The organism is Pseudomonas sp. Irchel s3f19 (assembly GCF_900187555.1).
In the GTDB taxonomy this organism is placed as follows: domain Bacteria; phylum Pseudomonadota; class Gammaproteobacteria; order Pseudomonadales; family Pseudomonadaceae; genus Aquipseudomonas; species Aquipseudomonas capeferrum.
This window is the reverse complement of sequence record NZ_FYDW01000009.1, coordinates 1-57,384: the sequence shown is the minus strand read 5'-3', so window position 1 is coordinate 57,384 and position 57,384 is coordinate 1. Positions and strand designations below refer to the sequence as shown.

Below are 57,384 nucleotides of genomic sequence, written 5' to 3'. Positions count from 1 at the left end.
GGCCGCGCTGAAATTGCCGTCATCACCCTGGCACCCGAGCCCCACCACCTGATCAAGGCGATCCCGGTCTGGAACGACGCCCTGGACTTCGTGGCGGCACCGGAGCACCCACTGGCCAGCAACCACGCGGTCAGCCTGGCCGATGTCGCCCGCCACCCGGCGGTGTTCCCGGGCGGCAACACCTTTACCCACCACATCGTCCAGCGCCTGTTCGAAAGCCAGGGGCTGACGCCGAACATCGCCATGAGCACCAACTACCTGGAAACCATCAAGATGATGGTTTCCATTGGCCTGGCCTGGAGCGTGCTGCCCCGCACCATGCTCGACGATCAGGTTGCACCCATCGCTTTACCCGGCATACAGCTGTCGCGCCAGCTAGGCTACATACTGCACACGGAGCGAACGCTATCTAATGCGGCGAGGGCCTTCATGGCCCTGCTCGACAGTCACGCAGGGTCCGCCTGACCGGTCGTCAGTTCGGCATTTCCAACTCAAGGACGCCTCAAACGCCAAAGGTCTGGTACCAATGCCCAAATCAGCAAACCGCTTTCCGCGCCTGCCGCGTATCTCTGCGGCTGACCCTCAGGAATCCGAGCAGGCCTGGCAAAACGCCCCACAGCTGCTGGCCGCGCTTAACGGTGCCCACCTGGGAGCCTGGCTGTGGGACATCGAAACCGGTCGGGTCAGTTGGTCACGCGGCACCCAGGCGTTGTTCGGCTTCGACCCGCAACGCCCGCTGCCCAACGACATCGATTACCTCGACCTGCTGCCCGAGGAAGACCGCGCGCGCACCCGCCAGTTGTTCCAGGCAGTGGTCAACGGCGAGCCCGTGGAGCAGGCCATGCGCCACCGCATCCGCTGGCCGGATGGCAGCCTGCACTGGCTGGAGATAAACGGCAGCCTGACCCACGACCGCCATGGCCGGCCGCAGATGATCGGGGTGATCCGCGAGATCACTCGCCAGCGCGAGCGGGAAACGGCGCTGATCAACTCGGAAAAGCGCTTCGCCACGCTGTTTCACCTGAGCCCCAATGCCATCCTGCTGACCCGTCGCCACGACGGCATGATCTTCGAGGTCAACCAGCATTTCGAGGACATGTTCGGCTGGCCGGGCAGCCAGGTAATCGGCAAGACCAGCCTGGAGCTGGGCCTGTGGGTGCACCCCGAGCAACGCCAGCAGATGCTCGACGCCACCCGCGCCAGCAGCGGCCCGCTGATCCTCGAGGTGCAGTTCCGGGCCAGCAACGACAAGGTGCATGACGGCATCCTCTGCACCCAGGGCATCGAACTGGAGGGCGTGACCTTTCTGCTCAGCACCTTCGTCGACACCACCGAGCGCAAGCGCGCCGAGCAGGCCCTCAAGGACAGCCAGGAGCGACTCGATCTGGCCCTGGATTCGGCGCAGTTGGGCACCTGGGACTGGCACATCCCCAGCGGCATGCTGTATGGCTCGGCCCGCGCGGCGCAACTGCACGGCCTTGACCCCATCCCCTTCCATGAGTCCTTCGATGCCTTTTTCGAAGGTGTGCCGGAGCAAGAGCGCAACGTCATGCGCCAGGCCTACCGCAGCCTGCGCGAAGGGCCTGCGGGCAATTACCAGATCACCTACCGGGTACAGTTGGACAACGGCACTTCGCGTTATATCGAAAGCCGTGCGCGGCTGTACCGGGACGACCAGGGCAACCCCCTGCGCATGGCTGGTACGCTGCTGGACATCACCGACCAGGTAGAGCGCGAACAGCGCCTGAGCGCCTCGGAAGAAAAGTTCGCCAGTCTGTTCCAGGTCAGCCCAGACCCGATCTGCGTGACCCGCCAGGACACCGGCCAGTTCATCGAGATCAACCCGGCCTTCACCCAGACCTTCGGCTGGAACGCCGACCAGGTGATCGGCCACACCGCCGAGCAAATCGGCCTGTGGGCAGAGTCCATCGAACGCGCGCAACGTATCGAGCGAGTGATCCGCGAACAGGCCCTGAGCAACGTGGCCGTGGTGGTCAACCACCGCAACGGCTCACCCTTGACCTGCGTGATATCCAGCTGCCTGATCAGTGTCGATGACCAGCCCTGCAGCGTCACCACCCTGCGCGACATCACCCAGCAGCAACGCGCCGAAGCGGCGCTCAAGTCCAGTGAAGAGAAGTTCGCCAAGGCCTTCCACTCCAGCCCCGACGCCATCACCATCACCGAGCGCTACAGCGGCCGCTACCTGGAAATCAACGACGGGTTCTGCCGGCTGACCGGCTACAGCGCGGCGGAAGTGGTCGGGCGCAGCGTTTACGAGCTGGGCATCTGGGCCGACGACAAGCAGCGCAGCGCCCTGCTCGCCGAGCTCAAGGAGCGGGGCCGGGTGCACCATCGGGAGATGCTCGGGCGCAACAAGCGCGGCGATATCCTCACCGTCGAAGTGTCGGTGGAACCGATCACCCTGAACGAGACCGACTGCCTGCTGCTGACCGCCCGCGACGTCAGCCAGCTGAAGAATGCCCAAGCGCAGATCCGCCACCTGGCGTACCACGACCCGCTGACCAACCTGCCCAACCGCGCCCTGCTGATGGACCGCCTGAGCCAGCAGATCGCCCTGCTCAAACGCCACAACCTGCGGGGTGCGCTGCTGTTTCTCGACCTCGATCACTTCAAGCACATCAACGATTCGCTCGGCCACCCGGTGGGCGACGCCGTGTTGAAGATCATCACCGCGCGCCTGGAGGCCAGCGTGCGTCTGGAAGACACCGTGGCGCGGCTGGGCGGCGACGAGTTCGTGGTGCTGCTCAGCGGCCTGGAGGGCAGCCGCGAACAGGTCGAAAGCAAGGTGCGCGATCTGGCCGATACCCTGCGTGAACTGCTGGCCGAACCGATGTCGCTGGATGGCCAACGCCTGCAGGTGACCCCCAGCATCGGCGTGGCGCTGATACCCGATCACGGCACCACCCCGGCAGACCTGCTCAAACGCGCCGATATTGCGCTGTATCGGGCCAAGGACTCCGGGCGCAACACCACCCAGCTGTTCCACACCACCATGCAAAAGGCCGCCAGCGAGCGCTTGCGCATGGAAAACGACCTTCGCCTGGCGCTGGCCCGGGGTGAGCTGGCCCTGCACTTCCAGCCCCAGGTGGATGCCCGCGACAACCGTATCGTTGGTGCCGAGGTGTTGCTGCGCTGGCACCACCCGCAACTCGGCCAGCAGCCGCCGGCGCAGTTCATCCAGGTGCTGGAAGAAAGCGGGCTGATTCTGGAAGTGGGCAGTTGGATCCTCGACGAAGCCTGCCACGCGTGCGCGCACATGCTCATGGATGGGTTGATCGACGCCAATGACTTCAGCCTGTGCGTGAACATCAGCCCGCGGCAGTTCCGCCAGAACGATTTCGTCGGGCGGGTCCTGCGCAGCCTGGACGACTACCGCCTGCCACGGCAGATGCTCAAGCTCGAGATCACCGAAGGCATCGTCATCCAGAACCTCGAAGACACCATCAGCAAGATGCGCGAACTGAAGCGCCACGGGGTGAGCTTTGCCATGGACGACTTCGGCACGGGCTATTCGTCACTGACTTACCTCAAGCGTTTGCCGGTGGATGCCCTGAAGATCGACCAGACCTTCGTGCGCGATGCGCCGATCGACCCCAATGACGCCGAAATCGTCCGCGCCATCGTCGCCATGGCCCACAGCCTGGACCTGGCGGTGATCGCCGAAGGCGTGGAGTTGACCGAGCAACTGGCGTTTCTCGAGCAGTTGGGCTGCCACTTGTACCAAGGGTATCTGCACAGCCGGCCACTGCCATTGTCGGAGTTCCGCCAGATGTTGCTGGAGGCACCGGCAGATTTCTGATGCCGGAATGCGAAAAGGGCACCCTGAGGTGCCCTTCTCGTTACCGACCGGCTGACTGTTAGTTCAGCGCTGGCTTATCGCCATTGATCGGGATGCGCTTGGCTTTGGCTTCTTCAGGCACGATGCGCAGCAGGTCGATGCTGAGCAAGCCATTGGCCAGGCCAGCGGCCTTGACCTCGATGTGGTCGGCCAGGCGGAACGACAGCTTGAAGGCGCGCTGGGCGATGCCCTGGTGCAGGTAGGTCACTTCAGCGGCGCTGCTGTCGCGCTTGCCACCGGAGACTGTCAGGACACCTTTTTCGACCTGCAGGTCGAGGTCCTGCTCCTGGAAACCGGCAGCGGCAACCACGATGCGGTAGTGGTCTTCGCCATGTTTTTCCACGTTGTAGGGCGGGTAGCTGCTACCGGCCTCGTTACGTGCCGCGGATTCGAACAGGTCGTTGAAACGGTCGAAACCAACGGAATGACGGAACAGTGGAGCGAGAGAGAAAGCGGTAGTCATGGTCATAAACTCCTGAGATTCAGCAAGTAAGTCACTACGCGACCCGACTTCGGCATCGCGTACTCAAAAGATATGGCCGGTGAAACGGCTTTCAAGAGGGGCTACAAAAAAATTTTCTGTTTTCCCGCTTTTACTGCACAGCGGCAGATCAGGCCACACATGCCTCGAAGGCCTGCGCCTCAACCCCCAGCAAGCGGCTGATGCGCGCGCAATCATCTTCCCGACGCAGCTCGGCAAACAGCACCACCGCTTCCGGGTAGCTGCGGGTCAGCATCGCCAGCCACTGCTTCATCCGCCCCGGCGCATAGCGCGGGGACAGCTTGGCCTGGGCCTGGCGCCAGAATTCGCGCAGCAGCGGCAGCAGGTCATCCCAGCTCATGGGCTGGTACGCTCGGCCGTCGCGGGCAGCGGCGATCTGCAGGCCCAGGTCGGGCCGCGACACCAGCCCGCGCCCCAACATGATGTGCTCGGCACCACTGACCTCGCGGCAGCGCCGCCAGTCGTCCACGGTCCAGATCTCGCCGTTGGCGAACACCGGCACTTTGACCACATCCTGCACCCGCGCCACCCATTCCCAATGAGCGGGCGGCTTGTAGCCCTCGACCTTGGTCCGCGCATGCACCACCAGGTGCGCCGAACCGCCCTCGGCCAGGGCCGTGGCGCACTCCAGTGCACCGTCGGGGCTGTCGAAGCCCAGGCGCATCTTTGCAGTGACCGGGATGTCCGCCGGTACCGCTCGGCGCACCTCGCGGACGATGGCATGCAGCAACTCAGGCTCCTTGAGCAGCACCGCGCCGCCACGCGACTTGTTCACGGTCTTGGCCGGGCAGCCGAAATTCAGGTCGATTACCGGCGCCCCCAGCTCACAGGCCAGCGCAGCGTTCTCGGCCAGGCACACCGGGTCAGAGCCCAGCAGTTGCACACGCATCGGTACGCCGGCCGCAGTCCTTGCGCCCTGGCGCAACTCAGGCGCCAGCTTGTCGAACGAGGAAGGCGGCAACAGGCGGTCGCACACGCGGATGAACTCGGTGACGCACCAATCGATGCCACCCACTCGGGTCAGGACGTCGCGCAGGATGTTGTCGACCAGCCCCTCCATGGGGGCCAGGGCAATTTGCATGTGTGGGTCTCGGCGGGAAAAGGCGGCAGTTTAGCAAAAAACCGTACGCCTTCAGGCACCGATCAGCGCTTGGCCGTAACCCTCGATAAATTCGACCGGCATGCGTTTGGGCTTGCCGCTGGACAACTCGATACAGGCGAAGGTGGTCTGCGCACGCAGCAGGGTCACACCATCGCGTGGGCGCTTGAGCTGGAAGCGGCGGGTCATGCGCAAGCGCTGATCCCATTCGATGATCCAGGTTGCCAGTTGCAGCTCGTCGTCTTCGTAGCCGGCGGCCAGGTAGTCAATTTCGTGGCGTACCACGGCCATGGCGCGGTCCAGGCGCCGGTACTCGGCCAGGTCCAGACCCAGGCGCTGGGAATGGCGCCAGGCACAGCGCTCGAGCCAAGTGACGTAGGCGGCGTTGTTGGCGTGGCCGAGGCCGTCGATGTCTTCGCTGCCGACGCGCAGGTCGATGATGAAGGGTGTTGCCAGGTCCCAGCTCATGCGCGCTCCTGAGAGGTTTCTTTGGGGGAGATTGCGGCGCTTTGCGCTCCACAGTCCTGGCGAGTGTAACGGATGCTCAGGCGCTTTGCCGCGCCGGCGCACTGGCACGGCTCAACAGCTCGAGCACTGCCTCGCCCAAACGCGGGTCGGCCAGCACCCGTTGGTGCCCGCCCTCCTCCAACAGCATCAGGCGGCTGTCGAACCAGGCCTTGTGGATGATCTGGGCCTCTTCGGCGGCCACCAGGCCATCGTCAGCGGCATGCACCACCAAGCCTGGCAGCTCCAGTTGATAACCACTGACATCCAGGCGTGCGATCTGCATCCCGACATCCCGCTCGACCTGGCGAATGAACGCTGCCCGCGCCCGCGCCGGCAGCCCCAGGTGATGGGCGAAGCCGCGCAACACGCCGAGCAATCGCGCCGGTGCCGCGATGCTCACCGCCGCCTCGGCGCGCAAGCCCATCTGCAGCGCCAGCAGCACACTGGCACCGCCCATGGAATGCCCGATCACTGCACGCAGCGGCGGCAGCTCGGCCGCCGCTTCCAGCAGCGCGCGGGCAAACAACACCACGTGAGCCTGATGGCCAGGCGAACGCCCATGCGCCGGCCCCTCCAACGAAACTACCGTGTGCCCAGCCTGGACCAGGGTTTCGATCAACGCGGCAAACTGCGTGGGGCGCCCTTCCCAGCCGTGCATCAGCAATACCGTCGGGCCCTTGCCCCAGCGCAACGCCGAAAGCCCGAAGCGCAGGGTGATGCGCTCGGCCTTGGCCAGCAGTGGCAGTTCCCACGCTCTTGGCGGCAGCGTGCGCGGGGTCATGAAGGCGCGGCGCATCTTGCCGGCCACATGCTCCGGCGCCAGGTGGCCCAGGGTGCCATTGATGCCACGAATCCAGCTCAGGGTAGTCATCGCCTTGCTCCCGCCTTGTGGTTATTCAGATCACCGCCGACTTGGCGGCACGCAATACACGGTCGGACAGCTCGCCAGTACCCAGGGCACGCGCCAGGGCCAGGCCACCGACCATCAGTGCAAGGTCGGCCAGGGCTTTGTCGCTGTCTTCGGGGCGATCGACCATTTTCGCGGTCATCAGCTCGATGTGCTCGGCCAGCACCTCGCGGAACACCTCTGGCAACCGCTGCATCTCGCCCAGGGCGTTGGGCAGCGGGCAGGCATGAACTTCAGCGTCGCGGTGCTTGCGCGAGAGGTAGAAGGCCGACACCAAGGCGCGGCGTGCTTCGCCATCCAGGCTAGGGTCGACCTGGGCCAGCAAGGCCCGCCGCTCGCCCAGCAACTGGCGGAACGCTTCGAGCATCAGCTCGTCCTTGCTGTCGAAATGGGCATAGAACCCCCCGACAGTAAGCCCGGCGGCGCCCATGACTTGGCTGACGCTCGGCTCTGCCGGGCCATGTTGAATCAAGGCACTGCGCGCTGCCTCGAGAATCCGTTCGCGGGTCTTGCTCTTTTTGTCGTTCATGGCCACCTCAAATATTATGCTCGTAATATGATAGGCATAATATTTTTTGGCAAGCGAAATTCTCAGCCACCTGTCGGTACCGGGAATATTTGGAGGGGAAAAAACAAAAGGCCCATTCAATAAGCGAATGAGCCTTTAAAGTCCCGCAAAACGCGGGTAAACATGGCGTCCCCTAGGGGACTCGAACCCCTGTTACCGCCGTGAAAGGGCGGTGTCCTAGGCCACTAGACGAAGGGGACGTAACCTTCGTGCCGGTTCATTTTCACAAACCGCGGCAAAATTGGTGGAGCTAAGCGGGATCGAACCGCTGACCTCCTGCATGCCATGCAGGCGCTCTCCCAGCTGAGCTATAGCCCCGAAAACAAAAGGCTCATCCAATATACGAATGAGCCTCTTTAAGCCCCGCAAAACGCGGGTAAAAGTGGCGTCCCCTAGGGGACTCGAACCCCTGTTACCGCCGTGAAAGGGCGGTGTCCTAGGCCACTAGACGAAGGGGACGTAACCTTCGTGCCGGTCCGTTTTCACGTACCGCGGCAAAATTGGTGGAGCTAAGCGGGATCGAACCGCTGACCTCCTGCATGCCATGCAGGCGCTCTCCCAGCTGAGCTATAGCCCCGGATTTCTAGCCTCTCGGCCCAGCGACACAATGAAACATCGCTTGTGCAAAACTGGCGTCCCCTAGGGGACTCGAACCCCTGTTACCGCCGTGAAAGGGCGGTGTCCTAGGCCACTAGACGAAGGGGACGAACCTTCTTACCTTCAAGACCCGGTTGCTGGACCCGGTCTTGCTTATCAGCCTTGGCTGCTAAGCGGAATTTGGTGGAGCTAAGCGGGATCGAACCGCTGACCTCCTGCATGCCATGCAGGCGCTCTCCCAGCTGAGCTATAGCCCCACAATGTCGCTCTGAGCAGAATCGCTGGCTGGGTGGCTGGCGTTTCGTTTCGCTCATCGCTGTGGACGGGGCGCATATTAAGATCGGATTGCACGGCTGTCAAACGAATTTTTGAAATTATCCAAAAGTTTTTTCACAGATAACAATCACTTACCGCCCTGCCCTTTGTTCTCCCATGGTTTTCTAAGCATTTGAACCTGTGGTAACGGGCAAGCCTGCGCCCACAGGTTCGCGCTAACGCCACGTCAGGCGATAGTCGCCAGCAGCTTTTCCCACTCTTTGTTTTCTTTCTTCGACACGCCACCGAGCAGGTCCAGGGCCTGACGCAAGCGGTAGCGCGTCAGGTCCGGGCCGAGAATTTCCATGGCATCGAGCACCGACACCGAGCTGGCCTGGCCAGTAATGGCGGCAAACATCAGCGGCATGGCGTCCCGCAGCTTCAGCTCCAACGCCTCGACCACCGCCTGGATGCAGCCGGTAATGCGGTCCTTCTCCCACTGGCGCAGGCTTTCCAGCTTCCACAGGATCAACTGGATGACCTGACGCACCTGGTCGCCCGACAGCTTTTTGCTCTCGAACAGCTTGGCATCAAGCTTCAGCGCGCCTTCGAAGAAGAAACCACCCAGCGGTGCAACCTGGCTGAAGGTTTCGACCCGGCCCTGCACGTGCGGGGCGATCTTCATCATGTAGTCGCTGTTGAACGCCCATTTCTGCAGGCGTGTGGCGAATTCTTCGACCGGCAGCTCACGCAGCCACTGGCCATTGAGCCAGGACAGTTTCTCGATGTCGAAGATCGGCCCACCGAGCGAGATTCGCGACAGGTCGAAGTGCTCGACCATCTCGTCCAGGGAGAACTTCTCGCGCTCATCCGGCATCGACCAGCCCATGCGACCGAGGTAGTTGAGCATCGCCTCGGGCATGAAGCCCATGCGCTCGTAGAAGGTCACCGAGGTCGGGTTCTTGCGCTTGGACAGCTTGGACTTGTCCGGGTTACGCAGCAGCGGCATGTAGCACAGCTTCGGCTGCTCCCAGCCAAAGTACTCGTACAGCTTGATCAGCTTCGGAGCCGACGGCAGCCACTCTTCGCCACGCAGAACGTGGGTGATGCCCATCAGGTGGTCGTCGACCACGTTGGCCAGGAAGTAGGTCGGCAGGCCGTCGTTCTTCATGAGCACCTGCATGTCCATGCGGTCCCACGGGATTTCGACGTCACCGCGCAGCATGTCCGGCACCACGCAGATGCCTTCGCTCGGCACTTTCATGCGGATCACGTGGGGCTCGCCGGCGTCCAGGCGGCGCTGTACTTCCTCGGCGCTCAGCAACAGGGCACGGCCGTCGTAGCGCGGGGTCTCGCCACGGGCCATCTGCTCGGCGCGCATCTGCTCCAGCTCTTCGGCGGTGCAGAAGCAGTAGAACGCGTGGCCGGCATCGACCAGTTGCTTGGCGTACTGGGCGTAGATCTCGCCACGTTCGCTCTGCCGGTAAGGGCCGTGCGGGCCACCAACATCCGGGCCTTCGTTCCATTCGATGCCGAGCCAGCGCAGGGCGTCGAAGATCTGCTGTTCCGACTCGCGGGTGGAGCGCAGTTGGTCGGTATCTTCGATGCGCAGGATGAACTCACCGCCGTGCTGCTTGGCAAAGCAGTAGTTGAACAAGGCGATGTAGGCGGTGCCAACATGGGGGTCGCCCGTGGGCGATGGCGCGATGCGCGTGCGTACGGTGGTCATGGAAGGTCTCGAACGAAAGATGAAACAAAGGCGGGATGTTAGCAGGGAGCAGGCACCGGGCTCCAGCAATGGCGCGAACGACACTTGTCGAAGGGCCGTCGCTCACTGTTAAATTTGCTTACATTTCTGGAACCATCGTCTCATGCCTGCACAACTCAAACGCCGCCTGCTGATCTTCTTCGTCGTGGTGGCGGCCATCGCCCTCGCCTTCCTGGCGCACTGGTATTTCAAGGGGCGCTTTTATGAAAGTACCGACAACGCTTACGTTCAAGGCGAGATCACCCGTATTTCCAGCCAACTTGGCGCACGCATCGATGACGTGCGCGTGCAGGACAACCAGCACGTCGTCCAAGGCGAACTGCTGGTACGCCTGGAAGCCGCTGACTTCCAGCTCGCCGTCGAGCGCGCCCGTGCGGCCTTGGCCACCCGTGAAGCGGAACACGTACAGGCCGAAAGCCGCCTGACGCAACAGGGCAGCCTGATCGCCGCTGGCCAGGCCCAGGTCGCCGCCAACCAGGCCACGCTCGACCGCTCACGGCTGGACCTCAACCGCGCAGAGGCCCTGCGCAAGCCGGGTTTCGTGTCCGAAGAGCGGGTTACCACACTCTCGGCAGAACGCCACGTGGCCAGCTCCCAGGTCGACAAGGCACGCGCCGATTTGCAAGGCCAGCGCCAGCAGGTCAATGCCCTGGCTGCCGAGCTCAAACGCCTCGACGCGCAGATCGCCAATGCACGCGCCGACCTTGCCCAGGCCGAACTGAACCTGACCCGCTGCGAGATCCGCGCCCCGATCAGCGGCACCATCGGCCAGCGCAGCGCGCGCAACGGCCAGGTGGTGCAGGCCGGCGCCTACCTGCTGTCTATCGTGCCCGACGAAGACATCTGGGTGCAGGCCAACTTCAAGGAAACCCAGATTGGCCACATGCAACCTGGCCAGCGTGCCGAGTTGCTGTTCGACAGCTACCCGGACACGCCTGTCGAGGGTCGGGTCAACAGCCTGTTCGCAGCCTCCGGCGCCCAGTTCAGCCTGCTACCACCCGACAACGCCACCGGTAACTTCACCAAGGTGGTGCAGCGCATTCCGGTGAAGCTGACCTTCAGTGCCGACAACCCGCTACGCGGCCGCATCCGCCCCGGCATGTCGGTTACCGCCACCGTCGATATCCGCGCCGAGGACGATGGCCGCAATGGCCGGTGATCAACTGCTCAGGCCCACTGCCGAGCCGAGCCGGCGCGACTGGATTGCGGTGATGAGCGTGATGCTCGGCGCCTTCATGGCCGTGCTCGACATCCAGATCACCAACGCTTCGCTCAAGGACATCCAGGGCGCGCTTTCCGCGACCCTGGAAGAAGGCTCGTGGATCTCCACCTCCTACCTGGTTGCGGAGATCATCATGATCCCGCTGACCGCCTGGCTGGTGCAGCTGCTATCCGCCCGGCGCCTGGCGGTGTGGGTTTCGGCCGGTTTTCTGCTGTCGTCGCTGCTCTGCTCCATGGCCTGGAACCTGGAGAGCATGATCATGTTCCGTGCCTTGCAGGGCTTTACCGGCGGCGCCTTGATCCCGCTCGCGTTCACCCTGACCCTGATCAAACTGCCCGAACACCACCGTGCCAAGGGCATGGCCATGTTCGCCATGACCGCCACCTTCGCGCCTTCGATCGGCCCGACCTTGGGGGGCTGGCTGACCGAGAACTGGGGCTGGGAGTACATCTTCTACATCAACATCCCGCCAGGCCTGGTGATGATCGCGGGCCTGCTGTATGGGCTGGAAAAGAAAGAAGCACACTGGGAACTGCTGAAAAGCACTGACTATGCCGGCATCGTCACGCTCGGCGTGGGCCTGGGCTGCCTGCAGGTTTTCCTCGAGGAGGGCCATCGCAAGGATTGGCTGGAATCGAACCTGATCGTCAGCCTGGGCACGGTCGCGCTGATCAGCCTGATTACCTTTGTGATCCTGCAGTTTTCCAAGCCGCACCCTTTGATCAACCTGCGCATCCTGGGCAATCGCAATTTCGGCCTGTCGAGCATCGCCAGCTTGGGCATGGGCGTCGGGCTGTACGGTTCGATCTACTTGTTGCCGCTGTACCTGGCGCAGATCCAGGGCTACAACGCCTTGCAGATCGGCGAAGTGATCATGTGGATGGGCGTGCCGCAGCTATTTCTGATTCCGCTGGTGCCCCTGCTGATGAAGGTGATTTCGCCGAAGATACTTTGCGCGATTGGCTTCTGCCTGTTCGGCGCCGCCAGCTTTGGCTCGGGGGTGCTCAACCCGGACTTTGCAGGGCCGCAGTTCAATCAAGTCCAGATCATTCGGGCGCTGGGGCAACCGATGATCATGGTGACCATTTCGCTGATCGCCACCGCTTACATTCAGCAGCAGGATGCCGGGTCGGCGTCGAGCCTGTTCAACATCCTGCGCAACCTGGGGGGCGCCATCGGCATCGCGCTACTTGCCACCTTGCTGGATGCGCGGACCAAGGTGTACTTCGACTACCTGCGCGAGTCACTGGTGCCGAGCAATCCGCAGGTGGCAGAGCGCCTGGCACAACTGGCGGAGCGCTTGGGCAGCGATACGGCGGCGCTTGGCAAACTCAGTGAAATCACCCATCAGCAGGCGCAGATCATGGCGTACAACGACGCCTTCCATTTTGTCGGGATCGGCTTGGCGGTGAGCATGGTGGCAGTGCTGCTGACGCGCAAGCTGCCGGAGGGGTTGAAGGCTGGCGAAGCGCATTGAATGGGCGTTGGCTGCACTGGCCTCTTCGCGGGTAATGCCGCGAAAAAGCCAGTGCAGGTGGCGAAGCATCAGCTGGTAATCAGCCGCTCGCGCAACTGGGTAATCTCGTCGCGCAACTGCGCCGCAGCCTCGAACTCCAGGTCGCGGGCGAACTGCATCATCTTCTCTTCCAGCTGCTTGATACGCTTGGTGATTTCGCCCGGCGTGCGCAGCTCTGCCTCGTAGCGGGCGCTCTCCTCCGCGGCCTTGGCCATGCCTTTGCGCTTTTTGCTGCGCGAGCCAGGCACCGTGGCACCTTCCATGATATCGGTGATGTCCTTCACCACCCCCTTGGGCACGATACCGTTGGCCAGGTTGAAGGCAATCTGTTTCTCCCGACGCCGCTCGGTCTCGTCGATGGCCCGCTGCATCGAGCCAGTCATCTGGTCGGCGTAGAGGATGGCCCGGCCATTGAGGTTACGCGCAGCCCGGCCGATGGTCTGGATCAGTGACCGCTCGGAACGCAGGAAGCCTTCCTTGTCGGCATCGAGGATCGCCACCAGCGACACTTCCGGCATGTCCAACCCCTCACGTAGCAGGTTGATGCCCACCAGCACATCGAAGGTACCCAGGCGCAGGTCGCGGATGATTTCTACCCGTTCGACAGTGTCGATGTCCGAGTGCAGGTAGCGCACCCGCACGTCGTGATCGGCCAGGTAATCGGCGAGGTCTTCGGCCATGCGTTTGGTCAGCGTGGTCGCCAGCACCCGTTCGCCGGCATCGACACGCTTGCGGATCTCCGACAACAGGTCATCGACCTGGGTCAGCGCCGGGCGGATTTCTACCTGAGGGTCGACCAGACCGGTCGGTCGCACCACCTGCTCGACCACCCGCCCGGCATGTTCCGCTTCATAAGGGCCGGGGGTTGCCGAAACGAAAATGGTCTGCGGGCTGACCACCTCCCATTCATCGAAACGCATGGGCCGGTTGTCCAGCGCCGAGGGCAGGCGAAAACCGTACTCAACCAGGGTTTCCTTGCGCGAGCGGTCACCCTTGTACATGGCGCCGACCTGGGGAACGCTGACGTGCGATTCGTCGATCACCAGCAGCGCATCCGCTGGCAGGTAATCGTAGAGGGTGGGTGGCGGTGCGCCCGAGGGGCGGCCGGACAGATAGCGGGAGTAGTTTTCGATGCCGTTGCAGTAGCCCAGCTCGAGGATCATCTCCAGGTCGAAACGAGTGCGCTGCTCCAGCCGCTGCGCTTCGACCAATTTATTGCCCTTGTGCAGGTATTCGAGGCGGTCCTTGAGCTCCTCCTTGATGCCCTCGACTGCACCCAGCAGCGTTTCGCGCGGGGTGACGTAATGGCTCTTGGGGTAGAAGGTGAAACGCGGCAGCTTGCGAAAGACCTCACCGGTGAGCGGGTCGAAAGCGGCGATGTTCTCCACCTCGTCATCGAACAACTCGATACGGATGGCTTCAAGGTCGGACTCGGCCGGGAACACGTCGATCACATCGCCCCGCACGCGGAAGGTGGCACGGGCGAAATCCATCTCGTTGCGGGTGTACTGCAGGTCGGCCAGGCGGCGCAGCAAGGCGCGCTGGTCGAGCTTGTCGCCGCGGTCCACGTGCAGGACCATTTTCAGGTAGGTTTCGGGGCTGCCCAGGCCATAGATGCACGACACAGTGGTGACGATGATCGCGTCACGCCGCTCGAGCAATGCCTTGGTCGCCGACAGGCGCATCTGCTCGATGTGGTCGTTGATCGACGCGTCCTTCTCGATGAAGGTGTCGGACGACGGCACATAGGCTTCGGGCTGGTAGTAGTCGTAGTAGGAAACGAAGTACTCGACCGCGTTGTTCGGGAAAAACGCCTTGAACTCGCCATACAACTGCGCGGCCAGGGTCTTGTTAGGCGCCAGCACCAGGGTCGGGCGCTGCACCTGCTGGATGACGTTGGCGATGCTGAAGGTCTTGCCCGAGCCGGTCACCCCGAGCAGCGTCTGGTGCGACAGCCCGGCCTCGATGCCTTCGACCATCTGGCGAACGGCTTCGGGCTGATCGCCGGCCGGCTGGAAACGGGTGACGAGCTGGAACTCGGACATGAGGGACCTCGCGGTGCTGCAGCAACTGTAAATTTAGCCAGTAGTCTATACCCAAATGCGCCCATTCGGGGCCGGTTTCAAGCCCCGGGTGTGAACGCTTATTGCTGTGGACACGGCAAATAGACCAATGGTCAAAAAATATTTGCGCAAATGCCTGGAAAAGCTGTGCCAGAGTGTCGCAGTGACCGGTCGGTATCACTATACTGACTCCCCGTTTGTGCACCGCTTCAGTGCATTCGGGCTGGAGCGTGTACGTCCTATCACTCTCCATTCAGAGCCAAGGTAACAATGAGCCTGTTTTCCGCTGTCGAGCTGGCACCCCGCGACCCTATTCTGGGCCTCAACGAAGCATTCAACGCCGATCCACGTACCGACAAGGTCAACCTTGGCGTGGGCGTCTACTGCAATGAGGAAGGCCGCATTCCGCTGCTGCGCGCCGTGATCGAAGCCGAGACCCAGCGTGCTGCCCAGCATGCCTCGCGCGGCTACTTGCCGATCGACGGCATCGCCACCTATGACCAGGCCGTGCAAAAGCTGCTGTTCGGCGCCGAGTCGCCGCTGCTGGCCGCCGGCCGTGTCGTCACTGTGCAAGCCGTTGGCGGCACCGGTGCTCTGAAGATTGGCGCCGATTTCCTCAAGCGCCTGTCGCCCAACGCCGTGGTGGCCATCAGCGACCCAAGCTGGGAAAACCACCGCGCGCTGTTCGAGACCGCAGGTTTCCCGGTACAGAACTACCGCTACTACGACGCCCCGAGCCACGACGTCAACCGCGCCGGCATGCTCGAAGACCTGAACAGCCTGCCGTCCGGCTCGATCATCGTCCTGCACGCCTGCTGCCATAACCCGACCGGCGTCGACCTGACCCTGGACGACTGGAAAAACGTCCTTGAAGTGGTCAAGGCCAAAGGCCACGTGCCATTCCTCGACATGGCCTACCAGGGCTTCGGTGACGGCATCGCCGAAGACGCCTTCGCCGTACGCCTGTTCGCCGAGTCGGGCCTGGACTTCTTCGTCTCCAGCTCGTTCTCCAAATCGTTCTCGCTGTATGGCGAGCGCGTGGGCGCACTGTCGATCGTGACCGGCTCCAAGGACGAAAGCACCCGCGTGCTGTCGCAGGTCAAGCGCGTGATCCGCACCACCTACTCCAACCCGCCGACCCATGGCGCGACCATCGTCGCCACCGTGCTCAACAACGATGAGCTGCGTCAGATGTGGGAAGACGAGCTGGGTGAAATGCGCCAGCGCATCCACGGCATGCGCAAGCAGATGGTCGAGCTGTTGGCGACTTACGGTGCCAAGCGCGACTTCAGCTTCGTCGGCCGCCAGGTTGGCATGTTCTCGTACTCGGGCCTGACCGTTGAGCAGGTCGCGCGCCTGAAGAACGAGTTCGGCATCTACGCGCTGGACACTGGCCGTATCGCGGTAGCGGCACTGAACCAGAGCAACATCCACGTGGTCACCAAGGCCATCGTCGAAGTACTGTAACTGTTTGATTCTGCTCTAGTTTACCGAGGGAAAGCTTGACTTCCCCTTGGTGATCAGTAAGATGGACGCAGATTCCGCGATAGCTCAGTCGGTAGAGCAAATGACTGTTAATCATTGGGTCCCTGGTTCGAGTCCAGGTCGCGGAGCCAAACACTGAAAACCTCCAGTTGCGCAAGCACTGGAGGTTTTTTCATTTCCGGGCCTGCTACTGCTGCAGCGGCTCGGTCACAGGCTTGCCTTCATCCACCAGGCTCCACACCAACAGCTTGGCAGGCCGGCTTTTACTGGCATTGCGCGACACGCTGTGCACGGTCCCAGGCGCCTCGTACCAGTACTCGCCGGCCTTGTAGGTCTTTTCTTGTTCATCATTGAGCTTTGATACCACCGCACCTTCCACTACGTAGGCCATGACTGCCCCTGGGTGCTGGTGGGCGGGCGACGCCTGGCCGGGGGCATAGCTGACGGTGAGCATCACCGCCTTTTTACCGGGGGCGTTGCTGGGCAGTTTTTCTTGCAGGACCTGAACCTGATCGGGGGCATCGCCATGTGCCCAGGCGGGGGCATGGCCAGCGAGCAGGCCAATGCTGATGAGCGAGGCAATGGCAAAAGATGAGGGTTTCATGGGTTACTCCTGATGGGCGACTGCCAGCAGGTTAGGCCCGGTGGTGCCTGGGGAAAATGGCCAATGCAGCGAAAAACAAGGAGGCCTATTACGGCCCATGATCTCAGGTACGCCCGATCAGATAGAACTCACCCTGGCTCCAGACCCCTAACCACTCCTCGTCGTCTATGATGCGCGGCATCGCCAGCTCGACCAGCTGATAGAACACATTGCGATGAATCAGCGCCTCGAGGTTGCTGCGCATCAGCACATAGGGTGAAGGCTCCTGGGTAACAGGATCGATCTCGACCCGCAACGGATTAGCCGGGCCCGCCTCGACCTGGTCATCGACATTGCTGGTAAAGCGCAGCACCTGTTGCTCACCACTGCCCAGCACCTCCAGGGCAATCGCGACAAAGGGCGCATCATCGACACGGATACCGACCTTCTCCACCGGTGTGATCAGGAAGTAGTCATCACCATCGCGGCGGATGATCGTGGAAAACAGCCGCACCATCGGCTTGCGACCGATTGGCGTACCCAGGTAATACCAGGTGCCATCGCGGGCGATGCGCATGTCGATGTCGCCGCAAAAGTCCGGGTTCCACAGATGCACCGGCGGCAGCCCCTTTGCTTTGGGGATTTGTGCCAGAAGATCATTGGCCTTGCCGGAATCGCTCATCACACTTGCCTCATTCGCTCATGCCCAGAAGGCTACGAGCGTACTCGCGCATCGGCGCGGCAAGCAAATCTTCCGGCGTGTTGTCGTGGAACGTCAACAAACCGCCACGGCTCTTGATGCGGGCCGTGTCGATCAGGTAGCGGGTATTGGTTTCGATGAGCATCATCTGCACCACTCCGGTATCCCAACCCAGCCGGTCGACCGCCTGCTCGTCATACCACTCGTCACCGTTGCCGATACGGTCGTCGGTGCGCGCGAAACGGGTGTACAGCACATAGTCCGCGCCCACCGAGCGCGCCTCGGCCATCGCTTCCTCCAGGCCAAGCGGGCCTTGGGCGCGGCGCACCAGCGGGAAATACTCGACGAAACTCTTGAACGCCTCGTCGGCCACCACATTTTGCCGCGGCAACGGGCCTTTACCGGGGGGCATGAACGCGCCCTGGCCAATGAAGATGAACGAGTCGGGCTGCAGACGGATCGACAGGGTCCGGCGGGTATCGCTGTGGTCGAGCAGACCGGCATCGCTCATGTGGTAACGGACGCCCTCGCCCATATCGCTGACATTCATGCAGCCGCCCAACGCCATCAGCGCCAGCAGCAAGACCAGGCTACGCATCTTTCCTCCAGTGGCCGGCGACGAAAAACCGGCGAATAGCCGGCGGATGCAGCTTTTGCGCCAGACTCAGCCGCCGATCACCTTCATCACTGTCACCCCCCCGGAAAACGCCACATCCTGCTTGTCTGCCAAGGCCTTGACCAGCAGCCGCTGCAAGGCGGGAAGCGCTTGATGACGCGGCTTTTCCAACAGGTCGCCGACAAAGTGGCGATTGCTCGACGACAAGCAGCCATGCAGCCAACCGGTGGATGACAAACGCAGCCGCGAACAACTCCGGCAGAACGGCACGCTCTCGTTGGCGATCACACCGAAATGGCCTTTACCGGGGACCTGGTAGCGCAGGGCAGTGGCATCCACCGCCGCGTCCACCTGCTCGTAGGCATGCTCGGCGCCGATCAGCCCGAGCAAGTGGTCAAGGCCAACGAACTGCTGCAGGAAAGCATTGCGGTCATTGGCCAGATGGCCCATGCGCATGAGCTCGATGAAGCGCAGCTCAAAACCCCGCGCCAGGCAGTAATCGAGCATCGGCAGAACCTGGTCGAGGTTCTGGCCGCGCATCGGCACCATGTTCACCTTGATCTGCATACCCTGCGCGCTGGCTTGCTGCATGCCCGCCAGCACGCTGGCAAGGTCGCCACCGCGGGCGATGCGGCGAAAGGCCAGTGGGTCCAGGGTATCGAGGGAAACATTCAGACGGCGGATGCCTGCTGCGCGTAGCTGTGGCAACTTGCGCGCAAGCAACTGGCCGTTGGTGGTCAGCGAGATATCGTCGAGGGGGAGCTTGGCCACGGCAGCCAGAAAATCGTCCAGCCTAGGGCTGACCAACGGCTCACCGCCGGTAATGCGCAAACGCTCGATGCCAGCGGTTTCAATCAGGTAGGCAACGCCCCGCGCCAACGCCTCGGCAGGCAACTCGTGCTGCGCCGCCACCAGGCGCTTGCCATCGGGCACGCAGTAGGTACAGGCATAATTACAGGCAGCCGTCAGGCTGACACGCAGGTTACGAAAGCGCCTGCCTTGACGATCGACAATCATGGATGACTCCGGCATGGATGAAGCGGGGCTGGCAAAACCTGACTCATAAATCAGGTTTTTGCAAGCCCCTTGTTCATGCCGGGTCAACTGCAAGGGCCCCGCAGCGGCCCTGCTCTGTCAGTTGGCGGGTTCTGGGTCGCGTTTGCGCTTGTTGCCCATGCGCACGCCGATGTCCATGAGGAACTGGAAGAAACCTTCCTGATCTTCGAGCACGTTGCTCCAGAACGGCGAGTGGTACAGCGCCACGGCGCCATGCACCAAGGCCCAGGCCGCGCAGTAGTGGAAGTACGGCGGTACGTCTTCGAGCTTGCCTTCGCTGATACGGCCCTTGATCAGCTGGGTCAGGCGATCGAAGTTGGAGGCGCGGATGCTGTGCAGCTGCTCGACCATCTCTGGCACTTGATTGCCCTTGACCACCTTTTCTTCCAGGCGGTCGAACAGCCGGTAGCGCTGCGGATCGCGCATGCGGAACTCAAAGTAGGCGCGCGACAGGGCTTCCTTGTCACGGTCGACGTCGGCCGAATGCAACAGCTCGTTCAAATCGCGCTCGTAGTCGAGCATCAGGCGCAGGTAGATCTCCGCCTTGGACTTGAAGTGCTTGTAGATCGTGCCTTTGCCGATACCCACGGCGTCGGCGATCATCTCGACGGTGACGCTGTCTTCACCCTGTTCGAGAAACAGCTTGAGCGCCGTATCGAGGATTTCCTGTTCGCGACGGCGAAACTCACGGACCTTACGAGGTTCTTTCTGCATAGGAAGGACTGGTTGACGATCGAAGCGGTTTATTATGCCTAACTTGCGGGAAATTGCACGGATCATCCAACCATGTCTATGTTTCATGATGAGTTCGATCAAACCCCGGGGCTGCGCTACCTGAACCACGCGGCCATCGCCCCCTGGCCACGCCGGGCTGCCGAGGCGGTGGCACGCTTTGCCCGCGACAACGTTTGCCTGGGTGCCAGCGAGTACCCGACCTGGCTGGCGACCGAGCGGCGCCTGCGCGAGCGGCCGGCGCGGCTGATCCACGCCCCCTCGCCCGGCGACATCGCCCTGGTGAAGAACACTTCCGAAGGGCTGTCGCTGGTCGCTTTTGGCCTGGACTGGGCGCACGGCGACCAAGTGGTGATCAGCGACGAGGAATTCCCCTCCAACCGCGTCGTATGGGAAGCCCTGGCCGACCGTGGCGTGCAGGTGATCCAGGCCAGCCTGGCGGGGCCCGACCCCGAGGCCACGTTGCTGGCGGCCTGCGGGCCACGCACCCGCTTGCTGGCGATCAGCGCCGTGCAATTCGGCAGCGGCCTGCGCCTTGACCTGGCCCGCCTTGGTGAAGGTTGCCGGGTACGCAATGTGCTGTTTTGCGTCGACGCCATCCAGCAGGTCGGCGCCCTGCCCTTCGACGTGCAGCGCTTTCAATGCGATTTCGCCATGGCCGATGGCCACAAGTGGATGCTCGGCCCCGAGGGGTTGGGGCTGTTCTATTGCCGCGCCGAAATACGCCCGCAGCTTGAGCTCAATGCGTATGGCTGGCACATGCTGGAGCACCTGGGCGATTTCGAGCGGCGCCAATGGCAGCCGGCGCGTAGCGCGCGGCGTTTTGAATGTGGTAGCCCGAACATGCTCGGTGCCTGCGCCCTGGAGGCGAGCCTTTCGCTGCTGGAGGAGGTCGGGATCAGCACGGTAGCGCAACGCTTGCAGCAGCGCGTGGCGCAGCTCTATCAAGGCTTGGCTGCGGTGCCTGGCGTTTTGCTGCAGACACCCGCTGATCCCGACAGGCGGGCGGGCATCGTCACATTCAGTATAAAAGGGCAGGATAGCGTGCAGATTCAAAAGGCATTGATGGCTGAGCGCACAATTTGTGCTCTACGGGGCGCTGGCGTGCGATTTTCACCGCATTTCTATACCAGCGAGCAGCTAATTGACGAAGCTGTGCAGCAGGTTCGCCGGCTGGCCATGCATTGAGAGCGGGGATGGATACCGGGCGTATTCCAAATCTGTTTAAAAAACGACCAATAGGGACTGGCACTGCGCCAAACCTGACCAATACTTGAACTGTTGGCGCGGCGCATCCCCCCCAAGTGGCGCGCCGATAAAGGTGCTCAGGGACCGCGTACCTTTGTTTTACTCCTAATGGTCTTAACCCGGATTCCCTCCCCCAGAACCCGGGTTTTTTTTGCCTGTTTGAAGGGGTGCCTCAGACCACACGTGCCAAGGGGAACAAGCGCTTGAAGTTCGCCGTGGTCTGCTCCGCCAACTGCTCATAACTGGCCCCACGCAACGAGGCGACATACTCGGCCACTTCGCGCACGTACTGCGGCAGGTTCGGCTTGCCCCGATACGGAATCGGCGCCAGGTAAGGCGAATCCGTTTCCACCAGCAGGCGGTCGACCGGCACTTGGCGTGCCACCTCACGCAAGGCGTCAGCATTGCGGAAGGTGACGATGCCCGACAACGAAATGTAATAGCCCAGGTCCAGCGCCGCCTTGGCCATGTCCCAGTCTTCGGTGAAGCAGTGCAGCACACCGGCCTGAGGCAGGTTCGCCTCGCGCAGCAGCGCGAGGGTATCGGCCCGCGCTGCACGGGTATGCACGATCACCGGTTTGCCGGTCTGGCGCGATGCCTCCAGGTGCAGGCGAAACGATGCCTGCTGCAACTCGGCCGCTTCCGGCTCGTAGTGGTAGTCCAGGCCGGTTTCGCCGATCGCCACAACATGCGGGTGCGCCAACTCACGCAACAGCCACTCCAGCGCTGGGGTCTCGCCCGGCGCCAGGTCCAGTGGGTGCACCCCCACCGAGCAGTCGACATCGGCGTACTGCTCACTCAGGGCCTTGACCGCCCCGGCGTTGTCGGCACTGACGCCAATGCACAGAAAATGCCCGACCCCGCGCTCACGCGCAGCCTGCAGGGCAGCATCGAGCGAGCCCTGGTGGGCACTCAGGTCAAGACGGTCAAGGTGGCAATGGGAATCTACGAGCATGGGATAACGGCACACATGAATAAAAGGGAAAGTCAGCGGGCGCCCGGCAACTGCTGCCAGTGAGCCAGCAGCGCTTCGAGCAGCAGGGCGCGATTGAGGTTGGCTTTGCCCAGCACCTTCTGGCGCTGCTCCAGGACCCACGCCTGAACCTGCAGCACCTTCGCCTGGCGGCTCTTTTGCGCCAGGTACTGCACGACCTTGCGCATATCGGCCAAGCCTAACCCTTCTTCGTCCTGGGTCAACTGATAGCGCAGGATCAGGTGCGACCAGTCGCAGAACCAGTCGAACAGCAGCAACAGCGGCACACCACTCCAGGCATCGGCCAGTTGGCTGGGGGACTGTTGCTGCTTGAGCAGTTTCTTCACTCCATCGGTGACCAGCGCGCGCTGTTCACGTATGCCCTGTGCCTGCAGGCTGACCGCCCTCAACGGCGAACCTGCGGCCAGGGTCAGCAGCTCTTCGCGCTCGGCTTCATCGCTGTCGGCCAGCGCATTGGCAAGCCAGGCTTGGCTCTGGGCCAGGCCGGGCTGCGGGCAGACGACCTGCTGGCAGCGGCTCTTGATGGTCGGCAGCAGGCGGCTGGGCTGATGGGTAACCAACAGCAGCACGGTATCGCCCGAAGGTTCTTCAAGGCTTTTGAGCAACGCATTGGACGCATTGACGTTCATCGCCTCGACCGGCTCGATCAACACGACCTTGCGCCCGCCCAACTGCGCAGTCTGCACCACGAAGGCCACCAACTCGCGCACCTGATCGACCTTGATCGGCTTGTCAGCCTCCTCCGGCTCCAGTACGTAGTTGTCCGGGTGGCTACCGGCCTTGAGCAACAGGCAGGACTTGCAGGTGCCGCAGGCATCCAGCCCCTGAGGGTGCTGACACAACAAACGCGCCATCAGGCGCTCGGCCAGGGCTCGCTTGCCGATACCCTGCGGCCCATGCAGCAAGTAGGCGTGTGCGTGCTGGCTGCGACCGGCCAACTGCTGCCAGATGGCTTGCTGCCAGGGGTAGGCCTCAGCCACGGCAACGCTCCAGGATACCCGGCAGCAGTGCGTCGATGGCACGCTGCACGGCCTCCAGGGGCTGCGCGGCATCCAGCAGGCTGTAGCGCTGCGGCGCGCGATGGGCACGCTGCAGGTAGGCTTGGCGCACCGCCTCGAAGAATGCCTGGCCTTCCTGCTCGAAACGGTCCAGGCGGCCACGTGCGGCAGCACGGGCAAGGCCGACTTCGACCGGCAGGTCGAAGACCAGGGTCAGGTCTGGGCGCAGGTCGCCTTGGACGAACTGCTCCAGTGTGGCGATGCGCTCGACGGACAATCCCCGCCCCCCGCCCTGATAAGCGTAGGTAGCATCGGTAAACCGGTCACACAGCACCACCGCCCCCCGGGCCAGGGCAGGCCGGATCACCTGCGCCAGGTGCTGGGCGCGCGCAGCGAATACCAGCAGCAGCTCGGTATCCGCCGCCATGCTTTCATCGCTTGGTGCCAGCAGCAACTCGCGCACCTTTTCGGCCAGCGGTGTACCGCCCGGCTCGCGGGTCAGCAGCACATCCAGGCCATGTTCGCGCAGGCGCGCCGCCAGGTATTCGCGGTTGGTGCTCTTGCCCGCGCCTTCGGGGCCTTCCAGGGTAATAAACAAGCCGCTCACAGGCAGTCCTTAAGGTTGTTCTTCGGGCGTCGGTGCATCGGCCGCTGCGGGGTCGCCGGCCGGGGCCGATTGCTGCGCGGGGGCCGCGTCGGGCTCAGGCTGCGCAGACGGCTGGTCCGCTGCGGGCGCATCGGGCTCGGTGGCCTCGCTGGCACCCGGCTGGGCCTGCGGCGCCGGGCTCGAGCGGTAATCCGCACGCCGCTTGAGCTGGAACTCGCGCACCGCCGAATTGTGGTCGTCCAGGTCGTCGGAGAACACATGGCTGCCATCGCCGCGGGCAACGAAGTACAGGCTGGTGCCAGTGGCCGGATTGAGCGCAGCGTGAATAGCCTCGCGCCCGACCATCGCGATCGGCGTCGGCGGCAAGCCAGTCATGGTGTAGGTGTTGTAGGGCGTCGGTTCGCGCAGGTCGGCACGGGTAATTCTGCCGTTGTAGCGCTCGCCCATGCCATAGATCACGGTCGGGTCGGTCTGCAGCATCATGCCCAGACGCAGGCGCCGCACGAACACGCCAGCAATCTGCCCACGCTCTTGTGGGATGCCGGTTTCCTTCTCCACCAGCGAGGCCATGATCAGCGCTTGGTAAGGGTCGCGATACGGCAGGTCGGTGGTGCGCTCCGACCACTCTTTGGCCAGCACTTCGTCCAGGCGCATGTAGGCCTGTTGCAACAACTCGATGTCGCTCATGCCGCGCACGAAGCGATAGGTATCCGGGAAGAAGCGGCCCTCGGGGAACACGCCGGTGTGGCCAAGCTTGTCCATCACCTCGGCGTCCGTCAGGCCGTCCAGCGTGTGCTTGATCTTTTCGTGCTTGGCAACGGCCGAGCGCACTTGGCGGAAGGTCCAGCCTTCGACCAGGGTGAGGTTGTACTGCACCACATCGGCACGGCGCCACGCGTCGAACAACTGCTCGACCGTCATCCCCGGGGTCAGGCGGTACTCCCCAGTGTGCAAGGGCGTGCCAGCCATATTGAAGCGCCAATAAAGCCGCAACCAGAAGGCGTCATCGAGCAGCCCATCGTTCTGCATGCGGTAAAACATGCGGTTGGGGTTGGTGCCATTGGGCACGTCGAGCAGGCGCTCCTGCGTCACGTGCAAGGGCTGCTCCAGGACCGAGTTGACCTTCCAGGCCGACCAGCCCAAAGCCAGGCCGGCCAGGATCAACCCCATTTCCAGCAGCAGCAGGAATTTGCGTCTCACGAATTCAGGTATCCAGTAACGTACGGGCAACGGCCTGCAGTTTACGGGTGAGTGGGCCCGGCGACCAGTTCAGCGCGGCAAAACCCCGCACAGGCCAGACACCATAGACACTGTTGCACACGAATACCTCATCCGCCTGCTCCAGTTCATCGAATGCCAGGTCGCGGACCTGTACGGGGATGGCCATTGCCTGGGCCTGCTGCAGCAACGCGGCACGCATCACGCCGGCGACGCCGCAGCGGCTGAGGTCTGCGGTCAGCAGCACACCGTCACGCACCAGAAACAAATTGCTATACACCCCTTCGACTACCCTGCCCTGCCCATCACGCATCAGGCCTTCGGCATGCTCGCCGCCCTGCCATTCGGCACGCGCCAGCACCTGCTCCAGGCGATTGAGGTGTTTGAGGCCGGCCAGCAGCGGTTGTTCCCCAAGCCGGGTCTGGCAAGGGAACAATTGCACACCGAGTTCGGCATGTTCGACAGGATAGCTGGGCAGCGGGCCGCCCTGAAGGATGCGCCGTGGCGCCGCACCGGCAACCGGGGCATAGCCTCGCTGGCTGTCGCCACGGGTGAGGATGAGCTTGGCAACGCCATCACCTAGCTGGCTGGCGTAACGCCGGATCTCGTCTTCGACCAACGCCAGGTCGACGTCGATGGCCAGGCGCCCGCAACCCAGCGCCAGGCGTGCAAGGTGGCCGGCCATCAAGCTCGGCCGGCCGCCTCGCACGGCGATGGTCTCGAACAGTCCATCGCCGTAGGCCAGGCCGCGGTTCTGCAGATTGACTGCATCCGCCGGCTGGCCGTCGAGCCAGCTGTGCATCAACCAGCGAACCGGCGGAACACCAGCGAGCCGTTGGTGCCACCAAAGCCAAACGAATTGGACAGCACCACGTCGATCGGCATGCTGCGCGCCTGGTGCGGCACGAAGTCGAGGTCACAGCCCTCGTCCGGCTCATCCAGGTTGATGGTCGGCGGCGCCATCTGGCTGTTGATTGCCAGTACGCTGAAGATCGCTTCCACCGCGCCCGCAGCCCCCAGCAAGTGGCCAGTCATCGACTTGGTCGAGCTGACCGCGAGCTTGTAGGCATGCTCGCCGAACACACGCTTGATCGCAGCCACTTCGGCCACATCGCCCGCCGGGGTCGAGGTGCCATGGGCGTTGATGTAGCTGACCTCTTCAGGCTGGATGCCGGCGTCGCGCAGGGCATTGGCCATGCAACGGGCAGCACCTTCACCGGAATCGGGTGGCGAGGTCATGTGGTAGGCGTCGCCGCTCATGCCGAAACCAACCAGCTCGGCATAGATGGTCGCGCCACGGGCCTTGGCGTGCTCAAGCTCTTCGAGAACCAGCGCACCAGCACCGTCGGACAGCACAAAGCCGTCACGGCCTTTGTCCCAAGGACGGCTGGCACGGCTTGGCTCATCGTTACGGGTCGACAGCGCGCGCGAGGCACCGAAGCCGCCCATGCCCAGGCCGCAAGCGGCCATCTCGGCGCCACCGGCGATCATCACGTCGGCTTCACCGTAGGCGATGTTGCGCGCGGCCATGCCGATGCAGTGGGTGCCCGTGGTGCAGGCGGTGGCAATGGCGTAGTTCGGCCCCTGCAGCCCCAGGTGGATCGACAGGAAGCCGGAGATCATGTTGATGATCGAACCCGGCACGAAGAACGGCGAAATGCGCCGCGGGCCTTGCTCATGCAAGGTCCGGCTGGTTTCTTCGATGTTGGTCAAGCCGCCGATGCCTGAGCCCATGGCCACGCCAATACGCTCGCGGTTGGCGTCGGTCACTTCCAGGCCGGCATTACGCACCGCCTGGAAACCGGCCGCCAGGCCGTACTGGATGAACAGGTCAAGCTTGCGGGCCTCTTTGGCCGACAGGTACTGCTCGACCTCGAAGCCTTTCACCGAGCCGCCGAAACGGGTGGAGTAGGCAGCCAGATCCGTATGTTCGATCGGACCGATGCCACTGCGGCCAGCCAGAATGCCCTGCCAGGTACTCGGTACATCGGTACCCAGTGGTGACAGCATACCCATACCGGTGACCACGACGCGTCTACGCGACACAGTACTCTCCTTTTCTAATAACAGAGTCTCTTGGCATTGCATTCATGCGATGGAATGAAATGACAACAGGCTCTCGGTGCGCGGTGAACGATACCCTTGAGCCAAGGGGGGCTCGCAAAGAAAAAACCGCACGCCAGCAAAGGCAGTGCGGTTTTTCCCGACAAGTAGCGTCGACTAAAACGTCTTAGGCCTTGTGGCTGTTGACGTAGTCGATAGCGGCTTGAACGGTAGTGATCTTCTCGGCTTCTTCGTCTGGGATTTCGGTCTCGAATTCCTCTTCCAGAGCCATCACCAGCTCAACGGTGTCAAGCGAATCGGCACCCAGGTCATCGACGAAGGACTTCTCGTTGGTCACTTCCTCTTCCTTGACGCCCAGTTGCTCGGCGACGATTTTCTTGACGCGTTCTTCGATGGTGCTCATACCTAGTTTTCACTCCTAATGGACATATGTCAGGCAGCTGGCCGGTGACCAATTTTATAGAAAGACGTTCGCTTTTCAAGCTAAACGCACCTTCGAATTAGTCACCCGACCCTCTGCCTGGAATCTGGTTGCAGCTTTATAACGGATTTTAGGCTCGCAGTATGACTCTTTTTTTACGAAATCCGTCACATTGAGTTGCAGTTTTACATGTACATCCCGCCGTTGACCGGCACGGTAGCACCGGTCACATAGGCTGCGCCGTCGGACGCCAGGAAGGAAACCACCTTGGCGATTTCCTCGGCCTGGCCCAGGCGGCCCAGCGGAATCTGGGTCTGCAGGGCTTCACGCTGCGCTTCTGGCAGCTCACGGGTCATGTCGGTGTCGATGAAGCCTGGGGTCACCGAGTTGACGGTGATGCCTCGCGAGCCCACTTCACGCGCCAGGGCGCGGCTGAAGCCTTCCAGGCCAGCCTTGGCGGCGGCATAGTTGGCCTGACCAGCGTTACCCATGGCACCGACGACCGAGCCGATGCTGATGATACGACCCCAACGCGCCTTGGTCATGCCGCGCAGCACGCCCTTGGACAGACGGTAGAGGCTGTTCAGGTTGGTGTCGATCACGTCGAACCACTCGTCGTCCTTCATGCGCAGCATGAGGTTGTCGCGCGTGATACCTGCGTTGTTGACCAGGATGGCCGGTGCACCGAACTGCGCGGTGATGGCGCCCAGCACCGCTTCGACGGACTCGGCGCTGGTCACGTTCAGCTCCATGCCGGTACCGGTGATGCCGTGCTCTTTCAGGGTAGCGCCGATGCGCTCGGCACCGGAGGCGGACGTGGCGGTGCCGATCACGGTCGCGCCCTGGCGGCCCAGTTCGAGGGCGATGGCCTGGCCAATGCCACGGCTGGCGCCGGTGACCAGTGCAACTTTACCTTGCAGGCTCATGCAAGCTTCTCCAATTCAGGCCAGCGCCGCGCGGGTGGCGGCGACGGCATCAGGGGTATTGAGGTTGTAGGTGGTCACGCCGTCGGCGCAACGCTTGTTGAGGCCGGCAAGGACTTTGCCTGGGCCGCATTCAACAAGATTGACGGCGCCATTGGCGGCCAGGGTCTGTACGCATTCGACCCAGCGCACGGGCTGGTACAGCTGCGCCAGCAGGTCGTGCTTGAGCGCATCGAGGTCGGCGGCGATGGCGGCGGTGACGTTCTGCACCACCGGGATCTGCGGGGCCTTCCACTCGATGGCGTTGACCGACTCGGCAAAACGCTCGGCGGCAGGCTTCATCAAGGCGCAGTGCGATGGCACGCTGACCGGCAGCGGCAAGGCACGCTTGGCGCCTTTGGCCTTGCACAACTCGATGGCACGGTTCACCGCCGCAACGTTACCGGCAATGACTACCTGGCCCGGAGAGTTGAAGTTCACTGCACTGACCACTTCATCTTCGGCCGCTTCGACGCAAATGGCCTTCACTTCATCGTCGCCCAGGCCAAGAATTGCGGCCATGGCGCCGTGACCGGCCGGCACAGCCTCCTGCATCAGTTCACCACGGCGCTTGACCAGCTTGACTGCGTCTTTCAGCGACAGGCTGCCAGCGGCGACCAGCGCGCTGTATTCACCCAAGCTATGGCCCGCAACGAACGCAGGCTTTGCGCCGCCCTCTTCCAGCCACAGGCGCCACAAGGCGATAGAGGCGGTAAGGATGGCCGGCTGGGTCTTGTCGGTTTGGTTGAGTTGCTCTTCCGGACCTTCCTGGACCAGCTTCCACAGGTCGTAGCCCAAAGCTTCGGAAGCTTCCTTGAAGGTTTCGACGATCACCGGCTTCTGGGCGCCGAGTTCGGCGAGCATGCCCAGCGACTGGGAACCTTGACCAGGAAAGACGAATGCGAGGGATGCAGACATTGAACAAGCCCTTATGATCTTGTCGTCGGATAGGGTACGCCGGGCGTTAGCCTGGCGCGGAATCTGAAAACTTGGATGGATACGCGGACCAAGCGGTCACATTTAAGCACTTCATCGGCGAAATGCCTAAGGCAACAGGTCTTCAAGGCGACCATGCAGCCGCTGGGGCAGGTTTTCCTGGATCTCGATCAACGCGCGCTGAATGGCGCTCTGAAACCCCTGCACGCCCGCCGAGCCATGGCTTTTGATGACGATACCCTGCAACCCCAGAAAGCTTGCACCATTGTGCCGCGCGGGCGCCAGGTCGGCCTGCAGGCGCTTGAGCAATGGCATGGCCAAGGCGCCGGCAGCACGGGCCAGCACTCCGCCCTTGAACAACGCCTCGATGCGCGCACCGATCATCGTCGCCAGGCCTTCGCTGGACTTGAGCAGGATGTTGCCGACAAAGCCGTCGCACACCACCACATCCGCCTCGCCACGGTACAGGCCATCGCCTTCGACGAAACCCACATAGTTAAGGCCGCGGGCGTTCTGCAGCAACGTGGCCGCCAGCTTGACCTGCTGGTTGCCCTTGATGTCCTCGGTGCCGATGTTCAGCAGCGCCACGCGCGGGCGATGAACGCCCAAGGCCTGGGCAGCCACCGAGCCCATCACGGCGAACTGGTAAAGGTTCTCGGCACTGCAATCGACATTGGCGCCCAGGTCGAGCAACTGGCAGTACCCCGCCTGGGTCGGGATCGCCGCCACCATGGCGGGCCGATCGATACCCGGCAGGGTTTTGAGCACGAAGCGCGACAACGCCATCAGCGCCCCGGTATTTCCGGCACTCACGCAGGCCTGGGCCTTGCCGTCACGCACCAGTTCGAGCGCAATGCGCATCGACGAGTCCGGCTTGCCGCGCAACGCCTGTGAAGGCCGCTCGTCCATACCGATCACCTCGCTTGCCGCGACAATCTGCAGGCGCGCGCGATCCGCAGCTGCAAGGCCGCTGACAAGATCTTCAAGGAGGGAGGGTTGACCGACGAGGGTCAGGTGCAGCGAGGGGGTAGCCGAAAGGCAGGCAATGCTAGCCTGGACAATGCTGCGGGGACCGAAGTCCCCGCCCATTGCGTCGATCGCGATGATCTGAGCGGACAAGGATTACTCGTCAGCGCCCTTGTCGATCACTTTGCGACCACGGTATACGCCTTCTGGCGATACGTGGTGGCGCAGGTGAATTTCACCGGTGGTTTTCTCTACCGACAGCGCGTTTTCCGACAGGGCGTCGTGCGAACGGCGCATGTCACGGGCAGAGCGGGATTTTTTGTTCTGCTGAACAGCCATAATTGATTAACTCCTAAACGTTTGGGTCACGCTTTAACTGCGCCAAAACACTGAACGGGTTGGACCGCGATACCTCGTCCTTGCTCGAATCGGGCTCGTCTGCGCCCGCCGGCTGCTGGCATTCTTCCGGATGATGAGCAGGCACGATTGGCAAGGCGAGCAGAAGCTCCTCCTCGATAAACGCCTGCAGATCCAATGGATCTTCGCCCAGTTCCAGCACGTCATAGCCTTTCGGCAACGACTGGGTATTCGCACCCTCCTTTACCACGGCGTAAGTACATTCGCTGTGGATCGGCAGGGTGACCAGCTCAAGACAACGCTGGCAAACCATCTTGACCTCGACGTCAAGCTCGCTGTGGATAACCACCACGTGCTGTTCATCTCGTTCAAAATTTAATTTCGCCTGCACCATACCGACATTGTCGGAAAGCGGGTCGCAGAGTCTTTCCAAATCAGCGAGTTGCAGCGAACCGTTAAGGGTTACGCCACGATCGGCTAATTTGCGCGGGTCAACGTGAGGTGGAATCGGGTCATTCAACATAGGCGCAGCATTCTAGGGATGGCCCCCGCCCCTGTCAAAGGAAATTCGGCGGCAAATCGCGTGATAGGATGAGTACAACAGATCAGGAGTCTACCATGCTGCCCTTATTACTGGCTTCCAGTTCACCTTACAGACGCGAACTGCTCGCCCGCCTGCGCCTGCCCTTCACCTGGGAAAGCCCCGATATAGACGAGCAGCGCCTGGGTGACGAGCCTGCCGTGGAGCTGGTTCGGCGCCTGGCCAGGCAAAAGGCCGAGGCACTGGCGGGCAGCCACCCCGGGCACCTTATCATCGGCTCGGACCAGGTGGCCGTGCTGGGCGAACAGATCCTTGGCAAGCCCTTGAGCTTCGAGCGGGCCTGCGAGCAACTGCTGGAGACCAGCGGGCAGCAGGTCACCTTCCTGACCGGGCTGGCGCTGCTCAATAGCGCTACAGGGCAATGCCAGGTCGATTGCGTGCCGTTTACGGTGACGATGCGGGAACTGAGCCGAGAGCGCGTGGAGCGCTACGTGGCGGCGGAACAGCCGCTGGATTGCGCAGGGAGCTTCAAGGCCGAAGGGCTGGGGGTGAGTTTGTTTCGAAGCACGCATGGGTGCGATGCGACCAGCCTGGTCGGGTTGCCGCTGATTCGGCTGGTAGACATGCTGACCAAGGAAGGGGTGGTGATTCCGTAGTTCGATCCCGCATTTTTAGCACCCATGGAGATCGAGCGGTGCTCGACCTCCATGGGTACTGCAAAAGGGTGCCGTACAACCAACGGCCAACCCTCAGCGCAAAGAAGGCCCCTGGAACCCCATGTACATGGCCAGGTGCTCAGCCACACTGGCGCCGATCCGCTTGGAGAACCGGTCAAACGGCGATTCCTGAACCGTGAAATCCACCAATTCCTTCTCGCCGACAATTTCCCGCGCCACATAGCTGGCACTGCCCAAGCCATCCACCAAGCCAAGCGCCTTGGCCTGCTCGCCCGACCAGATCAGCCCACTGAACAGCTCCGGGTGCTCCTTATCCTTCAGCCGATCACCCCGCCCCTGCTTGACCATGGCGATGAACTGCTGGTGCGTGGTATTCAGCACGCCCTGCCAGAAAGCCCGCTCATCAGGCTTCTCTGGCGAGAACGGATCAAGGAAGGCCTTGTGCTCACCTGCGGTATAGGTGCGCCGCTCGACCCCCAGCTTCTCCATCGAACCGACAAACCCGTAACCCGCCGCCGTCACCCCAATGGAGCCAACCAGGCTGGCCTTGTCGGCATAGATCTCATCCGCCGCACTGGCGATGTAATAGGCACCGGAAGCCCCCAGGTCGGTGATCACTGCATACAGCTTGATCGCCGGGTACTCGGCACGCAGCCGGCGAATCTCGTCATAGACATAGCCCGCCTGCACCGGGCTGCCACCCGGGCTGTTGATTCGCAGCACCACGGCCTTGGTCTTGGCGTCCTTGAACGCCTCACGCAGGCTCTTGACGAGGTTGTCGGCACTGGCGGCCTCCTGATCGGCAATCACGCCGCGCACCTCGATCAATGCCGTATGGCTGGCGCTGCGCGAGGCGGCCTTGTCCATGTCCATCAACGGCGTGAACAAGACCAGCATGCCGAACAGGTAAACGAAGGTCAGCAGCTTGAAGAAAATCCCCCAGCGCCGTGCGCGGCGCTGCTCCTGGACACTCGCCAGCAGGGTTTTTTCCAACAGCCTCCAGCTCTTGCGCTCTTCGCGCTCCTCGGGTTCGGACTCAGGGGCTTTCCATTCGTCTGCCATGCTCACCTGCCTTGGAAGTGAAATTACGCGGAACCGACCAGCCACTCACGCAACTGGGAGAAATGATCAATGCACACCTGCGGGCCGAACTCGGCCAGTGCCTGCAGCGACATCGCGCCATAGCCGACAGCCACCGAGTGCATGCCCGCATTGCTGGCCATCTGCAGATCAAACGCCGAATCACCGACCATCAACGCGCGCCCAGGTTCGACACCGCAATGGCTGAGAATCTCCTCGAGCATCAGCGGGTGTGGCTTGCCACGGGTCTCGTCGGCGGCGCGGGTGATATCGAAGAACTGCTCCCAGCCATTGGCCCTGAGCACCCGATCCAGGCCTCGACGGGCCTTGCCAGTTGCTACCGCCAAGCGGTAACCCTCGGCACGGAAGGCATCCAGCGACTCGACCACACCCTCGAACAACGGCGACGGCTTTTGATCAAGCGCCGTGTAGATGTCGGCATAGTGCTGCCGAAAACGCTCGAGCTGCACGAGTGTCAGGTGCGGATACAGCGTATGGATCGCCTCGCCCAGGGCCAGGCCGATGATGCCCTTGACCGCGTCATCGTGACTCGGCGCCTCACCGGCGCGCTCGGCGGCAGCATTCATGGCCTCGACGATGCGCCCGATGGAGTCGGCCAAGGTGCCGTCCCAGTCGAAGATCAGCAGCTCATAAGACTTTTTCATCGCTCAGGACGCACTCAAACGCTCTACAGTCTTGGCCCACACTTCATCCACCGGCGCCTCCAGCTTGAGCTCGCCACCGTCAGGCAGTGGCACGGTCAGGGCATAGGCATGCAGGAACAGGCGCTTGCCACCCAGCTCACGAATCTCGCGACTGAAGTCTTCGTCGCCGTACTTGCTGTCGCCGGCGATCATGTGCCCGGCATGCAAGGTGTGCACGCGGATCTGATGGGTACGGCCGGTGATCGGACGCGCTTCGACAATGGTGGCGAACTCACCGAAACGGCGCAGCACGCGGAACAGGGTCAGCGCCTCCTTGCCCTCCTCGTTGACCTCGACCATACGCTCGCCAGAGCGCAGGTTGCTTTTGAGCAACGGCGCATTGACCTGCTTCTTCGCGGTCGGCCAGTGGCCACGCACCAACGCCATGTAGCGCTTGTCGACACCATCACCGCGCAGGGCGGCATGCAGGTGGCGCAGCATGCTGCGCTTCTTGGCGATCATAAGCAGGCCGGACGTGTCGCGGTCCAGGCGATGCACCAGCTCAAGCTCCTTGGCATCCGGGCGCAGCTGACGCAACGCCTCGATCACCCCGAAACTCAGGCCACTGCCGCCATGCACGGCGATACCCGCCGGCTTGTTCATCACGATGAGCGCCTTGTCTTCGTAGACAATCGCCGCTTCAAGGCGCTGCAGCAGCCCCTGGGCTACGGGCGCAGGTGCATCACGCTCAGGCAAGCGGACGGGCGGTACCCGTACGATATCGCCAGCCTGAATTTTGTATTCAGGCTTGACGCGCCCTTTGTTGACCCGCACCTCACCCTTGCGCAGGATGCGGTAAACCAAGGTCTTGGGCACGCCCTTGAGCGCCGTGATGAGGAAATTGTCGATGCGTTGGCCGGCAAGCTCCGGCGCGACTTCGATCAGCTGAACGCCGGAAGTCGGAGGGGTATTGGTCGTCATCAAGGGATCATAACAATTTTTTATGGAATTGAAGCACTTAATCATTGCTGCTATAGTCGCGAACGCCGCCAAAAGCGGCAGGCCAGCGGCACCAGGCTCTTCGCCGGTCCCTGACCTTCGCAATTCTCCAGGACGCGAGGCCGTCCTACGGGGTTTTCGCCAGTTTACCGAATTGCCTGGAATCGCCACCAGCGCTGTGTAGAGAAGACTGAAAAAAAACGACAAGTGCGGTGTTTCACCTGCTTACCCGCTTCTTTTCGCTGCACCTCTGCCCGCCCCGACGTTTGCACGCAACGCACGGCGAATGCTTCGGAAATACCTGCCTTGGACATGAATGGCGCCAGCGCTCAACCTGCGCTGGCGAAAAATGCAACCCGTTGCGGATTCAGCGCGCGGCAGCACCCGAATTATCAGGGATACGTGCAGGGTGGAGATGCACAGCCCTCGGACCGTGTAGCACCGCGTCCGGCCACCGGCCCACTGAAATGGCCGGCGAGCGGATAAGGTCCTGAAACAGATGCCTCCGGGCGTCCACGGCTGAAGGTTGATTCCTCCTCCTGACTGAGTGCACTTGGCCCGCTGGGTTGATTCGGATACCTATTCGAAAGCCACAAGGGCCTGGTAGGCACCGCAGCAAACAGGACGCGTCGTCGTGACAACGGCAGGCTGGGCAACCGGCTGGTGCCGAACGTCGCTCGACACGGGGGTGGCCCGCCACCCTTTGCGCACCTTGGCACCGACCATGAGACGTCGTGTGTGCCGAACGCCGTTTCCGGCAGCCCGGAAACCGACGGTACAACATGAAAAGAATGCTGATTAACGCAACTCAACCCGAAGAGTTGCGTGTAGCCCTGGTGGACGGCCAACGCCTCTACGACCTGGACATCGAGTCCGGCGCGCGTGAGCAGAAAAAGGCCAACATCTACAAAGGCAAGATCACCCGCATCGAACCTAGCCTCGAAGCCGCCTTCGTCGACTTCGGTTCCGAACGTCACGGCTTCCTGCCGCTGAAAGAAATCTCCCGCGAGTACTTCAAGAAGTCCCCCGAAGGCCGCGTCAACATCAAAGACGTCCTCAGCGAAGGCCAGGAAGTCATCGTCCAGGTCGAGAAGGAAGAGCGCGGCAACAAAGGCGCCGCCCTCACCACCTTCATCAGCCTGGCCGGTCGCTACCTGGTGCTGATGCCCAACAACCCACGCGCTGGCGGCATCTCCCGCCGCATCGAAGGCGAAGAGCGCAACGAACTGCGCGAAGCCCTGAACGGCCTGACCGTGCCGGGCGACATGGGCCTGATCGTGCGCACTGCCGGCCTTGGCCGCAGCAGCGAAGAAATGCAGTGGGACCTCGACTACCTGCTGCAGCTGTGGACCGCCATCAAGGAAGCCTCCCTTGACCGCGCTGCGCCGTTCCTGATCTACCAGGAAAGCAACGTCATCATCCGCGCCATCCGCGACTACCTGCGTCAGGACATCGGCGAAGTGCTGATCGACAGCATCGACGCCCAGGAAGAAGCCCTGACCTTCATCCGCCAGGTGATGCCGCAGTACGCCAGCAAGGTCAAGCTGTACGAAGACAGCGTGCCACTGTTCAACCGCTTCCAGATCGAAAGCCAGATCGAAACCGCCTTCCAGCGTGTCGTCGACCTGCCGTCCGGCGGCTCGATCGTGATCGACCCGACCGAAGCCCTGGTCTCCATCGACATCAACTCGGCGCGCGCCACCAAAGGCAGCGACATCGAGGAAACCGCCCTGCAGACCAACCTGGAAGCGGCCGAGGAAATCGCCCGCCAACTGCGTCTGCGCGACATCGGCGGCCTGATCGTCATCGACTTCATCGACATGACCCCGGCCAAGAACCAGCGCGCCGTTGAAGAGCGTGTGCGTGAATGCCTCGAAGCCGACCGTGCCCGCGTGCAAGTGGGTCGCATCTCGCGCTTCGGCCTGCTGGAAATGTCCCGTCAGCGCCTGCGCCCATCGCTGGGCGAAAGCAGCGGCATCGTCTGCCCACGCTGCTCGGGCACCGGCATCATCCGTGACGTCGAATCGCTGTCGCTGGCCATTCTGCGCCTGATCGAAGAAGAAGCCCTGAAAGACCGCACCGCCGAAGTGCGCGCCCAGGTGCCGATCCCGGTCGCCGCGTTCCTGCTCAACGAGAAACGCAACTCGATCACCAAGATCGAACTGCGCACCCGCGCACGCATCATCATCCTGCCGAACGATCACCTGGAAACCCCGCACTTCGAAGTCCAGCGCCTGCGCGATGACAACCCGGAAGTGCTGAACAACCAGTCCAGCTACGAGATCGCCGCCACCGAGACCGAAGAAGCGACGCCGGTACCCGCCGCCACGCGCACCCTGGTTCGCCAGGAAGCTGCGGTCAAGACCGCCCCGGCCCGCACCAGTGCGCCGGTGCCGAGCGCTGTCGAAGAGCCTCAGCAGCCCGCCGCACCGGTAGCCCCAGCGCCAAGCGCCCCAGAGCCGAGCCTGTTCAAAGGCCTGGTCAAGTCGCTGGTCAGCCTGTTCGCCGGCAAGGACGAACCGGTCGCCGCACCGGCCGTCACGGCCGAAAAGCCAGCCGCTGATCGCACGCCACGCAACGAAGAACGCCGTAACGGCCGTCAGCAGAGCCGCAACCGCAATGGCCGCCGCGACGAAGAGCGCAAACCACGCGAAGAGCGTGCCGAGCGCGCCCCGCGTGAAGAGCGCCAGCCTCGCGAAGAACGCGCGCCACGTGAAGAACGTGCCCCGCGTGAAGAACGCGCACCTCGCGAAGAGCGCCAACCACGCCAGCCACGCGAAGACCGTCGTGGCAACCGCGAAGAGCGCCCGGTACGCGAACTGCGCGAGCCACTGGAGGCCATGCCGGCACCGGTTGCACGCGAAGAGCGCCAGCCACGTGAAGAGCGTGTAGCCCGTGAAGAACGTGCACCACGTGAGGAACGTGCACCGCGTGAAGAACGTGCCCCTCGTGAGGAACGCGCACCGCGTGAAGAGCGTGCACCTCGCGAAGAACGTGCACCGCGTGAAGAGCGTGCCCCTCGTGAAGAACGCGCCCCACGCGAAGAGCGTGCCCCACGCCCGCCGCGTGAAGAGCGCCAGCCACGTGCCACCGAAGAAGCGGCCGAGCAGGCTGCTGAGCTTGCCGAAGAGCAACTGCCGAACGATGAACTGCTGCAGGACGAGCAGGAAGGCGCAGATGGCGAGCGTCCACGTCGCCGTTCCCGCGGCCAGCGTCGTCGCAGCAACCGTCGCGAGCGTCAGCGCAATGCCAACGGTGAGCTGATCGAAGGCAGCGAAGACGAAGGCAGCGAAGAGCAGCCACAACAGCACCAGGCCACCGAGCTGGGTGCCGAACTGGCTGCCGGCCTGGCCGTCACCGCAGCTGTTGCCAGCAGCAACATCAGCGCCGATGCCGAAGCGCAAGCCAACCAGCAGGCCGAGCGCGCCACCGCCGAAGTCGTCGAAACCGACAACAGCGAAGCGGCAAAACCGTCCGAGCAGGCCGAAGCTGTTACACAGGCCGAGGAAGTTGCTGTTGCCCCAGTGGTCGAGCAGCCTTTCAGCGAGCCTGTCGCCGTGGTCGAGGCCAGCGCCGAGCCCGTGGTCGAAGTGACGCCGCAGCCAGTCGTCGAAGCGGCCCCTGCCGCTGAAGCGGTGGTCGTTGCCGAAGCGCCTGTCGAAGCCCCAGTCGAAGCGCCAGCAGTTGAAGCCGGCGAAATCGAACAGGCGCCGGTAGCCGTTGAAGAAGCCGTGGTTGCCGAGCAGGCTGCCGTGGTTGTCGAAGCGCAACCCGAAGTGGTCGTGGAGCCAGCGCCAGTTGTTGTCGAGCCTGCACCGGTCGAAGCACCTGCCGTGGTTGAAGCTGCTACCGTCATGCTGGCCAACGGCCGCGCGCCGAACGACCCACGTGAAGTGCGTCGCCGCAAGCGTGAAGCTGAAGCTGCTGCCAAGGCCGCGCAGGAAGCTGCAGAGCCGGCCCTGGAAACCGCTGATGAGCACAAGCCTCATCACGGTTGATGCCAACGGCTGAATGAAAAAGCCCCGCCAGTGCGAACTGGCGGGGCTTTTTCTTGCCTAGTGGCCTGGTGGTTGCGCGGCCGCAGGAACGGCCCGCGCCAAACAATCAGTACAGATTAGGCTCCATCTCGAGCTCAACCCCGAACCGCTCGCGGATGTCCGCCTGGATGCGCCGCGCCAAGTCATGCAACTGCGCCCCGCTCGCCTGGCCATAGTTGACCAGCACCAACGACTGCAGCCGATGCACGCCCGCATCGCCATCGCGATACCCCTTCCAGCCCGCCTGCTCGATCAGCCACCCCGCCGCCAACTTCACCTGGCCATCAGCCTGAAGGTAAGCCACAACGCCCGGGAAACGCCCACGAATACCCTCGACAAGGTCAGCAGAGACCACCGGGTTCTTGAAAAAACTCCCGGCATTGCCCAATTCGGCCGGGTCCGGCAACTTCTCCCGGCGAATACTGCAGATGGCATCACTGATCGCCTGCGCGCTGGGCTGCTCAACGCCCTGCTCCACCAAGCGCTGGCGCACCGGCCCATAATCCAGGTGAGCCTGCAGCGTATGGCTCAGTGCAAAGCGCACCCGCAAGATCAACCAGCGGCCAGGGTTACGCTTGAACAGGCTGTCACGATAGCCAAAGGCGCACTCCTCCAGACCAAAGTCACGCAACTCACCGGTCTGGCGATCCAGCGCAGTCAAGCCGGCGAACACATGCTTGATCTCGACGCCATAGGCGCCCACGTTCTGCATCGGTGCTGCGCCCACGGTGCCCGGGATCAGGCTGAGGTTTTCCAGCCCGCAAAAACCTTGCGCCAGCGTCCACTGCACGAACGGGTGCCAAGGCTCACCCGCCTCGGCTTCAACCACCACGCGCTCGCCATCATCGCTCAGCACGCGGCGGCCACGGCTGGCCATGTGCAGCACCAGCGCATCGATATCACCGGTCAACAGCAGGTTACTGCCACCGCCGATGACCAGCACCGGCAGCCCGCGCTGCTGCGCCTGGGCCAGCGCTTCGCGCACCTCGTCATCATCATGCACCTGGCTGAAATGCCGGGCCTTGACGTCAATGCCGAAGGTATTGAAAGGCTTGAGCGAAACCTGCTCCTGCCACAGCGCTGTCATAACCGCCCCTTGATTTCCACCACCAATGCCTGGCACGCCACCTCGATCAGGTCCAGCACCTGCTCGAAACCGGCGGCGCCACCGTAGTACGGGTCTGGCACCTCATCCAGCTCTGCGCCATAGCGGCGCAGGAAAAGGTCGAGCTCACCTGACGCCGAATGCGGGCGCAGGGCACGCAAGTGGCTCAGGTTGCTCTCGTCCATGGCCAGGATCAGGTCGTACTCGGCAAAGTGCGCCACGCTCACCTGCTGGGCGCGTTGCTGCGAAAGGTCATACCCGCGGGCCAGCGCGGCCTTGCAGGTACGGCCGTCTGGGGCCTTGCCGACGTGCCAGTCACCGGTACCAGCCGACGCCACGTGCACCTGCTCGGCAAGCCCTGCGGCCTGCAACTGATGACGCAGCACGCCCTCGGCGGTGGGCGAGCGGCAGATGTTGCCCAGGCAAACGAACAGGACGCGCATCAAGCCTCCAGCAGGCGCCTTACGCGCTCCAGGTCTTCAGGGGTGTCGACACCCACGGCGGGCGCCTCGATGGCGTCTTCGACATGAATGCGCACGCCATGCCACAGGGCGCGCAACTGCTCCAGCGCCTCGGTCTGCTCAAGCCAGCACGGGCCCCAGCCGACGAAGTCCTGCAAAAAGCCCACGCGGTAGGCATACATGCCGATGTGACGGCGGTAGGGCACACCTTCGGGCAGTTGGTCGCGGCCCTTGGCGAAGGCATCACGCGCCCAGGGCAGCGGCGCACGGCTGAAACTCAAGGCCAGGCCGTTCTTGTCGCTGACGACCTTGACCGCATTGGGGTTGAACACGGCCTGCGGCTCGTGGATCGGCTCGGCCAGGGTGGCGATGCCGGCTTCCGGGTGGGCCGCGAGGTTCGCCGCCACCTGGTCGATGATCACCGGCGGGATCAGCGGCTCGTCGCCCTGCACGTTGACCACGATGGCGTCGGCAGGCAGGCCGAGACGCGCCGCCACTTCGGCCAGGCGATCGGTGCCGGACTCATGGTCGGCGCGGGTCAGCAGCACTTCGGCGCCAAACGCCTGGCAGGCCTCGACGATACTGGCATCGTCGGTGGCGATGACTACACGGCTGGCAGCACTTTTACGTGCCTGTTCCCACACGTGCTGGATCATCGGCTTGCCGGCGATCATTAACAGCGGCTTGCCCGGCAGGCGCGTGGAGCGCAGGCGGGCGGGAATCACCACGGTGTAGTCCAGGCTCATTTGTCCAGACGCTCGTCGTCGGTCAGGGTACGCGCTTCGCTTTCCAGCATCACCGGGATGCCGTCGCGGATCGGGTAGGCCAGGCCCGCGCCCTTGCTGATCAGCTCGGTCTTGTCGGCGCTGAGCTTGAGCGGGCCTTTGGTGATCGGGCAGGCCAGGATATCGAGCAGTTTGGTGTCCATGGAAGCTTCCTTGAGGCCAGGTGGCCGGCAATTGAATAGGGGCTCAGGGCTTATGGTGCCCGGGCAGCAAGCGTTGCAGCTGGCTGTCGAACCAGGCGCTGAACGCCGGCGACGGCTGCGCCTCGACGGCCAGGTACCACCAGTCGTTGGCAGCGAAGGCACGGCATTTGACCGCGTCCTTCTCGGTCATCACCAGCGGCAATGGCGGTGTGAACGACAGGCGGTCGGCGCTGAATTGTGCGTGGTCGGCAAAAGGGTGCGGCACCGGCTGCCAGTTTAGCCCCAGCAGGGTATTGAAGAAACGTTGCGGGTTACCGATACCCGCCACCGCATGCAGGCGCTGGCCTGCCGGGAACAGATCAAGGCCGAGACGTTCGCCGCTGCGCACATTGACCAGCGCAGACGGCTGCAAGCGGAAGGAAAAACCTGCCTGCGAATCAGCGCTGGCACCGTTGAACAGCACCGCATCGGCCTCTTGCAGGCGTTCGACCGGTTCGCGCAGTGGCCCGGCCGGCAGGCAACGCCCATTGCCAAGGCCACGTGCGGCATCAATCAGCACCAGCTCAAGGTCGCGCGCCAGGCGGTAGTGCTGCATGCCGTCATCGCACAGGATCAGGTCAAGCGGCTCGCTGGCCAGCAGCGCCTGTACGGCGCGGGACCGATCAGGGTCGATCATCAGCGGCACGCCGGTGCGCTGCACGATCAACAGCGGTTCATCACCGGCCTGTTCGGCGCGCTGATCGGCCTCGACGCGCCAGGGCAGATGCATGGGCTTGGCGCCATAACCGCGGCTGACCACCCCGACCTTGAGCCCCTGATTTCGGCAATGCTCGATCAGCCAGAGGATCATCGGCGTCTTGCCAGTACCGCCCACAGTGATATTGCCCACCACGATGACCGGCACCGGGGCTCGGTAGCTGACGCTTTCACCCCTGAGAAAACGCGCACGCTTGCGCATCACCACACGGCGGTACAGGGCTTCGAGCGGGCGCAGCAGCGCCAGGGCCGGATGCCCGGCGTACCAGGCAGCGAGCAATCGGTCGGCGAAGGCCATCAAGGCGTCCCCTGGGCGGCCTCGACGGTGGTCATGCGCAACTGGCTGAAGCCGAGCTTGCCGGCCGCATCCATCGCGGTAACCACGGCCTGGTGCGGGGTCTTGCCATCGGCGCTGATCGCCAGTGGCAAGCTGTGATCACCGCCCGCCGCCTGCTCGATGGCCTCGCTCAAGGTGGCCAGGTCGCTCTTGGGCAGCAGGTTGTTGTTCACCGAATACACGCCCTCGGCGCTGATGGTGATCTCCACCCGCTTGCCCTCATCGGCCGGCGGCTGCTCGGCACTGGCGGCCTCGGGCAGCTCGACGCGCAGCTGGGTCTCGCGGGTGAAGGTGGTGGTGACCACGAAGAACAGCAGCAGGACGAACACCACGTCGATCAACGACGCCAGGTTGATGTCGACGTTCTCCCGCTGGCGATTGCGCCGAAACTTCACGCCTTGCCTCCGGCCACTTCGACTTCGCGGTCGCCCTGGATCACTTCCACCAGCTTGATCGCCTCTTGCTCCATGCCGACTACCAGCTCATCGATGCGGCGCAGCAGGAAGCGGTGGAAGAACACCGCCGGGATACCGATCATCAAGCCCGCTGCGGTGGTGACCAGTGCCTTGGAGATACCGCCGGCCAGGACAGCGGCATTGGCAGTCATCTGCGAGCCCATGAAGGCGCTGAAGATGTCGATCATGCCCAATACGGTGCCCAGCAAGCCCAGCAGCGGGGCCATCGCGGCAATGGTGCCGAGGGTGCTGATGTAACGCTCAAGGTCGTGGATGACGCGCGACGCGGCCTCCTCGATGCACTCTTTCATGATCTCGCGACCATGGCGTGAGTTGGCCAGGCCCGCAGCGAGGATTTCGCCCAACGGCGAATCGGCGCGCAGGGCCTTGAGCTTGTCACTGGTGAGTTGCTTGTCCTTGATCCACATCCAGACCTGGCCCAGCAGGTGTGGCGGGGTCACGCGGCTGGCGCGCAGGGTCCACAGGCGCTCGACGACGATAGCCATGGCAACGATGGAACTCAGAATGATCGGCAGCATCATCCAACCACCGGACTTGACCAATTCCCACACAGTAAACGCCCCTTCGGAAAAAGGCCGCCACTCTATCATAGGAGCGCAGGGGGCTCATCTGCCGAAGGTCAGGGAATTGGCTGCCGGGTTTTCAGCGGTAGCGCTTCAGGGACTCATTCCCCACCCCGCCAAAACCGCCGCTGCCCGCGCACACCTTCCACCGCCCCCTGCGCCCCCAACACCAACCGCAACGCCCCTTCCACCGCCGTATCATGAATCGCCAGCCCATGCCGCCGATAACGTTCGACCACTTGCGCATGTGGATGACCAAAACTGTTGTTACGCCCCCGCGAAATCAGTACCCCGCGCGGCGCCGTAGCGCGGATAAACGCCTCGGTGGACGAACTACGGCTGCCATGGTGCGGTGACTGCAACCAATCGATACGTGTCGCCCCGTGGGCCGCCAGCCATGACCGTTCGGCACCCGCCTCCATATCCCCCGCCAACAGCAGCCGCTCCCCCTGTGCCTCGACCAGCAGCACACAAGAGCGGTCATTGCTGCTCTGCCCTTCAGCCCAACGCCATAGCGAAAAGCGCACGCCATCCCATTCCCATTGCTCCCCACTGACACATGGTTGCAGCGCCAGGCCCTCCAGCGCCTCGCCACCCAGCATCCGCCTGACCGGCAGCCCACGGTGGATAGCCCCAGCACCGCCCGCATGGTCGGCGTGGGCGTGGCTGATCAACATCAGGTCAAGGCTGCCCACCCCCAACTTGCGCAGGGTTGGCAGCACCACCCGCTCGCCCAGGTCGTACTCACCCTTGGCCGGCCCGGCATCGTAGAGCAGGCTGTGATGACGGGTACGCAGCAGTACCGCCAGCCCCTGGCCGACATCCAACTGCCAGACTTCCACCTGCCCTGCCGCCACCGGCTCTCTGGGTACCCACAGGGCCAGCAGCATGACCCCACCCAACCCGCGCATGGGCACGCCACGGGGCAACAACACCAACAGCGCGGCCACGCCAACCAACGCCCAGGCCCACAGCGGCAGAGCCGGCGGCACCCAGGCTGGCCGCCAGCCCGCTACCACGGCCAACACCCTGAACAGCACATCCAGTAAGCCACCAGCCAGCCACAACAGCGCCTCCCCGAAGCCCGGCAGGGGCAAAAGCAACGTACCCAGCAACGCCAACGGCAAAACCGCCAGGCTGACCCACGGCACCGCCAGCAGGTTGGCCAGCGGCGCGCTCAGGCTCACCGGCAAACCAGTGGCCAGCAGCACCGGCAGCAAACCGATAGCGATCACCCACTGCGCGCGCGTCCAGGCCTGCCAGGGCCGCCAGCCGCCCAACCGGGCGCCGAAGCAATAGATAAGAATGGCCACGGCAGAAAACGACAGCCAGAGCCCAGGCAACAGCCCCGCCAACGGTTCAACCAGCAGCACCGCGACCAGCGCCAGCAGCAACGGCAGCATGGCGCCGAGGTGGCGAAAACGCAGGCGCCAGAGCAGCACCACGGCCAGCATCAGGCAGGCGCGCTGTACCGGTACGCCAGCGCCGGCCAGCCAGCCATAGGCCAGTGCTGCCGCCATGGCCAAGCCACACGCCCAGGGCAACCAGGGCAGCCGTGCGGGCCAAAGCCCCCACCGCGCCAGCCCGGCGACCAAGCCATACAGCAGGCCCGCGACCAGGCCGATATGCTGCCCAGAGATCACCAGCAGGTGGACCGTACCCGTGGCCTGCAACGTCTGCCAATCCTCGCGGGCCAGGCCCCCGCCATCCCCAAGCACCAACGCCACCAGCGCCGCCTGCCGGCCGTTGGCATCGACCGCCAGCAGGCGTTGGCGCAGTTCGTCCCGCCAGCCACCGGCCACTGCGCTCAACACCTGCCCAGCCTTGACCGTGCCAGTGGCGCCAATCCGCCGGGCCAGCAACTGTGCTTCGCGATCAGGCCCGTGCGGGTTCAGCAGCCCGGCAGGGCGCTGCAAGGTCACCGCCAAACGCCAATGCTCGCCCGCCCTGAGTGGCGGCCCGTCGTACCAGCTCAGCTGCAAGCGCCGTGGCAATGCGCCACGCCGCGAAGCGGCCTGCTCCAGCTCGAACCGCACACCTTGCGCAGTGCGGCTCGGCAGGCCGGCTACCCTGCCCTCCAGCCACACTGTGCGGCCATCAAGCCCAGGCGCGAGCCGATCGTCCAGCGCGTGCTGGGCCGACCAGCACGCCCAGCACAGCCCCAGCACAAAGCAGCCCAATGGCCACAACCGGGTGAACAGGCTGGCGACGGCGCCGAGCAACAGCACAAGCAGCCATCCGACCGATGGCAATACGGGAAGAAAACCCAGGCAAAGCAGCCCGAGTGCGAGCGCAAACATCCCTGTGCGCATAAGGTAGAGCCCCAGAAGCGAAATGACCTTCTGAGGCATAGCGCAAATGCTGGCAAACCTTGCTCAACAATTGTCACAAACTCTAAACGAGGCGGTTAGGGATTCAAGGCATACTGGCCCGATAAACGCCCCGGGAGCCTACATGCCGCGCCGTCTTTTCAAACGCTACATGCCGGATCCGACCAGCATTCGGGAACACAAGTCCTTACGCTTTTTCGGCAAATTGCTGCACGACCCGAACCTCTGGCACCTGAACCGGCACTCGGTGGCTCGGGCCATGGGCGTGGGGCTGTTCGCAGCGCTGATCCCCATCCCCATGCAGATGCTGCTGGCCGCTGCGTTGGCGATCCCGGTACGTGGCAACCTGCCAATCGCCGTCAGCCTGGTATGGCTGACCAACCCGCTGACCATGCCACCGGTGTTCTTCATCACCTACATGACCGGCGCCTGGCTGTTGCAAATTCCGCCGCGCACACTGCCCGACGAACTGACCTTCGAATGGATCACCGACCAGCTGTCGACCGTGTGGCAACCCTTCCTGCTGGGCTCGGTGGTGTGCGGCGTGGTGCTGGGCATCCTCGCCTACTTCACCACCATGCTGTACTGGCGCTGGTGGGTTGGCCGGCAGTGGCGCCGGCGCAAGCTCAAATGCTCATGCACGCATGCCGCGGCCGCTGACCAGCAGGCGAATGCAGAGGGTGTAGAGCACCGCAGTGGCGACCAGCATGAAGGTGATCGCCGTGCCAATGCTGATATCCGACACCCCTAGGATGCCGTAGCGGAACGAGTTGACCATGTGCAGCACCGGGTTGGCCATTGACACGGCCTGCCAGAACGGCGGCAGCAGGTTGATCGAATAGAACACCCCGCCCAGGTACGTCAGCGGCGTCAGCACGAAAGTGGGGATGATCGAGATGTCATCGAAGTTACGTGCGAACACCGCGTTGACGAAGCCGAGCAACGAGAAAATCGTGGCCGTCAGCAGCACCACGACGACAGTGACGCCAAGGTGATGCACCTGCAGGTGAGTAAAGAACATCGACAGGATCGTGACGATCACCCCCACTGCCAGCCCACGCAATACGCCGCCCAGCACATAGCCGACGAGAATGGTGTGCGGCGATACCGGCGACACCATCAGTTCTTCGATCGAGCGCTGGAACTTGCTGCCGAAGAAACTCGACACCACATTGCCATAAGAGTTGGTGATCACCGACATCATGATCAACCCGGGCACGATGTACTCCATGTAGGTAAAACCACCCATGTCGCCGATCTGCCGGCCGATCAGGTTACCGAAGATGACGAAGTACAGGACCATGGTGATCGCTGGCGGCAGCAAGGTCTGTGGCCAGATCCGCAGGAAGCGCCGCACTTCACGGTAGACGATGGTGTTGAGGGCGACCCAGTTGGTGCGCAGTTCCACACTCATACGGCCACCTTCGACAGGTTTTTTTCCACCAGGGACACGAACAGCTCCTCAAGTCGGTTGGTCTTGTTGCGCAAGCTCTGCACTTCGATGTTCTGCAGCGCCAGCTGGCCGAACAGCGCCGTGATGCCGATGTCCTTGTCCACCTGCACCTCCAGGGTATGCGGGGTGATCAACCGGCACGGGTAGCCCTGTAGCACAGGGGCGGCGGGCAGGTCCTGCTTGAGGTCGAGGACGAAGGTTTCGACATGCAGCTTGCCCAGTAGCTGGCGCATGCTGGTGTTCTCGACGATGGTGCCGTGGTCGATGATGCCGATGTTACGGCACAGCTGCTCAGCCTCTTCCAGGTAATGCGTGGTGAGGATGATAGTGATGCCCTTCTGGTTGAGCTCGGTGAGGAAGCTCCACATCGACCGGCGCAGCTCGATGTCCACACCAGCGGTGGGCTCATCGAGAATCAGCAGGCGCGGTTCATGGATCAGCGCACGGGCAATCATCAGCCGGCGCTTCATGCCACCCGACAGCGAACGCGACTGCACGTCGCGCTTGTCCCACAGGCCCAACTGGGTCAGGTACTGCTCGGCGCGCTCCCTGGCAAGCTTGGGTGGGATGCCGTAATAGCCGGCCTGGGTGACGACGATATCGAAGGTCTTTTCGAACTGGTTGAAGTTGAATTCCTGCGGCACCACGCCCAGGCAGCGCTTGAGCGCAGAAGGCTCGCGGTCCAGGTCGTGGCCGAACACGTTCACCGTGCCGCTGGTCTTGTTGACCAGGGTCGAAAGAATACCGATGGTGGTGGATTTACCGGCGCCGTTGGGGCCGAGCAAGGCGAAAAAGTCACCTTCGGCGACGTCCAGATCGATGCCTTTGAGGGCCTGGAAGCCATTACCGTAGGTTTTGGTCAGCTGTCGAATGGACAGGGCAGAACTCATAGCGGGTCACGTACCGAGTGAAAAGGTCAGGACACGCCAGGGCAAATCACTGGCGCAGTGAGTGCGGCCATGGTGCTAGGGCTGGCCGCACAAGTACAGTCATGTGTATTGATAGTGACTATCGAGGCAGGTTCAAGTCAGCGCTGTCATCACCGCTGCCTGATAGGCAGGGCGCTGTTTGAGGCGCGCGTACCAGGCCTCCAGGTGATACATGGCCGGGCGTTCGATGGGCAGTTCGAACCAGGCATAGATGAAGCTACCCAGTGGGATGTCGCCCATGCCGATCTGGTCACCGGAAAGGTAGGGTTGCCTGGCCAGGGTTTCATCGGCAATCGCCAGCAATTGCGCGCACTGCTTGTGTGCGGCGTTGATCGCCACCCAGTCGCGCTGGTCTTCAGGCGTGCGCAGCAGGCCCCAGAACAACGGGCGGAACGGGGTGGCGAAGGACGAGGTGGTCCAGTCCATCCACTTGTCTGCCAGGGCCCGCTGCCGCGGGTCGTCCAGGTACCAACCCTGCTCTTGGCCATATTCGGCGCAGAGGTAGCGCACGATGGTATTGGACTCCCACAGGGTCAGGTCGCCATCTTCGAGCATCGGCACCAGGCCATTGGGGTTGCGTGCACGGTAGTGCGGCTCGTTGACCACGCCGAAAGCGCCGCCGGCATCGATGGATTCGAAGTCGAGGCCCAGCTCGTGGGCGATCCACAGCGCCTTGCGCACATTGCTCGAGTTCTTGCGGCCCCAGATCTTCAGCATGGCAACGTCCTTATGAGTGCAGAGGCCTGAAGTCTACTCCAGACCTGCGCCGCCTGTACCAGCATAGACAGACGATGCCCTGAAACTCCTGCTGCCACACCCTGTCACTGTTCTGACGATGCCGTTCATAGCGTTGCGTCTAAGCTCTGTGGGTTAGCTCTAGCCCCTGGTTCCAAGGAGGAGTGATTATGTTGCTGTTGTGGTTGGTGGTTCTGGTGATCGGCGCTGCGTACCTCACGCACCGGCGCCTGCCGCCCTTGCAGATACTCGGCATCATCGCCATCTATACGCTGCTGATGGGTATCTTCAGCAAGGCCCCCGGCTGGCTGCTAGCGGTGATCTGGCTGATACTCGCAGCCAAAACCGCGCTGCTGGTGCTGCCTGACTGGCGCCGCAAGGTATTCACGGGCCCTGTGTTCAAATGGTTCCAGCGCACCTTGCCGCCTATGTCGCAAACCGAACGCGAAGCGATCGATGCTGGCACCGTGTGGTGGGATGGCGAGCTGTTCAGCGGCCGCCCAGACTGGCGCACCCTGCTCGCCTACCCGGCGCCGAAACTCACCGAAGAGGAACAGGCCTTCATCGATGGCCCGACCGAAGCGCTCTGCGCCATGGTCAGTGACTGGCAAATCGGCCAGGACATGGACTTGCCGCCCGAGGCCTGGCAGCACATCAAGACGCATGGCTTCTTCGCCCTGATCATCCCCAAGGAGTACGGCGGCAAGGGCTTCTCTGCCCATGCCCATTCCCAGGTGGCCATGAAACTGGCCACGCGCAGCGGCGACCTGGCCTCCACCGTCATGGTCCCCAACTCACTGGGCCCGGCCGAGCTCCTGCTGCATTATGGTACCGACGAACAGCGCAACCACTACTTGCCGCGCCTGGCCCGCGGTGACGATATCCCTTGCTTCGCCCTCACCGGCCCGCTGGCCGGTTCCGATGCGGGCGCCATGCCTGACACGGGTGTCATCTGCAAAGGCCAATGGCACGGTAAAGAGGTCATCGGCCTGCGCCTGAACTGGGAGAAGCGCTACATCACCCTGGGCCCGGTCGCTACTCTGCTGGGCCTGGCCTTCAAGGCCTATGACCCAGACCATCTGCTTGGCGAAGAAGAAGAGCTCGGTATCAGCCTGGCGCTGATCCCGACCGATACCCCTGGCGTTGAAATCGGCAAGCGCCACCTGCCACTGGGCGCGGCCTTCATGAATGGCCCTAACAGTGGCAAGGACGTGTTCGTGCCCCTGGACTTCCTCATCGGCGGCAAGGACATGCTCGGCAAGGGCTGGATGATGCTGATGAACTGCCTGTCGGTGGGCCGTTCCATCTCGCTGCCAGCCGTAGGCACAGGCGCGGCCAAGTACACCAGCCTGGTGACCGGCCAGTACGCGAATATTCGCGAACAGTTCAACGTGCCGCTGGCCGCCTTCGAAGGTATCCAGGAATCGCTGGCCCGCATCGGCGGCAACGCCTGGCTGATGGACAGCGCCCGCTTGCTGACGGCCAAGGCCGTGGACCTGGGCGAGAAACCTTCGGTGTTGTCGGCCATTCTCAAGTACCACCTGACCGAACGTGGCCGCGAAAGCATCCAGCACGCCATGGACGTACACGGCGGCAAGGGCATCATCATGGGCCCCAACAACTACCTGGGGCGCAACTGGCAAGGGGCGCCGATCTTCATCACCGTCGAAGGCGCCAATATCCTCTCGCGCAACCTGATGATCTTTGGCCAGGGCGCCATCCGCTGCCACCCGTTCGTACTCAAGGAGATGGCACTGGCCGCTCGCGAAGACCGTGACCAGGCGCTGATCGAGTTCGATGAACTGCTGTTGAAGCACATCATGTTCGCCGCCGGCAATGCGGCCAGCACCTTGGTGTATGGACTGGGGTTGGGCCACCTGGAAAAAGTGCCGGGCGATGCCCTGAGCCAGGGCTACTTCCGCGCCCTCAACCGCCAGGCGGCAGCCTTTGCACTGATGGCCGACTTGTCGATGATGCTGCTGGGCGGGGCACTCAAGCGCCGCGAACGCCTGAGCGCACGCCTGGGTGATGTGCTGAGCTACTTGTACCTGGCCTCTGCCGCGCTCAAGCGCTATCACGATCTGGGCTCCCCAGAGCACATGCGAGCGCTGTTGCGCTGGGCAATGGAGGAGAGTCTCGGCCAGGCGGAAAATGCGCTGGACCGTCTGCTCGACAACTTCCCCAACCGCTTCATGGGCTGCGCGCTGCGCGTGCTGGTGTTTCCGTTTGGCCGTCGTCATACAGGCCCCAGTGATGAACTGGATGCCGAAGTAGCCGAACTGATCGGCCGCAGCAAGGGTGACCCTGCACTGGAAGAGCTGCTGGCCGGTTGCTACAGGCCCCAGGCAGAAGGCGACCCGGTGGCAGCGCTGCAGCGAGCCAGCGATCTACTGGACGACACGGCGCCACTGCGCAAGGCATTGCATCAAGCCATCAAGGAGGGGGACGTCCAATCAACCGCCGGCCAGTCCGCCATCGACGCAGCCCTCGCGGCCGGAGTGCTGCAGCCTGGTGAAGGCCTGCGTCTGCACGAAGCCGAGAACGCGCGCAGAAAAGTGATCGACGTCGATGCATTCGACAAGGCGCAGTTGCTGGCTGAACCGGGCAAGGTGCGCTGACCCTTCGCTCGAAAGGGGGCGCGGCGTATACTCCGCCCCCCGTTTCAGCCATACCGAGGACCCATTCCATGGCCAACCCCAACCTGGAATACCACCTGCAACTGCTCCAGCACCTGCGCACCATCCTGGTTGCACTGGGTGACGCAGAGCAGGTGCCGGAAGAAAGCCACGCCCTGTTCCTCGAACGCTTCGACGAACTGCTGAAGCTGTTGCCACAAGACCCACTGGAGAGCCAATACCTGGGCCAAGACCTGATCTGCCAGGTAATCCAGCGCTACCCGCAAATCGCACACCTGGTACCGCGCGACCTGTTGTGGTTCTTTGCTGGCGATTGCCTGCACTTCATGCCAGACGAAGAACTGGCGCTGTACCAGCAATTGGAAGAGCATCGATTTGAAGCCGAACAGAATGGCGAGCCCTTTGACTGGCATCAGGAAAAGCAGTTGTTGAGCAAGCCAGGGCACGGCAGTACTCACTGACCGCCAAGCGCTGTTATCCACTCGCTTCAGCGGCGGGCAGGGCTCGTAAAAAACCGAATGACGTGTCGTAAAATTCAGGCAAGCAACGCGAACTTTCCTACAGATCAGGTGCTTGATTCAGCCTACTCTGCAGCCGTGCCATCGAGCGGAGCATCGTTGTTGTTCAGCTTGAGGCCTTACTTAACACGTCATTTGGACATCATTGTGAAAAAACACTTTGTGGCATTAGCCATCAGCTTATCCAGCACCGCGGCCATGGCCAATACAGGCATTATCAATTTCCAGGGCACCGTCACCACTGGCGGCACTTGCCCTATCGAAGTGGTACACCCAGGCGGCCCAAGCCAGCCTATCCATCTGGGCCACTTCCGCACGCGGGACTTCACTGCTGAGGATCAAAACACCGCAATGGTGCCGTTCTCCCTGCGCATCACGCCTGACGCCTCCTGTAGCATCGACCCCACCAAGAAGGCCTTCGTGAAGTTCTCTCCGCGCTTCGGTGCCGACCCGACTGGCAAGCTGTACGCACTGCAAAGTGGTGTTGGCTACACCAGCAACCTAGCCTTGGAGATCCTCGACCGGAGCAGCACCCCGCTGCCACCAGAGACCGAATCCAATGCCCATGACCTGGACGAAAACCTTCCAACCGATATGCACTTTACCGCCCGACTGAAGACCACAGCGGGTAGCGTGCCTGAAGGGAGAATCGACACCAGCGTCGATTTCCTAGTCGACATCCGCTAAACGATCAATCCAGGCGCTTACAGGCGCCTGGACCGCTATCAAGCCACATCTGTCCAGGTTTTCCGCATGTCCATGCCTCCTCTTTTCTCCGCACTTCGTGCCACAGTGGCCGCCACATGCCTGAGCTTGCTGGCCCCCATTGCCCAGGCAGCACTGACCATCGACAGCACACGCATCGTGTTGCCCAGCAACAAGCGCAGCGCTTCGCTGGTAGTCGCCAACCCCAGCAAAGCTGCCTATGCAGCTCAAGTCTGGGTCAACACGGCAAGTGATGACACCACCACGAGTGTCCCGCTGCTCGCCTCACCGGCACTGTTCCGCCTGGACTCTGGCCGTGAGCAGTTGGTACAGATCAATGTCCTGCCGAACGACCTGCCAACCGATCGCGAGTCGCTGTTCTACTTCAATGTCCAGGAGTTACCGCAGGTCGACCCTGATGCCCGCAACGTGCTGAACATTGCCCTGCGCACACGCATCAAGCTGTTCTACCGCCCAAGCCAGCTCAAGGAAAAACCTGAAACCCGGCTCAACGAACTGCAGTGGTCTGCTCAACAGCTCGATGGTGCTTGGCAGTTGGTCGTGGACAACCCGACCCCCTTCCATTTCACATTCGGCCGCCTCGAGGTCAACGGCGAACAGCTCGACGCCAAGGCAATGGCCATCCCCATGGGGCGACAGCACTTTCCATTACCGGCGCAAACAGGTAATCAGGACATAGCGCTCACGTTCACCATCATCAACGATTACGGTGGTTTGAGCGCCCCCACGAGCCAAACCGTGACGCGCCATTAGGCCACTCGCTCAACTGAACAGGCTTAGATTGATCGACCTGGTCATCCGCCAACTCTCCCCGCCATCGAAGCTCAATTTCGACGTGATTGTGAACGAACTGGGAACCACGAGCCTCTGCAAGAATGCCTTATCAAGGCGTGTCTTGATGCCTGCGGTCAAATCAGACGCCTTGACCTCATACCCATCCAGCAGCGTTTCCTTGACCTCGCCGCTCCCCGGCAAGACTCCTGATACTTCGATACTTTTTGCTCAGGGAACATCAGGTACCAGGGGTCCATCAACACATCGGTCCAGGTGCCAACCTTGCTGAGGTAAACTTGCGTCCCCGACACGCCGGCGCCTTGCACATACGGGCTTCGATAAGCACTGGTAGGTGGCGCCTGCACGTTCACCTTACGCACAGCCGAAGGCAATTCGCCCTCCTTTGCTACAACCCGATAGCGCACCTCGACAATCTTGCCGGCATGGGCCACCACCTTGGCCAAGGGGATCTCGTATCGCCTGCTCTGCCCTTGGTATTCGAGCGGCGCGCCAATCCCGTCCAGCGCCAGCCTGACGGTTTCTGCTGTTCCCGTGGCCTTGGGCACCAATGGCCAAGTGAAACTGCGCGGCACAGGCTTGGCTTTTACCTCAAGCTGCTGGTAGCCCATACCGCTGGCCTGTGCGACGTTGTATTTGTTGCCATAGGCCCTGACCCAGCCGCCGGACTTTCGCTCATCCAGGCGCAGTTCACCCATGCGGCTGCGCAACGAACTCAACTCCCCGTACCACATGGTTGGGGCCGCACTGTACAGGGCAAGCACCGACGCTGTGCCCGGGCTGATCATTTTGCTGGCGCCGTCTAGGAACCAGTCGTTGCCCCCGCTGTACCAAGTCGTATGAAAAGGCGCCGAGGTCGACCGGCCCATCGCGCAACGAAAATTGCGCATCGCCAGCAGCCGCGTGCACCAGTTGCAAACTATTAGCCGCGTCAGCGGGCTTTTTCAGAGTAGAAAATAATCTTCATGGCTTCACCTATATGAGAGTTTGACCTCCACGATCACGTGCAGGCCAGCCGCCCCCTCGACTGGCCGACGGCACGCTTATAGATAACGGTGTACTAAAGGGTCGACTGATCTGCCAACCGATCAAGTGGATCGTAACCGTAACTGCCGACTTCCCCTCCCTCAGGCAGTTCAACACTGACGAGACGCCCCAAAGGGTCGTAGCCAAGGATTCGACCGGCTTCATCCCGAACAAGATTGCCATCGGGGTCGTACTCAAGAACAATGTCCTGACGTGCCAGGGTTTCAACTGCCCCCTCTGAAAGTTCCCAGCGCCCGGCGGCATTAACATACTTTTCGCCGCGCAATTTCGTCACCTCAAGGCCCGTCAATTGTGCCGGGTCGTCCGGGTTGTCGAATGCGTAAATAACATCGATACGCCCATCGGCATGCCAGGTGCGCACTGCCTCGATATTATCAAGGTCATCCAGGTAGAAGTCCTGAGATTCAATGACCACACCATAAGGATCGACGGGGGATAATGGCCCCTCACTGGTGTAATACACGAGCCTGGCCCGCGCGTCGTATTCGAAGTGATCCTCACGTAATAACGCGTTCTCCGCCGGCTTATTTCCAATGTCCGTCAGTGCCTTGCGCACGATGGCATCAACCACACTGTATTCCTGCTCCAGTTCTTGTACGGCATCGGTAAAAATAAAGCGCCGCAGATGCTCCCGCTCGAAATCATCATATTCCAACTCGGTCGTCAGGCGCTGACCTGCAACCTCATCGCCCTCCACCGTGGTGAAACGCCGAGTGCGCCCGAGTTCGTCATATTCAAATACGCTGGACGTTGCCCCCAGAGAGGTCTTCTCGAGCCGCCCCTTGTCATCGTACTCATAGGACTGCAACTGCCCCAGCACATCGGTATAGGCCACGAGACGACCGCGCAGGCTGTGCACATAGTGCATCTCGAAAGGTGCTTCCTGCCCCAGCGTGCGCGTTTCCGATTTAAGCTCGCCGTTGGAGAAATACTCACGCGCCAGCCCTTGGAACTGGGCCGGATTCAGCGCTCGCCCCTCCACCTCGGGCTGTTCGAGGCAGGATATTAACCTGGCGTTCTGCGCATCATATTCATACCGCGCATTGACGTTCGCATCGACAAGGCGCCGCCCCAAAGGTTCTTCACCCAATGGTGGCGCATACTCATACTCGATCATGTGCTGTTTCGGCGTCTTCACGAACCTGGGCTGACGCTGACCATGCTCATATTGCATGGCCCGGCGGCGCCCTCCGGTGATCGAAACGATCATCCGATCAAGGCCGTCGAACAGTTGATGGCCCAGCACGCTTTCGGTTGCACCATCCCGATGGACAACCTTGATCAGGGTCGGTAAGTCCTCACCACTGTGTGCTGCATAGTCGCGATGCACCACTGCACCATCGGCCAGGGTGTGGTCTACCAACCTGTCAAAAGCATCACGGGTGAACGTCACCTGCCCGCCACGGGCGTCGACCTCACGCGCCAGGCGGCCCAGGCCGTCATGGAAGGATTGATCAACACTGTACGGTTTGCCGTCGGTGTAGAAACGCGCCACCCGAGCAGGCTCGCCGAAGCGGTTCAACCAGGTTACCGTTTCGCCGGTGAGCGTCTCGCCGTCAGCCGACTCGCGATACTGCGTCACCACCGGCCCATTGCGCGACTGGGTACTGCCCTGCTGATCGATTCGCTCGTGAACGCGCACCCCGTCCGGGCCGATGACACAGCACGGCTGCCCCCACCCGTCGTATTCATACCGGGTCATCAACTTCAAGTTCTTGCGCTCCAACCAGTCGTACTCGACCTCCTCGACCTTGTTGCCCAAGGCATCGAACGCCACCGTAAAACTGATGCGCGGGGCCTTGCGAGCAAGCGGAGTCAGGCCGAAGTCAGTATCCTGGCGCTCTTCCCGGACCTCACGGCCGAGGCCATCGACATAACTCCAGGTGACGACCCCTTTGACGTCCTCTTGCGTCTGCACCGCCTGTTGGCCTGGAGCAGCCGCCAGCGCGTAGGTGTAATGACGACTCGCTTTGTACTTGGAATCGTTCGGTGACACGGTCTCACGTAACACTCTGCCCACCCGATCGTAGAAGTAGCTGATTTCCACGTCGTTATCGTCACGATTGAGCACGGGCTCGCCAATGAGCACAGATTGCAGCAGTGTCAGTTCCTTGCGCGTATCACGCACACCCTGCTCATCCCCATGATCCTGACCATGATCGAACCCTTCGAGGGTCTCGGTGGTCCTGACAACCGGGTGGCCGACCTTATCGTCTTTATCGTAGTGGAAAGTGTCTTCGACATAGACATACCCCACCTTGGTCACCGCCTCGCCATGGCGGCGTTCTTCGCTCTGTCGCCGTCCGTAACTCAAGCGGTCAGCCGCATCCTGGTAGTACCTGATGGTGGTTTCGCGCAGCGTCGCGCCATCGGTATCGCGTACCAGCGTTTCACGCTCAGGCAACCATTCACCGCCAGCAAGGTTGTCCAGAGGCGCCAGCACGTAGTACGCATAATCGGTCCGCAGAACATCGGCGCCTGCTTCGCCGTCAGTGGCGGGATACACCCAGTTTTTTTGCGGATGTTGAACGAACCCTTCAGCATCGGCGGGGTAGTATTCATGCACCGTACGAATACCGTTGGCTTGGGTCTCCTCGGTCAGGTTGCCGAACGCGTCGTAGTCGGTGGTGACGTTTTCTTCCCGATACTGCCGCGGATCATTCGCCAGGCTCCAATGCTTTGTCATGACGTGGGGTAGCTGGAACTTTTCCGGCTGGTTTTCGAAACGCTGGCCGGCCACTTCGTGGTAGGTGGTGCTGACGGTTTCGACGCAGTCGTCCTGGCGCGTGACCTGTTCGTTCAACA

Annotated in this window: 51 protein-coding genes, 7 tRNA genes and 2 pseudogenes (1 of these 60 only partly in view); 14 read left to right on the top strand and 46 right to left on the bottom strand. The window is 62.5% G+C overall.

The features are described from left to right. On the top strand, positions 1–465 hold the 3' portion of the coding sequence (locus CKW22_RS19605; protein ID WP_033700546.1) for a LysR family transcriptional regulator. It extends 414 nt beyond the left edge of the window; 465 of the gene's 879 nt are visible here — the last part of the coding sequence; its start codon lies off the left edge, out of view; the stop codon is at positions 463–465. A 61-nt stretch (positions 466–526) separates the two neighbouring features. Beyond that, on the top strand, positions 527–3,823 hold the full coding sequence (locus tag CKW22_RS19600; protein ID WP_095064829.1) for a bifunctional diguanylate cyclase/phosphodiesterase: 3,297 nt from the start codon (positions 527–529) through the stop codon (positions 3,821–3,823). Between the two features lie 58 nt (positions 3,824–3,881). Here the strand turns inward: CKW22_RS19600 and CKW22_RS19595 are convergent, their stop codons facing one another. The 12 genes from CKW22_RS19595 to gltX form a co-directional block, all read right to left on the bottom strand. Beyond that, the gene (locus tag CKW22_RS19595) at positions 3,882–4,325 is read right to left on the bottom strand and encodes an Hsp20 family protein (protein WP_033700549.1); all 444 of its coding nucleotides are present in this window, start codon (positions 4,323–4,325) and stop codon (positions 3,882–3,884) included. Between the two features lie 148 nt (positions 4,326–4,473). Next, on the bottom strand, positions 4,474–5,445 hold the full coding sequence (locus tag CKW22_RS19590; RefSeq protein WP_033700550.1) for a tRNA-dihydrouridine synthase: 972 nt from the start codon (positions 5,443–5,445) through the stop codon (positions 4,474–4,476). Between the two features lie 51 nt (positions 5,446–5,496). After that, a complete protein-coding gene (locus CKW22_RS19585) occupies positions 5,497–5,931 on the bottom strand; it encodes a thioesterase family protein (protein ID WP_033700551.1) in 435 nt (144 codons plus the stop codon). Between the two features lie 76 nt (positions 5,932–6,007). Beyond that, entirely contained in the window at positions 6,008–6,841 is an 834-nt protein-coding gene (locus CKW22_RS19580; protein WP_095064827.1) for an alpha/beta hydrolase, read from the bottom strand. Positions 6,842–6,866: 25 nt separating this feature from the next. Then, complete coding sequence (locus tag CKW22_RS19575) at positions 6,867–7,406, bottom strand: TetR/AcrR family transcriptional regulator (RefSeq protein ID WP_047583563.1); 540 nt, start codon at positions 7,404–7,406, stop codon at positions 6,867–6,869. A 163-nt stretch (positions 7,407–7,569) separates the two neighbouring features. Beyond that, a tRNA-Glu gene (locus tag CKW22_RS19570) sits at positions 7,570–7,645 on the bottom strand. A 42-nt stretch (positions 7,646–7,687) separates the two neighbouring features. Next, positions 7,688–7,763, bottom strand: a tRNA-Ala gene (locus tag CKW22_RS19565). Positions 7,764–7,828: 65 nt separating this feature from the next. After that, positions 7,829–7,904 (bottom strand) — tRNA-Glu (locus tag CKW22_RS19560). A gap of 42 nt (positions 7,905–7,946) precedes the next feature. After that, a tRNA-Ala gene (locus CKW22_RS19555) sits at positions 7,947–8,022 on the bottom strand. A gap of 53 nt (positions 8,023–8,075) precedes the next feature. Next, a tRNA-Glu gene (locus CKW22_RS19550) sits at positions 8,076–8,151 on the bottom strand. A gap of 72 nt (positions 8,152–8,223) precedes the next feature. Next, positions 8,224–8,299: transfer RNA gene (locus CKW22_RS19545), tRNA-Ala, on the bottom strand. Positions 8,300–8,544: 245 nt separating this feature from the next. Beyond that, positions 8,545–10,026, bottom strand: a complete 1,482-nt coding sequence (gltX, locus tag CKW22_RS19540) for a glutamate--tRNA ligase (RefSeq protein ID WP_033700555.1) — start codon at positions 10,024–10,026, stop codon at positions 8,545–8,547. 142 nt (positions 10,027–10,168) lie between these two features. On the opposite strand from gltX, the gene CKW22_RS19535 reads away from it, so the two are divergent. Further along, entirely contained in the window at positions 10,169–11,224 is a 1,056-nt protein-coding gene (locus CKW22_RS19535; RefSeq protein WP_095064825.1) for an HlyD family secretion protein, read from the top strand. A gap of 49 nt (positions 11,225–11,273) precedes the next feature. Continuing rightward, positions 11,274–12,764: an MDR family MFS transporter gene (locus CKW22_RS19530; protein WP_177326508.1), complete on the top strand. Its 1,491-nt coding sequence runs from the start codon at positions 11,274–11,276 to the stop codon at positions 12,762–12,764. Between the two features lie 68 nt (positions 12,765–12,832). Here CKW22_RS19530 and uvrB read toward each other — a convergent pair whose 3' ends face one another. Continuing rightward, positions 12,833–14,848, bottom strand: coding sequence for an excinuclease ABC subunit UvrB (gene uvrB / locus CKW22_RS19525; RefSeq protein WP_095064824.1), 2,016 nt, complete (start codon positions 14,846–14,848; stop codon positions 12,833–12,835). Positions 14,849–15,136: 288 nt separating this feature from the next. Between uvrB and CKW22_RS19520 the strand changes: the two genes are divergently transcribed. Both CKW22_RS19520 and CKW22_RS19515 read left to right on the top strand, forming a co-directional pair. After that, positions 15,137–16,333 (top strand): amino acid aminotransferase, encoded by a 1,197-nt coding sequence (locus CKW22_RS19520; protein ID WP_047583564.1) that lies wholly within the window; start codon positions 15,137–15,139, stop codon positions 16,331–16,333. Between the two features lie 73 nt (positions 16,334–16,406). Continuing rightward, a tRNA-Asn gene (locus CKW22_RS19515) sits at positions 16,407–16,482 on the top strand. A 56-nt stretch (positions 16,483–16,538) separates the two neighbouring features. On the opposite strand, the gene CKW22_RS19510 is transcribed toward CKW22_RS19515, so the two are convergent. The 5 genes from CKW22_RS19510 to CKW22_RS19490 form a co-directional block, all read right to left on the bottom strand. Beyond that, positions 16,539–16,955, bottom strand: coding sequence for a cupin domain-containing protein (locus CKW22_RS19510; RefSeq protein WP_047583565.1), 417 nt, complete (start codon positions 16,953–16,955; stop codon positions 16,539–16,541). Between the two features lie 103 nt (positions 16,956–17,058). Further along, positions 17,059–17,616, bottom strand: a complete 558-nt coding sequence (locus CKW22_RS19505; protein WP_095064822.1) for a DUF1285 domain-containing protein — start codon at positions 17,614–17,616, stop codon at positions 17,059–17,061. Between the two features lie 10 nt (positions 17,617–17,626). After that, positions 17,627–18,232 carry a DUF4823 domain-containing protein gene (locus tag CKW22_RS19500; protein WP_033700563.1) on the bottom strand — a complete coding sequence of 202 codons (606 nt, stop codon included), beginning with the start codon at positions 18,230–18,232 and terminating at the stop codon, positions 17,627–17,629. A 66-nt stretch (positions 18,233–18,298) separates the two neighbouring features. Continuing rightward, entirely contained in the window at positions 18,299–19,267 is a 969-nt protein-coding gene (locus tag CKW22_RS19495; protein WP_033700564.1) for a GTP 3',8-cyclase MoaA, read from the bottom strand. Positions 19,268–19,384: 117 nt separating this feature from the next. Further along, the gene (locus CKW22_RS19490; RefSeq protein ID WP_019473685.1) at positions 19,385–20,020 is read right to left on the bottom strand and encodes a TetR/AcrR family transcriptional regulator; all 636 of its coding nucleotides are present in this window, start codon (positions 20,018–20,020) and stop codon (positions 19,385–19,387) included. Between the two features lie 72 nt (positions 20,021–20,092). Here CKW22_RS19490 and CKW22_RS19485 point away from each other — a divergent pair, with 72 nt between their 5' ends. Then, complete coding sequence (locus CKW22_RS19485) at positions 20,093–21,226, top strand: aminotransferase class V-fold PLP-dependent enzyme (RefSeq protein ID WP_095064821.1); 1,134 nt, start codon at positions 20,093–20,095, stop codon at positions 21,224–21,226. Between the two features lie 232 nt (positions 21,227–21,458). Here the strand turns inward: CKW22_RS19485 and CKW22_RS19480 are convergent, their stop codons facing one another. The 12 genes from CKW22_RS19480 to CKW22_RS19425 form a co-directional block, all read right to left on the bottom strand. Further along, the gene (locus CKW22_RS19480; RefSeq protein ID WP_033700566.1) at positions 21,459–22,241 is read right to left on the bottom strand and encodes a TatD family hydrolase; all 783 of its coding nucleotides are present in this window, start codon (positions 22,239–22,241) and stop codon (positions 21,459–21,461) included. A gap of 32 nt (positions 22,242–22,273) precedes the next feature. Further along, on the bottom strand, positions 22,274–23,260 hold the full coding sequence (locus CKW22_RS19475) for a DNA polymerase III subunit delta' (protein WP_095064819.1): 987 nt from the start codon (positions 23,258–23,260) through the stop codon (positions 22,274–22,276). Then, positions 23,253–23,885, bottom strand: a complete 633-nt coding sequence (gene tmk / locus CKW22_RS19470) for a dTMP kinase (protein ID WP_033700568.1) — start codon at positions 23,883–23,885, stop codon at positions 23,253–23,255. The genes CKW22_RS19475 and tmk overlap by 8 nt, the downstream gene beginning before the upstream one ends. Positions 23,886–23,894: 9 nt before the next feature. Further along, entirely contained in the window at positions 23,895–25,085 is a 1,191-nt protein-coding gene (gene mltG / locus CKW22_RS19465) for an endolytic transglycosylase MltG (protein WP_033700569.1), read from the bottom strand. 4 nt (positions 25,086–25,089) lie between these two features. Then, positions 25,090–25,905 carry an aminodeoxychorismate lyase gene (pabC, locus tag CKW22_RS19460; RefSeq protein ID WP_033700570.1) on the bottom strand — a complete coding sequence of 272 codons (816 nt, stop codon included), beginning with the start codon at positions 25,903–25,905 and terminating at the stop codon, positions 25,090–25,092. After that, complete coding sequence (fabF, locus tag CKW22_RS19455; RefSeq protein WP_033700571.1) at positions 25,905–27,149, bottom strand: beta-ketoacyl-ACP synthase II; 1,245 nt, start codon at positions 27,147–27,149, stop codon at positions 25,905–25,907. The genes pabC and fabF overlap by 1 nt, the downstream gene beginning before the upstream one ends. Before the next feature lie 184 nt (positions 27,150–27,333). Then, positions 27,334–27,570 carry an acyl carrier protein gene (acpP, locus tag CKW22_RS19450; RefSeq protein ID WP_008096410.1) on the bottom strand — a complete coding sequence of 79 codons (237 nt, stop codon included), beginning with the start codon at positions 27,568–27,570 and terminating at the stop codon, positions 27,334–27,336. A 203-nt stretch (positions 27,571–27,773) separates the two neighbouring features. Then, complete coding sequence (fabG, locus tag CKW22_RS19445; protein ID WP_033700572.1) at positions 27,774–28,514, bottom strand: 3-oxoacyl-ACP reductase FabG; 741 nt, start codon at positions 28,512–28,514, stop codon at positions 27,774–27,776. Positions 28,515–28,529: 15 nt separating this feature from the next. After that, the gene (gene fabD / locus CKW22_RS19440; protein WP_033700573.1) at positions 28,530–29,468 is read right to left on the bottom strand and encodes an ACP S-malonyltransferase; all 939 of its coding nucleotides are present in this window, start codon (positions 29,466–29,468) and stop codon (positions 28,530–28,532) included. Positions 29,469–29,594: 126 nt separating this feature from the next. Beyond that, the gene (gene plsX / locus CKW22_RS19435; protein ID WP_077068575.1) at positions 29,595–30,605 is read right to left on the bottom strand and encodes a phosphate acyltransferase PlsX; all 1,011 of its coding nucleotides are present in this window, start codon (positions 30,603–30,605) and stop codon (positions 29,595–29,597) included. A 3-nt stretch (positions 30,606–30,608) separates the two neighbouring features. Continuing rightward, a complete protein-coding gene (gene rpmF / locus CKW22_RS19430) occupies positions 30,609–30,791 on the bottom strand; it encodes a 50S ribosomal protein L32 (RefSeq protein ID WP_016485486.1) in 183 nt (60 codons plus the stop codon). 13 nt (positions 30,792–30,804) lie between these two features. Continuing rightward, the gene (locus CKW22_RS19425; RefSeq protein WP_095064817.1) at positions 30,805–31,332 is read right to left on the bottom strand and encodes a YceD family protein; all 528 of its coding nucleotides are present in this window, start codon (positions 31,330–31,332) and stop codon (positions 30,805–30,807) included. A 95-nt stretch (positions 31,333–31,427) separates the two neighbouring features. Between CKW22_RS19425 and CKW22_RS19420 the strand changes: the two genes are divergently transcribed. Beyond that, on the top strand, positions 31,428–32,006 hold the full coding sequence (locus CKW22_RS19420; protein WP_095064815.1) for a nucleoside triphosphate pyrophosphatase: 579 nt from the start codon (positions 31,428–31,430) through the stop codon (positions 32,004–32,006). A gap of 93 nt (positions 32,007–32,099) precedes the next feature. Here the strand turns inward: CKW22_RS19420 and CKW22_RS19415 are convergent, their stop codons facing one another. Genes CKW22_RS19415 through rluC form a run of 3 tightly spaced genes read right to left on the bottom strand, consistent with a single transcriptional unit; the run spans position 32,100 to position 34,732 of the window. Further along, entirely contained in the window at positions 32,100–33,089 is a 990-nt protein-coding gene (locus CKW22_RS19415) for a S49 family peptidase (protein ID WP_033700575.1), read from the bottom strand. A gap of 23 nt (positions 33,090–33,112) precedes the next feature. Beyond that, the gene (locus CKW22_RS19410) at positions 33,113–33,772 is read right to left on the bottom strand and encodes an HAD family hydrolase (RefSeq protein ID WP_095064813.1); all 660 of its coding nucleotides are present in this window, start codon (positions 33,770–33,772) and stop codon (positions 33,113–33,115) included. 3 nt (positions 33,773–33,775) lie between these two features. After that, positions 33,776–34,732, bottom strand: a complete 957-nt coding sequence (rluC, locus tag CKW22_RS19405; protein ID WP_033700578.1) for a 23S rRNA pseudouridine(955/2504/2580) synthase RluC — start codon at positions 34,730–34,732, stop codon at positions 33,776–33,778. An 800-nt stretch (positions 34,733–35,532) separates the two neighbouring features. Between rluC and rne the strand changes: the two genes are divergently transcribed. Further along, complete coding sequence (rne, locus tag CKW22_RS19395) at positions 35,533–38,748, top strand: ribonuclease E (RefSeq protein WP_047583570.1); 3,216 nt, start codon at positions 35,533–35,535, stop codon at positions 38,746–38,748. 106 nt (positions 38,749–38,854) lie between these two features. Here rne and murB read toward each other — a convergent pair whose 3' ends face one another. The 8 genes from murB to CKW22_RS19355 form a co-directional block, all read right to left on the bottom strand. Then, a complete protein-coding gene (gene murB / locus CKW22_RS19390; protein ID WP_095064811.1) occupies positions 38,855–39,874 on the bottom strand; it encodes a UDP-N-acetylmuramate dehydrogenase in 1,020 nt (339 codons plus the stop codon). Further along, a complete protein-coding gene (locus CKW22_RS19385) occupies positions 39,871–40,335 on the bottom strand; it encodes a low molecular weight protein-tyrosine-phosphatase (RefSeq protein ID WP_033700581.1) in 465 nt (154 codons plus the stop codon). The genes murB and CKW22_RS19385 overlap by 4 nt, the downstream gene beginning before the upstream one ends. Further along, positions 40,335–41,099, bottom strand: coding sequence for a 3-deoxy-manno-octulosonate cytidylyltransferase (gene kdsB / locus CKW22_RS19380; RefSeq protein WP_033700582.1), 765 nt, complete (start codon positions 41,097–41,099; stop codon positions 40,335–40,337). The genes CKW22_RS19385 and kdsB overlap by 1 nt, the downstream gene beginning before the upstream one ends. Next, positions 41,096–41,281 carry a Trm112 family protein gene (locus tag CKW22_RS19375; RefSeq protein ID WP_003247142.1) on the bottom strand — a complete coding sequence of 62 codons (186 nt, stop codon included), beginning with the start codon at positions 41,279–41,281 and terminating at the stop codon, positions 41,096–41,098. Before CKW22_RS19375 ends, kdsB begins: the two co-directional genes overlap by 4 nt. 43 nt (positions 41,282–41,324) lie before the next feature. After that, positions 41,325–42,335, bottom strand: coding sequence for a tetraacyldisaccharide 4'-kinase (lpxK, locus tag CKW22_RS19370; protein WP_095064809.1), 1,011 nt, complete (start codon positions 42,333–42,335; stop codon positions 41,325–41,327). Then, complete coding sequence (locus CKW22_RS19365; RefSeq protein WP_033700584.1) at positions 42,335–42,769, bottom strand: biopolymer transporter ExbD; 435 nt, start codon at positions 42,767–42,769, stop codon at positions 42,335–42,337. Before CKW22_RS19365 ends, lpxK begins: the two co-directional genes overlap by 1 nt. Beyond that, complete coding sequence (locus CKW22_RS19360; protein WP_033700585.1) at positions 42,766–43,401, bottom strand: MotA/TolQ/ExbB proton channel family protein; 636 nt, start codon at positions 43,399–43,401, stop codon at positions 42,766–42,768. The genes CKW22_RS19365 and CKW22_RS19360 overlap by 4 nt, the downstream gene beginning before the upstream one ends. Before the next feature lie 113 nt (positions 43,402–43,514). Further along, positions 43,515–45,725, bottom strand: coding sequence for a DNA internalization-related competence protein ComEC/Rec2 (locus CKW22_RS19355; protein ID WP_095064910.1), 2,211 nt, complete (start codon positions 45,723–45,725; stop codon positions 43,515–43,517). Between the two features lie 142 nt (positions 45,726–45,867). Between CKW22_RS19355 and CKW22_RS19350 the strand changes: the two are divergent. After that, positions 45,868–46,365, top strand: a pseudogene (locus CKW22_RS19350) (DUF2062 domain-containing protein); the annotation flags it as partial. 12 nt (positions 46,366–46,377) lie between these two features. On the opposite strand, the gene CKW22_RS19345 reads toward CKW22_RS19350, so the two are convergent. From CKW22_RS19345 to CKW22_RS19335, 3 genes are all read right to left on the bottom strand, one after another. Continuing rightward, the gene (locus CKW22_RS19345; protein WP_033700586.1) at positions 46,378–47,157 is read right to left on the bottom strand and encodes an ABC transporter permease; all 780 of its coding nucleotides are present in this window, start codon (positions 47,155–47,157) and stop codon (positions 46,378–46,380) included. Then, positions 47,154–48,086, bottom strand: a complete 933-nt coding sequence (locus CKW22_RS19340) for an ABC transporter ATP-binding protein (protein ID WP_033700587.1) — start codon at positions 48,084–48,086, stop codon at positions 47,154–47,156. Before CKW22_RS19340 ends, CKW22_RS19345 begins: the two co-directional genes overlap by 4 nt. Positions 48,087–48,218: 132 nt before the next feature. Continuing rightward, positions 48,219–48,842: a glutathione S-transferase gene (locus CKW22_RS19335; protein WP_033700589.1), complete on the bottom strand. Its 624-nt coding sequence runs from the start codon at positions 48,840–48,842 to the stop codon at positions 48,219–48,221. Positions 48,843–49,030: 188 nt separating this feature from the next. Between CKW22_RS19335 and CKW22_RS19330 the strand changes: the two genes are divergently transcribed. The 4 genes from CKW22_RS19330 to CKW22_RS19315 all read left to right on the top strand — a co-directional run bounded on the left by CKW22_RS19330 (position 49,031) and on the right by CKW22_RS19315 (position 53,493). Beyond that, the gene (locus tag CKW22_RS19330) at positions 49,031–51,478 is read left to right on the top strand and encodes an acyl-CoA dehydrogenase (RefSeq protein ID WP_095064807.1); all 2,448 of its coding nucleotides are present in this window, start codon (positions 49,031–49,033) and stop codon (positions 51,476–51,478) included. Positions 51,479–51,546: 68 nt separating this feature from the next. Then, positions 51,547–51,957, top strand: a complete 411-nt coding sequence (locus CKW22_RS19325; RefSeq protein ID WP_047583576.1) for a PA2817 family protein — start codon at positions 51,547–51,549, stop codon at positions 51,955–51,957. 204 nt (positions 51,958–52,161) lie between these two features. Next, positions 52,162–52,701 carry a fimbrial protein gene (locus CKW22_RS19320; protein WP_160015215.1) on the top strand — a complete coding sequence of 180 codons (540 nt, stop codon included), beginning with the start codon at positions 52,162–52,164 and terminating at the stop codon, positions 52,699–52,701. Positions 52,702–52,767: 66 nt separating this feature from the next. After that, positions 52,768–53,493, top strand: a complete 726-nt coding sequence (locus CKW22_RS19315) for a molecular chaperone (protein ID WP_084213365.1) — start codon at positions 52,768–52,770, stop codon at positions 53,491–53,493. A gap of 629 nt (positions 53,494–54,122) precedes the next feature. Here CKW22_RS19315 and CKW22_RS27955 read toward each other — a convergent pair. Continuing rightward, positions 54,123–54,456, bottom strand: a pseudogene (locus CKW22_RS27955) (autotransporter outer membrane beta-barrel domain-containing protein); the annotation flags it as partial. A gap of 136 nt (positions 54,457–54,592) precedes the next feature. Continuing rightward, the coding region (locus tag CKW22_RS19305; RefSeq protein WP_095064805.1) for an RHS repeat domain-containing protein at positions 54,593–57,384 on the bottom strand (2,792 nt) is incomplete at its 5' end.

Bases quoted from the DNA above. Each gene is read 5' to 3' on its own strand.
- CKW22_RS19600 (WP_095064829.1), top strand. From the start codon at position 527: ATGCCCAAATCAGCAAACCGCTTTCCGCGCCTGCCGCGTATCTCTGCG.
- CKW22_RS19595 (WP_033700549.1), bottom strand. From the start codon at position 4,325: ATGACTACCGCTTTCTCTCTCGCTCCACTGTTCCGTCATTCCGTTGGT.
- CKW22_RS19590 (WP_033700550.1), bottom strand. From the start codon at position 5,445: ATGCAAATTGCCCTGGCCCCCATGGAGGGGCTGGTCGACAACATCCTG.
- CKW22_RS19585 (WP_033700551.1), bottom strand. From the start codon at position 5,931: ATGAGCTGGGACCTGGCAACACCCTTCATCATCGACCTGCGCGTCGGC.
- CKW22_RS19580 (WP_095064827.1), bottom strand. From the start codon at position 6,841: ATGACTACCCTGAGCTGGATTCGTGGCATCAATGGCACCCTGGGCCAC.
- CKW22_RS19575 (WP_047583563.1), bottom strand. From the start codon at position 7,406: ATGAACGACAAAAAGAGCAAGACCCGCGAACGGATTCTCGAGGCAGCG.
- gltX (WP_033700555.1), bottom strand. From the start codon at position 10,026: ATGACCACCGTACGCACGCGCATCGCGCCATCGCCCACGGGCGACCCC.
- CKW22_RS19535 (WP_095064825.1), top strand. From the start codon at position 10,169: ATGCCTGCACAACTCAAACGCCGCCTGCTGATCTTCTTCGTCGTGGTG.
- uvrB (WP_095064824.1), bottom strand. From the start codon at position 14,848: ATGTCCGAGTTCCAGCTCGTCACCCGTTTCCAGCCGGCCGGCGATCAG.
- CKW22_RS19520 (WP_047583564.1), top strand. From the start codon at position 15,137: ATGAGCCTGTTTTCCGCTGTCGAGCTGGCACCCCGCGACCCTATTCTG.
- CKW22_RS19510 (WP_047583565.1), bottom strand. From the start codon at position 16,955: ATGAAACCCTCATCTTTTGCCATTGCCTCGCTCATCAGCATTGGCCTG.
- CKW22_RS19505 (WP_095064822.1), bottom strand. From the start codon at position 17,616: ATGAGCGATTCCGGCAAGGCCAATGATCTTCTGGCACAAATCCCCAAA.
- CKW22_RS19500 (WP_033700563.1), bottom strand. From the start codon at position 18,232: ATGCGTAGCCTGGTCTTGCTGCTGGCGCTGATGGCGTTGGGCGGCTGC.
- CKW22_RS19495 (WP_033700564.1), bottom strand. From the start codon at position 19,267: ATGATTGTCGATCGTCAAGGCAGGCGCTTTCGTAACCTGCGTGTCAGC.
- CKW22_RS19490 (WP_019473685.1), bottom strand. From the start codon at position 20,020: ATGCAGAAAGAACCTCGTAAGGTCCGTGAGTTTCGCCGTCGCGAACAG.
- CKW22_RS19485 (WP_095064821.1), top strand. From the start codon at position 20,093: ATGTCTATGTTTCATGATGAGTTCGATCAAACCCCGGGGCTGCGCTAC.
- CKW22_RS19480 (WP_033700566.1), bottom strand. From the start codon at position 22,241: ATGCTCGTAGATTCCCATTGCCACCTTGACCGTCTTGACCTGAGTGCC.
- pabC (WP_033700570.1), bottom strand. From the start codon at position 25,905: ATGCACAGCTGGCTCGACGGCCAGCCGGCGGATGCAGTCAATCTGCAG.
- acpP (WP_008096410.1), bottom strand. From the start codon at position 27,570: ATGAGCACCATCGAAGAACGCGTCAAGAAAATCGTCGCCGAGCAACTG.
- fabG (WP_033700572.1), bottom strand. From the start codon at position 28,514: ATGAGCCTGCAAGGTAAAGTTGCACTGGTCACCGGCGCCAGCCGTGGC.
- fabD (WP_033700573.1), bottom strand. From the start codon at position 29,468: ATGTCTGCATCCCTCGCATTCGTCTTTCCTGGTCAAGGTTCCCAGTCG.
- rpmF (WP_016485486.1), bottom strand. From the start codon at position 30,791: ATGGCTGTTCAGCAGAACAAAAAATCCCGCTCTGCCCGTGACATGCGC.
- CKW22_RS19425 (WP_095064817.1), bottom strand. From the start codon at position 31,332: ATGTTGAATGACCCGATTCCACCTCACGTTGACCCGCGCAAATTAGCC.
- CKW22_RS19420 (WP_095064815.1), top strand. From the start codon at position 31,428: ATGCTGCCCTTATTACTGGCTTCCAGTTCACCTTACAGACGCGAACTG.
- CKW22_RS19415 (WP_033700575.1), bottom strand. From the start codon at position 33,089: ATGGCAGACGAATGGAAAGCCCCTGAGTCCGAACCCGAGGAGCGCGAA.
- CKW22_RS19410 (WP_095064813.1), bottom strand. From the start codon at position 33,772: ATGAAAAAGTCTTATGAGCTGCTGATCTTCGACTGGGACGGCACCTTG.
- rluC (WP_033700578.1), bottom strand. From the start codon at position 34,732: ATGACGACCAATACCCCTCCGACTTCCGGCGTTCAGCTGATCGAAGTC.
- rne (WP_047583570.1), top strand. From the start codon at position 35,533: ATGAAAAGAATGCTGATTAACGCAACTCAACCCGAAGAGTTGCGTGTA.
- murB (WP_095064811.1), bottom strand. From the start codon at position 39,874: ATGACAGCGCTGTGGCAGGAGCAGGTTTCGCTCAAGCCTTTCAATACC.
- CKW22_RS19385 (WP_033700581.1), bottom strand. From the start codon at position 40,335: ATGCGCGTCCTGTTCGTTTGCCTGGGCAACATCTGCCGCTCGCCCACC.
- kdsB (WP_033700582.1), bottom strand. From the start codon at position 41,099: ATGAGCCTGGACTACACCGTGGTGATTCCCGCCCGCCTGCGCTCCACG.
- CKW22_RS19375 (WP_003247142.1), bottom strand. From the start codon at position 41,281: ATGGACACCAAACTGCTCGATATCCTGGCCTGCCCGATCACCAAAGGC.
- lpxK (WP_095064809.1), bottom strand. From the start codon at position 42,335: ATGGCCTTCGCCGACCGATTGCTCGCTGCCTGGTACGCCGGGCATCCG.
- CKW22_RS19355 (WP_095064910.1), bottom strand. From the start codon at position 45,725: ATGCGCACAGGGATGTTTGCGCTCGCACTCGGGCTGCTTTGCCTGGGT.
- CKW22_RS19345 (WP_033700586.1), bottom strand. From the start codon at position 47,157: ATGAGTGTGGAACTGCGCACCAACTGGGTCGCCCTCAACACCATCGTC.
- CKW22_RS19340 (WP_033700587.1), bottom strand. From the start codon at position 48,086: ATGAGTTCTGCCCTGTCCATTCGACAGCTGACCAAAACCTACGGTAAT.
- CKW22_RS19335 (WP_033700589.1), bottom strand. From the start codon at position 48,842: ATGCTGAAGATCTGGGGCCGCAAGAACTCGAGCAATGTGCGCAAGGCG.
- CKW22_RS19330 (WP_095064807.1), top strand. From the start codon at position 49,031: ATGTTGCTGTTGTGGTTGGTGGTTCTGGTGATCGGCGCTGCGTACCTC.
- CKW22_RS19325 (WP_047583576.1), top strand. From the start codon at position 51,547: ATGGCCAACCCCAACCTGGAATACCACCTGCAACTGCTCCAGCACCTG.
- CKW22_RS19315 (WP_084213365.1), top strand. From the start codon at position 52,768: ATGTCCATGCCTCCTCTTTTCTCCGCACTTCGTGCCACAGTGGCCGCC.